This window comes from Marinobacter sp. AN1, assembly GCF_026013985.1.
Taxonomy (GTDB): domain Bacteria; phylum Pseudomonadota; class Gammaproteobacteria; order Pseudomonadales; family Oleiphilaceae; genus Marinobacter; species Marinobacter segnicrescens.
Genome location: NZ_CP110342.1, coordinates 1549154 through 1606051, shown reverse-complemented (window position 1 = coordinate 1606051; position 56898 = coordinate 1549154). Strand labels below are relative to the sequence as shown.

Annotated in this window: 53 protein-coding genes (2 of these 53 only partly in view); 13 read left to right on the top strand and 40 right to left on the bottom strand. The window is 60.1% G+C overall.

All coding sequences use genetic code 11. The features are described 5' to 3' along the window. A protein-coding gene (locus LJ360_RS07375; protein WP_264995730.1) for an efflux RND transporter periplasmic adaptor subunit crosses the window boundary here: on the bottom strand, nt 1–34 show its 5' portion. The gene continues 1046 nt to the left of window position 1, outside the view; 34 of the gene's 1080 nt are visible here — the first part of the coding sequence; it begins with the start codon at nt 32–34; its stop codon lies off the left edge, out of view. Nucleotides 35–227: 193 nt separating this feature from the next. Here LJ360_RS07375 and LJ360_RS07370 point away from each other — a divergent pair, with 193 nt between their 5' ends. Further along, nucleotides 228–1526 carry a nitrate- and nitrite sensing domain-containing protein gene (locus LJ360_RS07370; RefSeq protein WP_264995729.1) on the top strand — a complete coding sequence of 433 codons (1299 nt, stop codon included), beginning with the start codon at nt 228–230 and terminating at the stop codon, nt 1524–1526. A gap of 24 nt (nt 1527–1550) precedes the next feature. Here LJ360_RS07370 and LJ360_RS07365 read toward each other — a convergent pair whose 3' ends face one another. The 3 genes from LJ360_RS07365 to LJ360_RS07355 all read right to left on the bottom strand — a co-directional run bounded on the left by LJ360_RS07365 (nt 1551) and on the right by LJ360_RS07355 (nt 4905). Continuing rightward, nucleotides 1551–2621, bottom strand: a complete 1071-nt coding sequence (locus LJ360_RS07365) for a proline racemase family protein (RefSeq protein WP_264995728.1) — start codon at nt 2619–2621, stop codon at nt 1551–1553. Continuing rightward, nucleotides 2608–3720: an alcohol dehydrogenase family protein gene (locus LJ360_RS07360; RefSeq protein WP_264995727.1), complete on the bottom strand. Its 1113-nt coding sequence runs from the start codon at nt 3718–3720 to the stop codon at nt 2608–2610. Before LJ360_RS07360 ends, LJ360_RS07365 begins: the two co-directional genes overlap by 14 nt. 66 nt (nt 3721–3786) lie before the next feature. Next, entirely contained in the window at nt 3787–4905 is a 1119-nt protein-coding gene (locus LJ360_RS07355; RefSeq protein ID WP_264995726.1) for an AI-2E family transporter, read from the bottom strand. Between the two features lie 99 nt (nt 4906–5004). On the opposite strand from LJ360_RS07355, the gene LJ360_RS07350 reads away from it, so the two are divergent. From LJ360_RS07350 to LJ360_RS07340, 3 genes are all read left to right on the top strand, one after another. Beyond that, on the top strand, nt 5005–5448 hold the full coding sequence (locus tag LJ360_RS07350; protein WP_264995725.1) for an SRPBCC family protein: 444 nt from the start codon (nt 5005–5007) through the stop codon (nt 5446–5448). Nucleotides 5449–5544: 96 nt separating this feature from the next. Further along, nucleotides 5545–6345: an MBL fold metallo-hydrolase gene (locus LJ360_RS07345; protein WP_264995724.1), complete on the top strand. Its 801-nt coding sequence runs from the start codon at nt 5545–5547 to the stop codon at nt 6343–6345. A 101-nt stretch (nt 6346–6446) separates the two neighbouring features. Then, complete coding sequence (locus tag LJ360_RS07340) at nt 6447–7163, top strand: YebC/PmpR family DNA-binding transcriptional regulator (RefSeq protein WP_264995723.1); 717 nt, start codon at nt 6447–6449, stop codon at nt 7161–7163. A 190-nt stretch (nt 7164–7353) separates the two neighbouring features. Here the strand turns inward: LJ360_RS07340 and LJ360_RS07335 are convergent, their stop codons facing one another. Continuing rightward, entirely contained in the window at nt 7354–8379 is a 1026-nt protein-coding gene (locus LJ360_RS07335) for an NADP-dependent oxidoreductase (protein ID WP_264995722.1), read from the bottom strand. 302 nt (nt 8380–8681) lie between these two features. Here LJ360_RS07335 and LJ360_RS07330 point away from each other — a divergent pair, with 302 nt between their 5' ends. Continuing rightward, nucleotides 8682–9572, top strand: a complete 891-nt coding sequence (locus tag LJ360_RS07330; RefSeq protein ID WP_264995721.1) for a VOC family protein — start codon at nt 8682–8684, stop codon at nt 9570–9572. Here the strand turns inward: LJ360_RS07330 and LJ360_RS07325 are convergent. After that, complete coding sequence (locus tag LJ360_RS07325; RefSeq protein WP_091849007.1) at nt 9569–9934, bottom strand: YidH family protein; 366 nt, start codon at nt 9932–9934, stop codon at nt 9569–9571. The genes LJ360_RS07330 and LJ360_RS07325 overlap by 4 nt on opposite strands. A gap of 18 nt (nt 9935–9952) precedes the next feature. Then, nucleotides 9953–10324 carry a VOC family protein gene (locus tag LJ360_RS07320; RefSeq protein WP_264995720.1) on the bottom strand — a complete coding sequence of 124 codons (372 nt, stop codon included), beginning with the start codon at nt 10322–10324 and terminating at the stop codon, nt 9953–9955. 70 nt (nt 10325–10394) lie between these two features. Here LJ360_RS07320 and LJ360_RS07315 point away from each other — a divergent pair, with 70 nt between their 5' ends. Beyond that, nucleotides 10395–11834, top strand: a complete 1440-nt coding sequence (locus LJ360_RS07315; protein ID WP_264995719.1) for a phospholipase D-like domain-containing protein — start codon at nt 10395–10397, stop codon at nt 11832–11834. Nucleotides 11835–11855: 21 nt separating this feature from the next. Here LJ360_RS07315 and LJ360_RS07310 read toward each other — a convergent pair whose 3' ends face one another. The 3 genes from LJ360_RS07310 to LJ360_RS07300 all read right to left on the bottom strand — a co-directional run bounded on the left by LJ360_RS07310 (nt 11856) and on the right by LJ360_RS07300 (nt 14672). Continuing rightward, nucleotides 11856–12995 (bottom strand): patatin-like phospholipase family protein, encoded by a 1140-nt coding sequence (locus LJ360_RS07310; RefSeq protein WP_264995718.1) that lies wholly within the window; start codon nt 12993–12995, stop codon nt 11856–11858. Nucleotides 12996–13015: 20 nt separating this feature from the next. Next, a complete protein-coding gene (locus LJ360_RS07305) occupies nt 13016–13699 on the bottom strand; it encodes an SDR family oxidoreductase (RefSeq protein WP_264995717.1) in 684 nt (227 codons plus the stop codon). Nucleotides 13700–13934: 235 nt separating this feature from the next. After that, complete coding sequence (locus LJ360_RS07300; protein WP_264995716.1) at nt 13935–14672, bottom strand: murein L,D-transpeptidase catalytic domain family protein; 738 nt, start codon at nt 14670–14672, stop codon at nt 13935–13937. Between the two features lie 273 nt (nt 14673–14945). Here LJ360_RS07300 and LJ360_RS07295 point away from each other — a divergent pair, with 273 nt between their 5' ends. Then, nucleotides 14946–16505 (top strand): L,D-transpeptidase family protein, encoded by a 1560-nt coding sequence (locus LJ360_RS07295; RefSeq protein ID WP_264995715.1) that lies wholly within the window; start codon nt 14946–14948, stop codon nt 16503–16505. A 19-nt stretch (nt 16506–16524) separates the two neighbouring features. Here LJ360_RS07295 and mdoH read toward each other — a convergent pair whose 3' ends face one another. The 12 genes from mdoH to LJ360_RS07235 form a co-directional block, all read right to left on the bottom strand. Then, on the bottom strand, nt 16525–18651 hold the full coding sequence (gene mdoH / locus LJ360_RS07290) for a glucans biosynthesis glucosyltransferase MdoH (protein ID WP_264995714.1): 2127 nt from the start codon (nt 18649–18651) through the stop codon (nt 16525–16527). Continuing rightward, on the bottom strand, nt 18635–18943 hold the full coding sequence (locus LJ360_RS07285) for a hypothetical protein (RefSeq protein WP_264995713.1): 309 nt from the start codon (nt 18941–18943) through the stop codon (nt 18635–18637). Before LJ360_RS07285 ends, mdoH begins: the two co-directional genes overlap by 17 nt. 33 nt (nt 18944–18976) lie before the next feature. Further along, on the bottom strand, nt 18977–20518 hold the full coding sequence (locus tag LJ360_RS07280) for a glucan biosynthesis protein G (RefSeq protein WP_264995712.1): 1542 nt from the start codon (nt 20516–20518) through the stop codon (nt 18977–18979). A 140-nt stretch (nt 20519–20658) separates the two neighbouring features. Further along, nucleotides 20659–21975 carry a ShlB/FhaC/HecB family hemolysin secretion/activation protein gene (locus LJ360_RS07275; RefSeq protein WP_264995711.1) on the bottom strand — a complete coding sequence of 439 codons (1317 nt, stop codon included), beginning with the start codon at nt 21973–21975 and terminating at the stop codon, nt 20659–20661. Between the two features lie 209 nt (nt 21976–22184). Continuing rightward, nucleotides 22185–22847 (bottom strand): class I SAM-dependent methyltransferase, encoded by a 663-nt coding sequence (locus LJ360_RS07270; protein WP_413774402.1) that lies wholly within the window; start codon nt 22845–22847, stop codon nt 22185–22187. A 73-nt stretch (nt 22848–22920) separates the two neighbouring features. Beyond that, nucleotides 22921–23313: a nuclear transport factor 2 family protein gene (locus LJ360_RS07265; protein WP_264995710.1), complete on the bottom strand. Its 393-nt coding sequence runs from the start codon at nt 23311–23313 to the stop codon at nt 22921–22923. Nucleotides 23314–23319: 6 nt separating this feature from the next. Next, nucleotides 23320–24531 carry a cation:proton antiporter gene (locus LJ360_RS07260; protein ID WP_264995709.1) on the bottom strand — a complete coding sequence of 404 codons (1212 nt, stop codon included), beginning with the start codon at nt 24529–24531 and terminating at the stop codon, nt 23320–23322. Between the two features lie 8 nt (nt 24532–24539). Then, nucleotides 24540–26387 (bottom strand): cation:proton antiporter, encoded by a 1848-nt coding sequence (locus LJ360_RS07255; protein ID WP_264995708.1) that lies wholly within the window; start codon nt 26385–26387, stop codon nt 24540–24542. A 173-nt stretch (nt 26388–26560) separates the two neighbouring features. Further along, on the bottom strand, nt 26561–27109 hold the full coding sequence (locus LJ360_RS07250; protein WP_264995707.1) for a hypothetical protein: 549 nt from the start codon (nt 27107–27109) through the stop codon (nt 26561–26563). A gap of 41 nt (nt 27110–27150) precedes the next feature. Continuing rightward, nucleotides 27151–28548 carry a PhoX family protein gene (locus tag LJ360_RS07245; protein WP_264995706.1) on the bottom strand — a complete coding sequence of 466 codons (1398 nt, stop codon included), beginning with the start codon at nt 28546–28548 and terminating at the stop codon, nt 27151–27153. Nucleotides 28549–28792: 244 nt separating this feature from the next. After that, entirely contained in the window at nt 28793–28963 is a 171-nt protein-coding gene (locus LJ360_RS07240) for a DUF1328 domain-containing protein (protein ID WP_091849020.1), read from the bottom strand. Nucleotides 28964–29159: 196 nt separating this feature from the next. Beyond that, nucleotides 29160–29627 carry an Lrp/AsnC family transcriptional regulator gene (locus LJ360_RS07235; protein ID WP_091849021.1) on the bottom strand — a complete coding sequence of 156 codons (468 nt, stop codon included), beginning with the start codon at nt 29625–29627 and terminating at the stop codon, nt 29160–29162. A gap of 156 nt (nt 29628–29783) precedes the next feature. Here LJ360_RS07235 and LJ360_RS07230 point away from each other — a divergent pair, with 156 nt between their 5' ends. The 3 genes from LJ360_RS07230 to LJ360_RS07220 all read left to right on the top strand — a co-directional run bounded on the left by LJ360_RS07230 (nt 29784) and on the right by LJ360_RS07220 (nt 36116). Then, nucleotides 29784–33320 carry an indolepyruvate ferredoxin oxidoreductase family protein gene (locus LJ360_RS07230; protein ID WP_091849022.1) on the top strand — a complete coding sequence of 1179 codons (3537 nt, stop codon included), beginning with the start codon at nt 29784–29786 and terminating at the stop codon, nt 33318–33320. Continuing rightward, a complete protein-coding gene (locus LJ360_RS07225; protein WP_264995705.1) occupies nt 33313–34494 on the top strand; it encodes an aromatic amino acid transaminase in 1182 nt (393 codons plus the stop codon). The genes LJ360_RS07230 and LJ360_RS07225 overlap by 8 nt, the downstream gene beginning before the upstream one ends. Nucleotides 34495–34733: 239 nt before the next feature. Further along, nucleotides 34734–36116 carry a sodium-dependent transporter gene (locus tag LJ360_RS07220; protein WP_264995704.1) on the top strand — a complete coding sequence of 461 codons (1383 nt, stop codon included), beginning with the start codon at nt 34734–34736 and terminating at the stop codon, nt 36114–36116. Nucleotides 36117–36272: 156 nt separating this feature from the next. Here the strand turns inward: LJ360_RS07220 and LJ360_RS07215 are convergent, their stop codons facing one another. Beyond that, nucleotides 36273–37349 carry an acyltransferase family protein gene (locus LJ360_RS07215; RefSeq protein ID WP_264995703.1) on the bottom strand — a complete coding sequence of 359 codons (1077 nt, stop codon included), beginning with the start codon at nt 37347–37349 and terminating at the stop codon, nt 36273–36275. Between the two features lie 557 nt (nt 37350–37906). On the opposite strand from LJ360_RS07215, the gene LJ360_RS07210 reads away from it, so the two are divergent. Next, nucleotides 37907–39361, top strand: a complete 1455-nt coding sequence (locus tag LJ360_RS07210; RefSeq protein WP_264995702.1) for an undecaprenyl-phosphate glucose phosphotransferase — start codon at nt 37907–37909, stop codon at nt 39359–39361. 133 nt (nt 39362–39494) lie between these two features. Here the strand turns inward: LJ360_RS07210 and LJ360_RS07205 are convergent, their stop codons facing one another. The 3 genes from LJ360_RS07205 to LJ360_RS07195 form a co-directional block, all read right to left on the bottom strand. After that, nucleotides 39495–40487: a glycosyltransferase gene (locus tag LJ360_RS07205; protein ID WP_091849027.1), complete on the bottom strand. Its 993-nt coding sequence runs from the start codon at nt 40485–40487 to the stop codon at nt 39495–39497. Nucleotides 40488–40497: 10 nt separating this feature from the next. Continuing rightward, entirely contained in the window at nt 40498–41556 is a 1059-nt protein-coding gene (gene murB / locus LJ360_RS07200) for a UDP-N-acetylmuramate dehydrogenase (RefSeq protein WP_091849331.1), read from the bottom strand. A gap of 424 nt (nt 41557–41980) precedes the next feature. After that, nucleotides 41981–42268, bottom strand: a complete 288-nt coding sequence (locus LJ360_RS07195) for a hypothetical protein (RefSeq protein ID WP_264995701.1) — start codon at nt 42266–42268, stop codon at nt 41981–41983. 131 nt (nt 42269–42399) lie between these two features. Here LJ360_RS07195 and LJ360_RS07190 point away from each other — a divergent pair, with 131 nt between their 5' ends. Continuing rightward, nucleotides 42400–43170, top strand: coding sequence for a hypothetical protein (locus LJ360_RS07190; protein ID WP_264995700.1), 771 nt, complete (start codon nt 42400–42402; stop codon nt 43168–43170). 84 nt (nt 43171–43254) lie between these two features. On the opposite strand, the gene LJ360_RS07185 is transcribed toward LJ360_RS07190, so the two are convergent. The 10 genes from LJ360_RS07185 to LJ360_RS07140 form a co-directional block, all read right to left on the bottom strand. Beyond that, nucleotides 43255–44019 (bottom strand): WecB/TagA/CpsF family glycosyltransferase, encoded by a 765-nt coding sequence (locus tag LJ360_RS07185; RefSeq protein WP_264995699.1) that lies wholly within the window; start codon nt 44017–44019, stop codon nt 43255–43257. Nucleotides 44020–44036: 17 nt separating this feature from the next. After that, nucleotides 44037–45251 carry a glycosyltransferase gene (locus LJ360_RS07180; protein ID WP_264995698.1) on the bottom strand — a complete coding sequence of 405 codons (1215 nt, stop codon included), beginning with the start codon at nt 45249–45251 and terminating at the stop codon, nt 44037–44039. A 17-nt stretch (nt 45252–45268) separates the two neighbouring features. After that, nucleotides 45269–46393 (bottom strand): glycoside hydrolase family 5 protein, encoded by a 1125-nt coding sequence (locus tag LJ360_RS07175; protein WP_264995697.1) that lies wholly within the window; start codon nt 46391–46393, stop codon nt 45269–45271. Then, complete coding sequence (locus tag LJ360_RS07170; RefSeq protein ID WP_264995696.1) at nt 46390–47520, bottom strand: glycosyltransferase family 4 protein; 1131 nt, start codon at nt 47518–47520, stop codon at nt 46390–46392. Before LJ360_RS07170 ends, LJ360_RS07175 begins: the two co-directional genes overlap by 4 nt. Then, nucleotides 47517–48794 (bottom strand): polysaccharide biosynthesis protein GumE, encoded by a 1278-nt coding sequence (locus tag LJ360_RS07165; protein WP_264995695.1) that lies wholly within the window; start codon nt 48792–48794, stop codon nt 47517–47519. Before LJ360_RS07165 ends, LJ360_RS07170 begins: the two co-directional genes overlap by 4 nt. A gap of 77 nt (nt 48795–48871) precedes the next feature. Continuing rightward, entirely contained in the window at nt 48872–49753 is an 882-nt protein-coding gene (locus LJ360_RS07160) for a CpsD/CapB family tyrosine-protein kinase (RefSeq protein ID WP_264995694.1), read from the bottom strand. Then, nucleotides 49750–51117: a GNVR domain-containing protein gene (locus LJ360_RS07155; RefSeq protein ID WP_264995693.1), complete on the bottom strand. Its 1368-nt coding sequence runs from the start codon at nt 51115–51117 to the stop codon at nt 49750–49752. The genes LJ360_RS07160 and LJ360_RS07155 overlap by 4 nt, the downstream gene beginning before the upstream one ends. A 22-nt stretch (nt 51118–51139) precedes the next feature. Then, on the bottom strand, nt 51140–51949 hold the full coding sequence (locus tag LJ360_RS07150; RefSeq protein WP_091849034.1) for an SLBB domain-containing protein: 810 nt from the start codon (nt 51947–51949) through the stop codon (nt 51140–51142). A 500-nt stretch (nt 51950–52449) separates the two neighbouring features. Next, nucleotides 52450–52950: a copper chaperone PCu(A)C gene (locus LJ360_RS07145; protein ID WP_245742470.1), complete on the bottom strand. Its 501-nt coding sequence runs from the start codon at nt 52948–52950 to the stop codon at nt 52450–52452. Between the two features lie 142 nt (nt 52951–53092). Continuing rightward, on the bottom strand, nt 53093–53857 hold the full coding sequence (locus tag LJ360_RS07140; protein WP_264995692.1) for a DUF1206 domain-containing protein: 765 nt from the start codon (nt 53855–53857) through the stop codon (nt 53093–53095). A gap of 236 nt (nt 53858–54093) precedes the next feature. Between LJ360_RS07140 and LJ360_RS07135 the strand changes: the two genes are divergently transcribed. Further along, on the top strand, nt 54094–55233 hold the full coding sequence (locus tag LJ360_RS07135) for an aminotransferase class V-fold PLP-dependent enzyme (RefSeq protein ID WP_264995691.1): 1140 nt from the start codon (nt 54094–54096) through the stop codon (nt 55231–55233). 31 nt (nt 55234–55264) lie between these two features. Here the strand turns inward: LJ360_RS07135 and LJ360_RS07130 are convergent, their stop codons facing one another. The 4 genes in view from LJ360_RS07130 to LJ360_RS07115 are tightly spaced (at most 34 nt apart) and all read right to left on the bottom strand, a layout consistent with a single transcriptional unit that may run on beyond the window. Further along, nucleotides 55265–55645, bottom strand: coding sequence for a thiol-disulfide oxidoreductase DCC family protein (locus tag LJ360_RS07130; RefSeq protein WP_091849038.1), 381 nt, complete (start codon nt 55643–55645; stop codon nt 55265–55267). Nucleotides 55646–55661: 16 nt separating this feature from the next. Further along, nucleotides 55662–56237, bottom strand: coding sequence for an RNA 2',3'-cyclic phosphodiesterase (gene thpR / locus LJ360_RS07125; protein WP_091849039.1), 576 nt, complete (start codon nt 56235–56237; stop codon nt 55662–55664). Between the two features lie 34 nt (nt 56238–56271). Then, nucleotides 56272–56664 (bottom strand): DUF2784 domain-containing protein, encoded by a 393-nt coding sequence (locus LJ360_RS07120; RefSeq protein WP_091849040.1) that lies wholly within the window; start codon nt 56662–56664, stop codon nt 56272–56274. Beyond that, nucleotides 56661–56898: the end of a threonine/serine dehydratase gene (locus tag LJ360_RS07115; RefSeq protein WP_264995690.1), read on the bottom strand. Its footprint extends 737 nt past the window's final position; the window shows 238 of its 975 coding nt (coding positions 738–975); its start codon lies beyond the right edge, outside the window; it ends in the stop codon at nt 56661–56663. The genes LJ360_RS07120 and LJ360_RS07115 overlap by 4 nt, the downstream gene beginning before the upstream one ends.

The following is a 56898-nucleotide window of genomic DNA, read 5'->3' as shown; positions in this document are numbered from 1 at the left end:
ACAGTCCGGCAGAGCTCCATCTGAACTTCGACATACCTGCACTCACTCCCTGATATGGAAAATCGCTGCGCTGACTTTTCGCTGAAAATTCAGGCATTTTTACAGAAAGCAGGACCCGGTTCAAACGATCGTTTGCCTGGTTACCGGATAACCACTTACCACACTGGCCCGCAACTTGCTGTCCTCTCATTACGATGACAGGCCAATTTCCAGGGAGGCACAACACCATGGCCAGCGCTTCGCTGAATACCAAGCCTCACCGACGCCCCCGTGCGTCAGACTACTTGATTGCATCAAAGCGGTGTGAACTGGGAAACCTAGAGCGCTTTTTGCAGATGGGCAAGTTGATACTTAGCGCCGGCAACCTGATTCACAGGCTCCAGCGCGAACGGGGCGCCAGCAATGTTTTCCTTGGCTCTGGTGGGACCCGGTTTTCAGGCGAACTGGAAGCGATGATCCGCGACAGTGACCAGCAGCAGGCAGCGTTCGAGCGGGAACTGATGGAAATCCAGGGCGAACTCACCCTTCACCCCACCAGCACCAGCTTGCTCAATTCCATTGCCGCGGCGCTTCACGGGCTCGAATCCATGCCCGATCTGCGCCATGGGATTCGCCGCCTTGAGATCTCCGCTGAAACTGCCATACACGCCTACATCGAGCGGATCCGGCACTTGCTAACTGTCGTCTTTGATGCGGCAGAGACCGTGGTAGACTCTGCCATAGCCGGTATGCTCGTGGCCCTGGTCAACCTGATGCAGGGCAAGGAGCTGGCCGGGCAGGAGCGGGCCTGGGGAGCGCTGGGGTTCTCCCGCGGCAGGTTCGACCCTGCCCTCTCCCGGCGCATCACGCACCTTATCGATGCACAGGAGCAGTCATTCGTTGTATTCGGACAGTTTGCAGTCCCGGATCTGCTGGCGCTCTGGAAGGGGCACCACCTTGAGCCCTACTGGCAGGAGCTACAACCCCTGCGAGGGCTGGCCTGCTCGGCGGGGCGCTACCGGCCGCTGGATGCGAAGCTGGCTGAACAGTGGTTCGCACTGATGACCCGTCGTATTGACCAGCTCAAGGACCTGGAAGACCGGATGGAAGATCACTTCCATCGGCGGTGCATTGAACGGTATACCGAAGCCCGGAATGCACTTGCCCATGAGGAGAAACTCACGGAGAGCCTGGATGAATCTGGCTACGCACCACAGCCTGTCCTGGTGATCTGCGGCACCAGCCACCCAGACAGCGCCGACAACTTTCCCCACTCTGAGGCCGGTCGCATACTGGGCCGCTCGATCATGGACCTTGTCCGGCAACAGGCCCGGAGACTGGACCAGGTCAACCAGGAGCTCAACCGGTCGCGGGAAGCCCTGGAGGATCGCCGGGCCATTGGCAAAGCTGCGGAGCTGCTGATGCAGCACCAGCAGGTGGGCGAAGACGAAGCCCACAAACAGCTGCGCAAGCTGGCAATGGACCAGGGTCGCAAATTGCCCGAGGTAGCGCGCTCGGTAATCTCCATGTCCGGGCTACTGCGCTGACCACTCCGCACCGAACCCGGGGCATCAGGCCGCCGGTCCGGAATCGAGTACGCCCTCCAGGTCGGACACATCTACCAGCGGGTCATCCAGGTCCAGCAACACTTCTGAACGGGCCAGGGTCCAGGCACGGCCGGTAATATCCGTATTCACAGCGCGGTAGTGGCTGACCGCTGCCTCACCCAGCAAACGGCCCAGGAATGCGCTACCCTTCGGGGAAACCGTCTCCAGGGTCTCCCCCTTGCGCAGCTGGCCATTTTCATACATCAATGCCATTCTCGCGGATGTTCCGGTCCCGGTGGGACTGCGGCAGATTACACCGGGATGCACATAGGTGGCAGAACGTGAACGGAAACCGCCCTCTACCGGTTCCAGGGGGCCCATAAAGTGGGCGAAGGGCAAGGGACCAACGCCTCCCAGTTCCGGGTGCTGGTCGGTCACTAACGGCCTGGCGGCCTCTACCAGGGCAAGTCCAAACTCAGCCATACGGCCTGTTTCTCCGGGCATCAGCGCAAAGCCAAGGGACGCCGCGTCCACCAGGGCAAAGTAGGCGCCACTCCAGACAAGGTCAAAACGAACCCCTCCCCAGCCGGGAACGTCCACTTTCATGTTCTGTTCGCAGACAAAGGCCGGTTCACTGCGGGTAGTCACCGACTGCACCCGACCGTCCCGGTTATGGGCGGTCACCCAGGCGAGCCCTGCCGGGGATTCCAGCACCAGGGTCTGATCTCCCTCTTCCAGCGGCACCACACCGTTCTCAAGGATCGCCGCCGCGGTACAGATGGTGTTGGAACCTGAATAAAGCGGGTAGCCCATGGCTTCCATGATGATATAGCCGGCCTGGGCCTGTGGATGATCGGGTGGCACGATCAGGTCCACTGACATGTACGGGTCACCGTAGGGCTCGTTAAGCAACCAGCGGCGGAAGCCATCGCCGTGCTGCTGCAAATAACGCATCTGCTCGAGCACCGAACCGCCAGGCAAGTGGCCAACGCCACGGGTAACGATCCGTGACACGTCCCCACCCGACTGCATGTCCACCAGCTCAATCGACCGGGTCCGGTGATTCGGGTGCCTGCGGAACTCAGTCACCGGCATAGGCGGCTCCTTTTTCCTCCCAGAGGCTGTCAGGTATTACCACCAGCTTGCCGATGTATTGCTTGGCCATGAACTCGGTCTGGGCCCGGTGGAAGTCGGAAAGCCGGAAGGTCCGGTCCAGCAGGGGCCGGATCCTGTTCTGTTCAATGTAGCCCAGCAGACGCTGAAAATCCTTACGGGTCCCCTGGGATGACCCGTTCAGCTGTTGCTGCTTGAGGTACATGGTACGGAGATCCAGTTGCACCACCGGGCCACCGATAGCCCCGGCCGTCGTGTAACGCCCCTCCATTTTGAGAATACGCAGCAGGTCATTGAACATGGGACCTGCCACCAGGTCGGCGACCACATCAACGGGCTCGCCACCAACCATTCTTTCAGCCGACTCAACAAGGTCACCCTCGCCACGGAAGATGACACCCTCGGCGCCGATATCTTTCAGTGCCTGCGCCTTTTCCGGCGTGGTGACTGCGTAGGGAATGGCGCCCCTCGCGCGAGCCAGCTGGATAATCGCGGAGCCAACCCCTCCGGAAGCCCCGGTCACCAGCACCCGCTCTCCGGCTTTCAGCGCTGCCCGCTCCAGCATGTGCTCACCAGTCAGGTAGGCACAGCAGAAGGTCGCCAACTCGGCATCACTGAGATCAGTGTCGATAGTATGGGCGTTGTCTGAGGGAACCGCGGTGTACTCGGCGTAGCCGCCGTCACGGCCATGGCCGATATAGTCAATATCGGCGAGGCTGTCGTCGCCCGGGGGACGGTTGTAGATGGAAAAGTCGACGATCACCCGCTGGCCGATTCGTTCATCCGGCACGCCAGAACCGACCGCGACAATCTGGCCCACGGTATCTGTGCCCTGAATGCGTGGAAAGGTCAGGGTTGAACGCCCACGGCGCCACGTGGAGACAGACGCCGGATCGGTATCGGAACCATAGGCGCCCTCACGCACCCAGACATCCGTGTTGTTCATGCCACAGGCGCTTACCCGGATCAGTACCTCCCCCGCTGCCGGCTGTGGTACGGGGACGTCTTCCCGGTATACCAGCTTGTCCAGGCCACCGTGTCCGGTGAGCTGAACCGCTTTCATGGTGTCTGGAATAGTCATCCGTTCCTCCTCGTCATTCAATGATCGACCCAGGAATCAGGATAGTCCGCCAGATCGTGGCTGAAATTACCGGGCGATTACCCGGTATACGGGACGAAGCCGGGGAATCTGCTTCAGTACCACCTGGATGACAGTCATCAGCGGAACCGCCAGCAGCACACCCACAGGCCCCCATAACCAGCCCCAGAAGAAAATGGCTACGAAAATGATAACGGGGTTGATCGCCATTCGAAAACCATGAATCCACGGTTCAATGAAGAACCCGACCAGCGAAGTGAGTACGAGATAACCGAGGGGGGCAAGTGCCATCAACCAGACCTCTTCGAGACTGGTGGCAGAAACCACAGCCAGCAAGGTGATCGTAAGGATCACACCAAGATAGGGAACAAACCGGGCAAGCCCGGCCACCAGGCCCCATACTGCTGGATCCGGCAGGCCAATGGCCCAGCACATCAGGCCGGTGGTGATGCCAATCACCAGGTTACTGATTCCGATGACACCGAGGTACTGCGCGATCTGGCTCTGTGAGTCCCTGACAATGACCAGCGCCCGACGGCGCTGACTTACGGGCAGCTGGCGGATAAAATTGTGGATCAGGCGGTCGCCGCTGACCAGCAGGAAATAGGTCAGGGCCAGCGCCAGCGCCAGGCCGACTACCCCTTTGCGGGCCTTGGTCATCAGCTGACTGCGCCAGGAGTCAGTCTGCAACACGACCGTGGTCGGCTGCTCCCGAGCCTCATTCTCGGCCAGATCCTCCACTGACTCTTCCACCTTTCGCGCCGACTCGGATACCTTCTCCAGCTGCGTTCGGAAAGTACTTTGCCCTACCAGCAGCCGGGAAATGCCCTCTGGCGCCTCCTCTGCCCATTCAAGGGCCGGGGTAACCACCGCCCAGCCAAGCCCGAGAATGCCTGCCAGCAGGGCCAGCACCAGTATCAGCGAACTGACGAACCGGGGCACACCCAGCCGCAGGGCCCGGCTCACCATGGGCGCCAGTAACAGACTGGCCAGTATGGCCAGGATAATGGGCAATACAATCTCGTGTGCAATATAGAGCGTGTACAAAACCCCCAGGGCGAACAGGCCGTACAGCGGTGTAGAGAGGTCCCCCAACGCCTTCCAGCGGGACTCTGCAGGTTGTTTGTCATCACCCGGTTGGGGAAATGCGGGCTCGTCCTTGTTCATGGGCTCATCCTGGATATGGGTGTGAAAGCGCGACTTTTTCTGCGCTGACTAACGGAGTAGTCTAAACGTTTAAACAATAACAATGACAGACCATTGCCTATGACCAGGTTCCGCGCCGAACTCACAGAGCAACTGCCTTTCCCGCGGGAGCAGGTTTTCCGTTTGCTCTCAGACCACAACCGCCTTGGGGAATTGATCGGCCTGCCGGTCAGGCGCATACGTGACAGTGACCAGGCGGACCCCAACGGAACCGGATCGGTTCGCTGGATTGGCATTGGCCCGGTGGGCATTGAAGAAACCATCATTACCTTCGAACCCGATCACCTGATCGAATATACCGTGACCAGTTTCAGCGCCTTCCGTAATCACCTGGGGCGTATTCGCCTGTCAGAAACACCCGACATGTCCACGTACCTGCATTACACCGTCGATTTCGATGAGGTGATCCCCTATTCCGGCCCGACCCTGCAGGCTGCCATGCAGCGAGTGCTCAATCGGGGAGCAAGACGACTGATCGAGCGGCTACCGCAGACCGGATCTTGATCAATGTCAGCTGGTTTGACCTGACGCAATACTTCCAGGGCTCCATCTCCGTATCCTGCCCGGCATTCGTTTCCGGGTTTTTTCGAGGAGTGAGAGATGGCAGCCGAGCCCATCGTCCTGTTTGATAATGGTCACCACAAATGCCTGATGTTCGACTCGCTGGTCACTGGTGAGGGAGTTCAGTCCAATCAGTTCCTTATTGTGGACGGCGACCACGAGGCCCTGATCGACCCGGGTGGAGACCTCACCTACACGCCGCTGTCGGTGGCGGCGTCACGGTACATGAATATCCGTGAGATGGACTATGTCTTCGCGTCCCACCAGGACCCGGATATTATCGGCGCCATTGACCGCTGGATCGTCCACACCCGCGCCCAGATCGTTACCTCGAAGTTGTGGGCGCGGTTCCTGCCTCACCTGGCATCCGGTTACGTGACCAATCAGCTGGGCAGCAATGTGTTTGACCGGATCATTCCGATACCGGACCTGGGAGCCAGGGTGAAGTTCGGCGAAAGTCATATCGAGTGCCTGCCCGCCCACTTCATGCACTCGGTGGGTAACCTGCAGTTCTATGATCCCGTATCAAAAATCCTCTTCTCGGGAGACCTGGGGGCGTCGATGGGCGCAACGGAAGACCACAAACCGGTGGCGGACTTCGATGCCCATATTCCGTTCATGAAGGGTTTCCATCGGCGCTACATCGGTTCCCGCAAGGTGTGTGAACTGTGGGCCAACATGGTTCGGGGCATGGATGTCGCCATGATCGTGCCCCAGCATGGCAAACGCTTCGAAGGCCCGGAGATGGTTAGCCGTTTCCTGGACTGGGTATCCTCGGTGAATTGCGGTATCGACCTGATGACCCAGGAGCACTACCGACCACCGAAAGAATTCATCTGATCTAGTGTCCCGACATGAACCGCCCCGTGGCGCAGGTCAGTGGTCCGGCGGCGGTAGTGCGTGTAATATTCGCCTTTTCGACGACCACAGGATTCCAAACCATGGGCAGAGCCTACCAGAACCGAAAAGACTCCATGGCCAAGACGGCCGCTGCGAAGACCCGTGTCTACAGCAAGTATGGCCGTGAAATCTATGTCACCGCCAAGTCCGGCGGTACTGACCCGGACGCAAACCTGGCATTGCGGGGCCTGATTGACCGTGCCAAGAAGGACCAGGTACCCACCCATGTCATTGAAAAGGCTCTGGACAAGGCCCGTGGTGGCGCCGGCGAGGATTTCTCGGCCGCCCGCTACGAAGGTTTCGGCCCCGGCAACTGCATGGTCATTGTGGATTGTCTGACGGACAACCCCAACCGCACGTTCGGCGATGTCCGGGTCTGCTTCACCAAGACCAAGTCCAAGATCGGCACCCCTGGAAGCGTCAGCCATATGTTTGATCACTGCGCCATCCTTGCCTTCAAGGGCGATGATGAAGACGCAGTGCTGGAAGCATTGATGGAAGCGGATGTGGACGTCACCGACATCGAGCAGGAAGACGGCCTGATTACAGTCTTCGCCCCCAACACCGAATACGCCAAGGCCAAGCAGGCGCTGACCGGTGCTTTCGAGGGACTGGAGTTCGAGGTAGACGACATCCAGTTTCTGCCCCAGACAACGACGCCGGTTCAGGGCGAGGATGTGGAGATGTTCGAGAAATTCCTCGACATGCTCAACGACCTGGATGACGTTCAGAACGTTTACCACAACGCTGAGCTCTGATTACTGCGGTTTTCACAGGTAAGCGTTTGCAGGGTTCACAACAGGCAGTCGGGGATTGGTTTCCGGGACTGTCGAACGCCAGGGATGGCGTTCGTCCAGCCTACAAGGGCGTACTTGCGGACGTGTCCCGCAAAGCGATACCCCACTGACTCCACCCGCCCAGGTGCCCAGGCGGTGACGTCAGGTCACGTCAGTCAGCAATATGAACCAGTTGCTTACCAAAGTTCTTGCCTTTCAGCATTCCCTTGAACGCCTCAACCGCATTATCCAGGCCTTCCGCAACCGTCTCGCGGTACTTCATCTCACCTGAAGCAACCCGGTCCGCCAGGATGCCGGTGATCTCCTGGTGCTGGTCCTGCCATTCGGTGACCAGGAAGAAACGGTGTTCCGGCACCGGATCCAGGGCCTTGAGAACGTGGAACGGGGTTTCCACCTTGGTGGGATCTTCGGCATTGTAGGCAGAAACGTAGCCGCAAATCGGTACTCGGGCACCTTCATTCAGCAGCGGCGCCACCGCACGGGTCACCGCACCACCAACGTTTTCGAAATAGATATCGATACCATCAGGACATGCGGCCTTCAGGTCTTCCTCCAGGTTGCCGGCCTTGTAGTCCACGCACGCATCAAAGCCGAGCTCTTCAACCACATAGCGGCATTTTTCGGGACCGCCGGCAACACCAACGGCGCGGCAGCCTTCCTTCTTCGCGGTCTGGCCGACCACCGTACCCACCGGGCCGGACGCCGCGGAAACCACCACCGTCTCACCGGCTTTCGGCTTGCCCACATACATCAGTCCGCAGTAACCGGTGCGGCCTGGCATGCCGGCAACACCCAGATAGGCCTGCAGGGGCACACCCGGCTTCTCCTGGATCTTGTAGACCATGTCTGCGGTATCAGGGAAAACGGAGTACTCCTGCCAGCCGGCGTAACAGGTCACCAGGTCGCCCTCTTGGTACTTGTCAGACCGGGACTCGACGATGCGGGCCACGACCTCGCCCACAATGACCTCACCGATGCCAATAGGGTCCATGTAACCCTTGGAGTCATTCATGCGCGGGCGCATGTATGGGTCCAGGGACAGCCAGAGGGTCTTGGCCAGCACCTCGCCGTCTTTCAGTTCACGGACCGGCTTTTCGATAAGCTTCAGGTCTCCGTCCTGGATTTCCCCCTGGGGACGCTGGTTCAGCACAATGGCACGATTGGTGTAATCACTCACTGTTGTGTTCTCCCATTTTCGGTTGCGTTATGAAACCGGATCAGGATGCAGTCAAAAACACTTCCGGTCAAATATCATGGTTTTTGATCGATGAAGAGGATGATAATCTCATCCTCTCGACAGGTGCGTTCCGGTTTTTCCTGGATGTACCCTGCGCTGTAACCAGCGACGCAAAGCCGGGCAGGCATAAATGACCACCCGACCCATCGCTGGACCGCCAAAACCATTCCCCGGGAGCCATAGACCGGGGAGGCAAGTCCCGAGGATGCCGTCCGGGAGCCATGCAGACAAAGGATGTTGTCATGAAAAACCGGACATTACGTTTCCCATCCTGGTTCCAGCGACGGTGGCCGCTACCGGCTGCCCTGCTATTTGCGGTGTTACTGGCCGGTTGTGACTGGTCCGTTGTGTTCGGCAATGACCCAGAGGATGAAGACGATGATGAGAACCTGACTGCGGTAGCCAGCCAGGTAACGGGGTTCGAACTGGGTGTCAGTGACCTGGACATGTCACTGCCGGTGTACAGGGATGGGTTGGGCATGGAAGTGGTGGATGAGGCAGAGACTGACTTCAGCGTCAGGGTGACCCTCGCATCACCGGTAAGTCCCTTTGAAGCCACCCTGACCCTGATCCAGTTTACCGATGGCCTGGGACGAAACCTGCAGGATAATCCGGGCAAGATCGTGTTCTTCACTGCCGATGCTGACGCGCTGGCAAACCGCTTTGCCAATGCCGGAGGCGTAGTCACCGTGCCCCCCTCCAGCCAGGAGGATTTCGGAGTGGTGGGTTTCGGGCGGGACCCCGACAAGAACCTGATCGAAATTGCCGAAACATCACCGACCGGCGCCACCTACCTGGCTGCGATCGGCATTGGTGCCAGCGACCTTGAGCAGGCCAGGGATTTCTATGCGGAACGGGTCGGACTGACGGAACGGCAGTTCCTGGGCACGGACCGGTACGACGAGTACATCATGGGCACGCCGGAAGACATCCCTTCCCTGTCATTGGTGCTTATGCACTGGACGGACGGTTCTGATCCACGATATCGCTATAACGAAACCCGTGTGCGGTTGATCTCGGAAAATCCAGAAGAAGTCGTTGAGCGCACCTGGTCAGAAGACGATGGTCGCACCCAGGACCTGGATGGTAACCGGCTGATTATCACCGACGAACCGGCTGAACCGGGAAGCTAGGAAACGGCCAGCGCCACCGCCAGCACCAGGCCCAGCAGCGCGATCACCAGGTTGACCATCAGTCCCCAGGTAACCCGGTAGCCAGAAGGGAACTCAGCCGCAGAGAGCGTGCGGAGTACCGCCAGGTACTGACGGGACGAATAGGCCGCGCAGAACGCGCCCAATACAATAAACGCGATGCCCAGCCAGAAAGTCACCGACTCCCGGAAGGGGTCTGACTGCTCCGGGGCCAGTACCTGCAACAGTATGTGCGCCCTCTCGACCATAAAACCGAAGGCAATCAGCACCAGGCTGGTCCGGTTCCAGGCCAGCATGGTGCGCTCTGCAGCAAACAGTACCCGGGGGTCTTTCAGGTCAGACATCGCGTTGGTTCCGCTAAATCAGCCGAAGTGGAAGAAGGCAACCTTGTTGCCGTCCGGGTCACGGATGTAAGCGCCGTAGAAACGATCCGGGATCCGTTGCCCGGGCTCACCGTCACAAGTCGCCCCCAACTCGATCGCCTTGTGATACAGCTTGTCGACCATCTCCTTGGAACCGGGGTTGATCGCAACCATGTTGCCGTTACCCGGGTGGTTGGGCTGCTGATCATAGGGCGTACACACCGCCAGCATGGGCGCTCCCATGCTCTTGCCGATGAACGCAATGCGCTCCATATCCATCAGGACCTTCGCGCCCAGGTCAGCCAGCAGGTCCGCGTAGAACTGCTTGGCGCGACCCATGTCACTGACACCAATTGTTACGTAACCTATCATATAGATCTGCCTTCTTAGTTTGTCTGTTTATAATGAGAGCATCTATAACAATTACGGAGCCCATGCAGGGATGCACATGATCTCGTTCCGACTACTTGTCGCCATCGTTATCCTGGTACTGCTGGCAACAGGTCTTTATAACACGTTAAAACCACTTCCGGCAGGACTGTCAAAATCCGCACCGGCAAGAGCACTTTACGATGCCCGGCTGATCGCGGATGTCACCTGGCGCAACGCCAGCGGCGAACGCAGGCAAAGTCACGGTATTTTTGACGAGGTGTTCCGGCTGATCGGCCAGGCCCGCAAACTGATCGTCGTGGATATGTTCCTGTTCAACGACAGTGCCCAGGACGCCAGCTTCGAACCACTGGCGGAAAAACTGACCACGGCACTGATCCGGCGCAAGCAGAAGCTTCCCGACCTTATGGTGGTGGTCATCACAGATCCGCTGAATACGGTCTATGGTGGCCTGGAGCAAACGCACTTCAAACGTCTGCGCGATGCAGGGATCACCCTGGTGGAAACCGACCTGCGACCGTTGCGGGACCCCAATCCGGCCTGGTCCGCAATCTGGCGTTGGTGCTGCCAGTGGTTCGGTAATAATCCGGGCGGTGGGTGGCTGCCCAATGCGTTCGGCGAGGGCAAGGTTACCCTGCGCAGCTACCTGGCCCTGCCGAACTTCAAGGCCAACCACCGCAAGACCCTGGTGGTGGACGAGGGCGACCGGCTACGGGGCCTGATTACCTCCGCCAACCCCCACGCCGGCAGCAGCCGGCACTGGAATACTGCCATTACCTTTACCGGCCCTGCAGCTCACGACCTGCTATCCACTGAAGAGGCCGTCATGACGCTGTCCGGGGTGCCGGTTCCTGACTGGCCGGTACCGGAGGCCACCGTCACGGGTAACCAAGGCGGCGAGCTTCAGGGCCAGGTGCTGACCGAATCTGCCATTCGCGAAGCCGCCCTGGACCTTGTCCGCCTTGCCGGCCAGGACGACCACATCGATATGGCCATGTTCTATCTCTCCCACCGGGCGACAGTGAAGGCTCTCAAGGAAGCCCACCGGCGCGGCGCGCGACTGCGAATCCTGCTCGACCAGAACCAGGACGCCTTCGGCCACGCCAAGAACGGCATACCCAATCGTCAGGTCGCGTTTGAGCTGAAACAGGCCGGCATTGATGTGCGCTGGTGCAATACCGCCGGCGAACAGTGTCACAACAAGCTCCTGTTGTTGCGCCCTGTCAGGGGCGACAGCCGGCTGCTGGTGGGCTCGGCGAACCTGACCCGCCGCAACATCGACGACTACAACCTGGAAACCTCGATGCTGGTGACTGGCGCCGGTACAACCCCGGTCATGGCGTCAGCGACTCAACTTTTCGACCGCCTGTGGCAAAGCGGTCCGGGGTCAACCCCGGTGTTCAGCCTGCCCTATGAGGAAAACGCCGACGAATCCCGGCTGCAATACTGGCGTTACCGGTTTATGGAAGCTACCGGCCTGTCCACCTTCTGAAAGCCGGGTGTCTGGACCGACTCAGTCCGTTGCCGCTGGTTGCTCGTGAAAGAAACGTTCGATCTGGCGGGCATGGGCCTGGGCATCCTCATACCCCAGTCGTATTAACTCCTGGCAAAATCGAGGGTCAAACAGCAGGTAACTGGCCAGGCTGGCCGCTGTGCCATGGTGGCGATCCGTGGCGCCCACGAGGTTTCTCAGCACGAGGGGCATGCCATCCATATACTTTGCGGCTATGTCGTTGATCTGATGACTGGGGGAAATTTCCAGCAGGTTGACCGGGCGCAGATCGAGGCCGGCCTGCGCCTGCTTTTCGGCTGGTATCAGTTCCAGTAACTGGTTAATCAGGCGCAGACGATCGATATCGTAGTCCAGGGTATCCAGGAATATGCCGTTAAAAACCTGGGCAATGACCTGGGCAAACGTGGGACTGCCCGGCTGGCCGGGGCGCTCGGTGGGGCACATGCTGTTGGCGCTGACGCCGATCACCAGCACTCTTTCCGCCCCCAACCTGAGCGCGGGGCTGATGTGGGCCATCTGCCGAGTGACACCGTCGCCGAAGTACTCGCGGTTAATCAGAACCGGCGGAAAGACCGTGGGAATAGCCGCAGAGGCAAGAATATGCGCCAGTTCGAGTCGGGTTCTCGTCCCGGCCCGCTGCCCCATCGTCCAGCTTTGCAGGTCCTCATGGCCCTGGAAGAAGCACAGGTTCTGCCCGGTGGAGTAGCCGCAGGCATTCACACCAACGGCCAGTAACCGTTCTTCCTCGATGGCCCTGGCAATGGCGTCGAAGTCCACCTCCTTTTCCAGCATCCGGCGCAGTGGACTGTTGTTGAGCAGGGCAACCGGCGCCCCCTCGCCCTGACCGGCAAACAGCCTGCGGGCCACGCCGGTCATATTGCGGACGATATCCAGGGTCTGGCTTTTGTAGATTCGATCGACGGTAATTTCTGACCAGAGTCCCTCCAGGTGACTTACATTGTGCCGAAAGATGGGAGCACCACTGGCCAGGCCCACTGCATTGATGGCGCCGGCTGAGGTGCCCACGATCACCCGGAAGGGGGTTTCCCAGTCGGGGTACATGTCGGAGATGGCCCGGAGCACCCCCACCTGGTAGGCGGCACGGGCGCCACCCCCGGTCAGTACAATTCCCGTTTCCATGTCGCCTCCCTGTCCGGTTCCTAGCGGTTAACCCAACCGCCACAGACCGGAAAAACCTGCCCCACAAAACAGCTGGCAGCGTCACTGCACAGGTATGCAGCAAACTGGGCGTCCTCACGGGCACCGACCAGGCGACCCAGCGGGACCTCCCGCTTCAGACGCTCCTGGAAGCGGGGGTTGGCCTGGATATCTTCTGGAAAATAGGTGGGATTATCCACGAAGTTCTGGGCAATCAGGTTGACCTGAATGTTTTCCGGAGCCAGTTCCACTCCCACCGCCTGGACCCAGGACAACTGTGCGCCCCGGGCGGCACTGTAGGTGGACGCCCGTTTCATGCCCCGAAGTGCGGATGCACTGCCCATTACCAGGACCCGGCCATGCCCTTGTTCACGCATACCAGGCAGCACAGCCTGCAGAAGGCGCGGCAAGGGGTCCACCATGGCGGCAAAGGTGTCCCGCCATTCGCCCGCAGACACCTCGCCAACCCGGCTGGATGGCGCTGGCACGGCAAGGTTGGCCAGCAGTACATCGATACCCCCTGCCTCTGCCACAATACGAGCTGGTGTCTCCGGATCACTGATGTCGTCGTAATTGGGGATGACCGTGGCGCCCTGCTCTGCGAGTACCTCGCAGAGTACCGGCCCCATAAAATCTCCGGCCTGGGTGACCAGAATCCGCTTGCTCTTCAAGCTCGTTTCAGACATGGACTGTGCTCTCCTGACGTGTTGAAAAACGGAATCTCCTTACAGGAAGTCCCGTTATCGATTGCCGTCAGAATAGCCGAGAACCGGCCAGGGCGTAAAAGCCCCGGGCCGGAGGTCACAAGGAAAGGCGAAAAAAGAAGGAATAATAATTTCCCGTCTGGCTAACCCCTGAATCTACTATTTGCCTCTCGGGACGCGCAGTAGGTTAAGGAATTAGCCAGACAGGACACCAGCCTCAGGAACCGCTACCCTGGACATTACCTTGACCGGGGCCGCCAGCCACGGTCCGGCTACCGCAGTTAAGCAGTCCTGAACGGGCCAGCCACTCCTTGTCCGGATAATACTTGAACACCAGCTGGCCACCCTTGAGGTTGTCCACGACCTGGTCGCTGATTTCCTGGCGAACGGCCGGGCAGCCCAGGCTGCGGCCGATACGTCCGTAAGCGTCCACCCAGGAAGGGTCCACATAGTCAGCGCCATGAATCACGATGGCCCGCTGTCGGGCCAGGTCGTTAAACCCCGGCTCGAGCCCGTCGAGCCGCAGGGAGTAGCCATGCTTGCCCTGATAGCTCTCCGCCGCGCGAAACAGGCCGATACTGGACTGATGGCTGCCTTCCACATTGGAGAACTGCGTGGATTCCAGGTCTCCGGAGTTACGACCATGGGCCACCAGGTCCCGCAGCAGCAGGGCTTTTTCCTCCAGGTCGAATATCCACAACCTCTGTTCACTGGAAGGCAGTGAAAAGTCGATGACCGCGAGGCGAGACGGCGTGCTTACACCATTATGGATCGCACACTCGGTGGCATCGAGGGCATAACGCAAGACCTGGGGATCGAGATTGGGAGCGGAGCGGGACAGGCCGGCAAACAGGCTTTCCCCCTGAGCCGCTGCTACACTGCTTAGCGGGGACAAAATAAATGTGGCAACACAAGCTGACATGAACAGAGCGCGTTTCAGGCCTCTGACTACCATTGACTATTCCTCGTAAATACATTGGTTCGCGGGAACCCACTTACACGGCGATACCGGATAGCCGTGCTATCCGACCTGCCTCGCCTGGCATTGTGCGACAAAAATCCCGCAAAAGATGGGAAGCGAGTCGAATTGTACAGATTTCACACAAACAGCAACACCGTTTACGATTTGCAATGGAGCCGTGCCCTTTATTCCGGGGCACGACTCTGGCCCGGCAGACCGTCATATCGGCGATGGCGCAATGCCCGGGCAATGATCCAGGCAACGATATTGCTGCTCACAGCCCTGGCCGTCGAGGCAAGCGCCCGCAACATGGATGGCCCCTGCATGGACGGGTCCCGGCCTCCGGAATTTGTGAGCCAGCTGGTGGCGGAGCTTGATCGCCTCGAACCCCATACAGAGCGGTGGCTTGACCCGGTTCACTGGCAGCGGCTGGTCAGGGAAATTGGCCAGCTACGCACAGATGGCCTTAACCCCGGCTACTACCAGCTACCTGAAATCGCCCTGATCAGCAGCCGACAGTCAGATGGTGCCTATCCGGGCCATTGCCATGCCGAACTTGCTACGTTGATGCTGGCATGGTCGGTCAAGGACCTGGCCCGGGGCCGCCTCGATCCCGAAGAGCTGGGCCTGGTCTGGCACCAGAACCCACAGCGTCCGGACCCAGCCGACTTTGCGCAGAAAGTTCACCAGGCCTTCCATTCTTCACGGGGACTCAGCCTGGCCTACGACAACGCTCGTCCCTCGCTGGCGGCTTACCAGAACCTCCGCAATGCCTATTCCGGACGACTCGACACCCTGGCCATGCAGGGACCCACGATACCAGCGGGTCCCACCCTCAGGTCCGGAGACCGCAACGAGCAGGTGGCGCAACTGGCCCAGCGGCTCATCGCCCAGGGCTATCTGCCCGGCGGAACTCCCTGGCCGGGCGGGCCGGAGGCGGACACCGACAGCCCCAGGCTTTTCGATGACGCCATGGCGGATGCGGTCGCTGACTTTCAGCGGGATCACGGGCTGGTCGCAGACGGGCTGGTTGGCAAGGACACCCGGGCTGCCCTGAATACCCCACCCGCAGCCTGGACGGCACGGGTCCGTGCAAACCTGGAACGCATTCGCTGGTTTGCTCCCTACCTGAAGCCTGACCGGTTGTTGGTGGACATTGCCGGAGCCCGGGTGCGCCTGTTCCGCGACAACGAGGAGGTATGGCAAAGCCGGTCACAGGTAGGTCGGGCAGAGCGCAAAACCCCCGCATTGACGTCCGTAATCAGCCACGTCACGGTCAACCCTACCTGGACCATTCCACCCACCATTTTTTACGAAGACACCTTGCCTGCAATCCAGGCAGACCCGGACTATCTCTACCGAAACCGGCTGACGGTTCTGGACCGGACCGGTACACCACTGGATCCGGACCAGGTGGACTGGAGCCGACCGGGCAACCTGCTGCTACGACAGAACGCTGGACCTGGTAACGCCCTGGGGGAGGTCGCAATCCGGTTTCCGAATCCGTTCTCCGTATACCTGCATGACACGCCCTCGCAACGGCTGTTTGGCACACCTGAACGTTTTTACAGCTCCGGATGTGTCCGTGTTGAAAATGCCATCGACCTGACTGATCAGTTATTCCGAGGTGCCTCGGGGACGGTACCCAGGCAGCTGACAGAGGCGCGGCGGTCGGGCGAAACCCGCAACATTTCACTGCCTGAGGGGGTGCCACTGGTCATGGCTTACTGGACAGCAGAGGCCGACGACGCCGGTCGTATCCGGTTCCGCAGGGACACCTACGAGGAAGACGGGCTGGTCATTGACCTGTTGGACCGAGAGCAGTAAATCGCCAGCGGTTCTCGCGTCAGCCGGTTACCGCTGCGGCCAGTTTCCGCCCCCACCAGGTATCCGGGTCTGAACGCCAGGCGGCGTGGTGAAGCCAGGCCAGGGTGTCGCTGTCACGACACAGGTGGCTCAGCTCGGAGCGGCTGAGGGCATCCGGCCCCTCAGCAAGGCAGCGCCTGGCGAGCCCCTGCAGGGTTTCCTGCCGTAGCCTCCCCGGGTGACTGCGGGCGAAGCTACAGTGCATGGCGTTGACCTCGGGTAACAGGACCGCTTCCTCGAAACGGGAGAGCTGGCCCAGCCGCGGCAATAACGATTGCTCATCGGCAGTATCAAGGAGGAGTTGCGGAGGGTGGGTTTCCTCCGGAGTGCGCAATAAACCGGCCCGGTGCAGCCACTGTCCGGCCCACGCCCTGCTCAGGCCGACGGCGGTGGGCGCCGCCAGTATCAACGGCACCGCTACCGGCAGCGACCAGAGAAAGAATAGCGGGTCCAGGTACCAGGCGAATGCGGACCAGGCCAGGCCCACCAACATTCCCGGGGCCTGGGTCACCAGCGCTTCACGCCAGCCCGTTTCCTCGGTCCGGTTCTGACCCGCCCAGCTGAGGGACAGGTTCAGCAACGCCCCCAGCACATAGCCAGAGTGGGCCAGCATCTTGATGGGGGCCAGCATGACTGACACCAGGGTTTCCAGAATCACGCTCAGCAGGCTGCGACCAACACCACCGAACCGCCGCGCCCTGCGATGTATCAGTGCATCCAGCCAGGCCAGTACCTTGGGCGCAAACAGCATGGTCAGGGTGGTGAGCGCCAGGGTGATCGCCAGTCCCGGGCGCCATTCTGGCCACAGGGGGTAGAGACCGGGTTGGTCCCCCGGGAAATAATCTATCGGCATCAACGCCAACTGGGCCGCCTCCACCGTAGTGAATACCAGAAACAGCAACCAGAGGGGTGAGGCCAAGTAGCCCATGATGCCATTGAAAAATGCCATGCGGTGCGCAAACCGAAGCCCAGGCGTGGTCAGCATGACCCAAAGGTGCTGCAGGTTACCCTTGGCCCAGCGCCGGTCCCGGGATAGCTCATCGCCCAGACTGGGGGGAGATTCCTCGAAGCTGGCGCTCAGGGACGGTTCCAGCCAGACCTCATACCCGGCGCGTCCCATCCAGGCAGCTTCCACGAAGTCATGGCTGAGGATCGGCCCACGGAACAGCCCTACCCCGGGAAGCTTGCGAAGTCCGCAGTAGTCCATGAACGCGCTGGTTCGCAATATGGCATTGTGGCCCCAGAACGCGGCATCGCCCATCTGCACGGCTGCCAGTCCGGCAGAAAACAGGGGCGAATACATCCGGTTGGCGAATTGCTGGACTCGGGCAAACAACGAAGAGCCCCGGACGACCCCGGGGTTGGTCTGCAGGATACCAACCCGTGGTTCCAGCTCCATCAGCCGGACCATGCGCACTAGGGTATCTCCCCCCATCAGGCTGTCGGCATCCAGCACCACGGTGTAACGACAACGGCGGCCCCAGCGCCGAAGGAAGTCGGCCACGTTACCGCTTTTGTAGTTGAGGTTCACCGTGCGGCGCCGGTAGAACAGCCGGCCATCGGCATTCAGTTCCTCACACAGACTTTGCCAGGCCGCCTGCTCTTCAAGCCAGACTTCCGGGTCACGGCTGTCGGACAGGATATAAAACTCAAAATGCTGCAGGTGCCCGGTACGTTCGAGATCCCGGTAAATCGCGCGTAGCCCCCTTAACGTGCGCTGAACCGGTTCATGGTAAATCGGCATAACCACCGCAGTGGACGCAAGTGGCGTAGCGACCAGCTCCGCCTCCGGGTGACGGCGGGCCAGGGACCACCGGTCACCGCCGATCAACCTGATTGCGAACCCAAATACCGCCGTCCAGAATCCGACAGCCACCCAGGCATAGAGCACGGCGAACAGCGTGGTAAGTCCGGCCTCTACCCAGGTGCCTCCGTGGTAAGGCAGTACCCTGAGCATCAAAGCCGTGGCCAGAAACGTCTGCCCCAGTACAAACAGGGCCAGCACCAGGCGCCGAACGTTCGCCACCCACCGCCAGCGAACATCCGCCCTTCCCCTTACCGGCATCCCTGGGGCCGGGCTTGCCACTGACTCACAGGGTTGGCCCATAACCGATACTCCCTCGCTGGATGGGCGGACGCTGCAGCGGGACGTACAGTTCCGGCAAGTCGAAGTACCCGGGGAGGCGGTCAAACACCAGCGCCAGCACCCCGCCCGGGAACGGTGTGTCTGACTGACAAGGGCGAGGCACAGAACCACCCTGCCCGGTCATCACCTCCGCCAGGCATTCATCGATCAGGGCCAGGGCGCGGCGGCAAACCTGCGGAGAGGGGGCTACACCGTAATTCCGGAGGTAGAGCATTACCCGGTCCAGCGCATATTGGCATATCGCCCTTTCCATCAAGCTTCTCCTGAATGCACGGGATCGTGTGCGCTAATTGCCCCGGATATCGATCCCCGGTGGCAACTCGTAGGTCCAGGTTTCAGTCAGCGGTTCGCCATCCTGCGACAGGAACGCCCGCAACGACATGGTCTGATCTCCGGAGGGCCGCACCAGCATGGAAAGACGCCACTGCCTGGCAGGTTCCGAGTACTCCACAAAGTGCTCCAGCACTTCTGTATGCTCATCGGCGCTGACCTGACTGACCACATCGGCCCCGGGGTCTGTTTGGTCCAGCGGGCCCCCTTCGAAATCCACCAGCACCCGATAGGCTCCCTCCTGGTCGCCACCACCGATACGGTTGCCGTCACCAATAAACGTATTGGCCGCATAGCCGGAAGGATGGCCGCTCAGGCTGGCCGGACCGAATCGTAGCCTGTAGTCCAGGTCAACCGAGGCGCCTTTTTGCGGTGACTCTTCCGGAGACCAGAACGCCACGATGTTGTCGTTGACCTCTGACCGGGTTGGTATTTCCACGAGCACAACACTACCCTTGCCCCAGTCGCCTTCGGGCTCGACCCAGGCGCTGGGGCGCAACTCATACCTGGCCTCCAGGTCCTGGAAGTCGCGGAAGTCACGATCCCGCTGAATCAGGCCGAAGCCCCGGGGATTGTTGGCCCTGAGGTAACTGATGCGCAGGGATTCCGGGTTGATCAGGGGCCGCCAGAGCCATTCTCCGCTGTCGCCGTCGGTTACCAGAAGCCCGTCTGAATCGTGGGTCTGCGGGCGCCATTCTCCCATCGGCCGGAGTGTGTTCTCGCCGTAATAGAACATGCTGGTCAACGGCGCGTAGCCGGGCAGTCCAACCTGTTCACGGAAAAACAGGCGTGCACGCACCTCTACGTCGAGAACATCACCGGGGTTGATGGTGAACTGGTAGGCACCGGCCAGGCTGGGGCCGTCGAGCAGGGCATAGACCACCACCTGCTCATCGCCGGCGTCGGGTTTTTCCAGCCAGAACTCGATAAACGACGGGAACTCCTCACCCCGGGGCTGGCCGGTATCAATCGCCACGCCTCTCGCCGAAAGGCCGAAACCATCGTTACGCCCCACACCACGGAAATAGCTGGCACCGGCAAACGCCAGGAACTGGTTGTTGATGTCCGGCCCACGCAGTGGATAGGTGAGTCGGAAACCGGCGAAGCCCAGATCCGCTGGAATGCGCTTGGCGAATTCCTCGCTCGGGTAGGTAAACAGGTCCCGGGCGAAGCGTATCGGTTCCACCTCGCCTTCGCGGATTTCGTTGAGCGCAACCGGATGGGTAAAGTATTTTCCGGCCGGTGTTAACATCACCTGGAACCGCGAATCCGAATCACGCCACAGGTTACGGTCATCCCGGAACCGGATCTCCTGGTAGCGCGAATAATCGATCTCTTTCAGAAAATCGGGAATCTCTGGCGGCGCCTGCCAGCTTTTACCGGCCAGCTGACGGGCCTTCTCAGCCACGTTATCGAAATCAAAACCACCAGGTTCAGAGGCAGTGGCAGCAAAGGCCGTCATGGAAGAGATAATGACACCAGCGAGGAGGCGCAACATAGAGAGGGGGTCCCTGTCAGAAAATCCTTTTAAAGGCCTGCAAGCCTACCCCCTTGATTTTTAGTCTCCACCGAACCCTGCGGCAAGTGACGACTTTGTAAGTCGGCGTCATGAACGGCTCCGGCCCAAGGCGTGCTGGCTCACAGCGTCCAGCTAATATCCAGGGACAGCTCAGGTACATTGGCGGAGACAAGGCCCGGACCTGATGCCTCCAAAAGCGTACCGGCCCTCAGCCCCCCGGTCATGTGATCACCGCTGACCTGCCAGAGCACCTCACCCGCCGTGGCCCGACTGGTGAGGCCCTGCCCCGGAGCTTCGGCCCAGCCACGCAGCAGTGAGAACCGCAGGCTTGTCCGGACACCGGATGGCAGCCAGAGGAGACGGTCGGGCGTGGCACTGTCCAGGCGCAGCCAGCCACCCCGGCGACCCCGCAGCACCTGGCCACCAAACCCGTGCATCATTCCCTGGCCAACCTCCAGGTAGCGCCAGCCCGGCAATTTATCCGGGGTGAACTGGTACTCCCCTTTCAGGTCCCAGTCCATCTTCAGCCAGTTTCGTTCCAGACTCGCTGCCAGGTTGTAGCGCTGGAAAGCGCCCAGTTTTTCGCCGCACGCCTCCTGCACTGCACCATCCAGCAGTGCCATACAGCCTTCGACAGAAAGACTGATCTCTGCATGGCTATCAATCCAGGGCAACTGCCCACCGAGGTACCCATCAAGCCGGACCAACGAATAACTGCGCCGGGCCTCTCCGGTCAGGTCACCATTTTCAAACCACTGGCTGCTGACGTCGGTGGTTATGACCCGTGCATCCAGACTCGCCGCCGGGCCCTGGTATAGGTTCCGGACCAGATCCATCTCCAGGGTCTGCCGGCTGCCACCAACCCGCCGGATAGCCTCACCTGACGCCACTTCATCGTGGTATTCATGATGACGACCACTGAATGAAAGCCGGTTGCCCCCCACCAGTGTTTGCCACGCCAGGCCTACATCCATGGTCGTATCGCCGGGCTGTTGGGACATGGACCAATTGCCATCGAGCCTCAGGTTGCCGCCCAGACCGGGCAACGGTGTCTCGTCAAAGCCGACGCGAACCCGGTCCCCCAGTTCTGCGTCGTGGTCCTCGCCCCTGAGATAGAATCGTTCCCCTGCCCAGGTCTCCCTCGCAGGTGCAGATGACAGGGGAATGGTATCTGCCGTCATATCCGCCAGGACCGGAACCCGTGCTGCCGGTGGCGCCGACGACCCGGTACCCCGCTCAACAGGCAAACTTCCATGATGGGAACGGATCCAGTACAAGCTTTGCTGAAGAAGCGTCAGGGTGCGACGATTCTGTTCGACACTGGCAGTTTCATCGCCCTGGTTTTCTGCAGCAAGGCCTGAAAGGGGAACCAGGATCACCAACATGGTGACAAACAGGCATAGCGACCGAAGGCTTGTATGATTGACGGATTCCATGGCACGACACAGGAAGACGGGCTGAAGTTCGGGGCCATGCTAACCTTCTGAGCAGTCGGGATTCCATGGTTTCAGTCACCATTTTTGCGTGGTTACAATTTTAATATTTCTTTTTTAACAAGAACTTCTGCAACCCTTTGAAACTTCAACATGAGGTTTGTTATCTGTCCTTATGATCGACAGACAGGAGTTACATTCATACACAGCAATCAGGCAGGTTTTTGCAGAAGCGCAACATCTTTTCGGGGAATGGTCAGGGTCCAGCCGAAATGGCTGGCAAGCCAGCGGAAGGTCTCCTCCCGGTAGAAAACAATGTGCGTTGGATCGCGGCGGTAATGCCAGTTGGCGAACCGACTGTCATCCGTCTGAAAACAGGTCATGACACCAAGCCATCCTCCGGGACGAAGCATTGCATCGAGTTGCCGGAATACCGCCAGCGGATGATGCAGGTGTTCCACCACTTCAGTGCAGGTGACGAAATCCCAGTTCCGGTTGAGTACCGTGACACCAGGGAAGAACGCCGGATCGTACAGAGTGACGGTATGACCCTGTTCCTCGATCATGGCGGCCAATGCCGGGCCAGGCCCACAGCCGAAATCCACACCTTGCGCGCCAGGTGGCAACCGCTCAAGCAGGGGAGCAGCCAGCTTTTCCAGGAAACGTCGGTAACGAGGGTCCCCCGGCTCATTCTCGTGCAGGGCGTAGACGGCCCGCTCCTCAGATTCCGTCAACCAGGCTGCCGGGTCCATCAGGGTAGCCTGGCAACATAGGCACCGGCGGTAAGTCCTGTGGCTGACCATGAGAAAATCCACCAACCCGTCATTCTCGCAGACGCTGCAGTGGGTTCGGGCGAGGGAATCGTAGCAATTCATAGGGGGCTCCGCATAGCCTCGGCCTCAGCAAGGGGGAGTCCGGCCCTGGCCATCAGTGCCCAGGGCGCAGTTTTCAGCGGCGCTGGTTGGCCTCCAGCATGGCGGCCATCATTTCGTGTACCTTGTTGATGGCCTTGAGTGGTCGCACCATCACCTTGAAGTCCCGAATACGACCGGTCTCGTCCCATTCGATCATATCGACACCATTGATCATGATGCCATCCAGCTCGGTACGGAACTCCAGGACGGCTGTATTTCCATCGACAATCTCACGCAGATACTCGAAATGGTCATTGTTCAATACACCAAACGCAGCCGCCAGGTACGCCTTGGTAATGGCCTTGCCTTCCTGGGGTGTATGTACCACCGGCGAATGAAACACGGCGTTGTCCGCCAGCAGGTCATCCAGTCCGTCAGCGTTGCCACTGTGGGCGAGCTCATGCCAGGTCTTGAGGGTATCTATCATGGAAATCTACTCCTTGTTGTTGTCAGTCAGCGGATTATTGCGCAGAGTCCGTCGCACCAGCCAGGGTCCGATAGCCTCGAAGAATACCGTGGAGCCTACCACCACAGCCATTAACGTGGCACTGAACTCGGGAAAACGTTCGCCGGCAAGCAGGGCCATACCCATGGCCACACCGGCCTGGGGCGTTAACGCCATACCGATCCCGCAGGGGAGCGCACCCAGCCGGCCGGCAACCGCCCGGGCACCGACCAGGCCACCCAGGTAGCGGCCCAGCAAGCGAAGCACTATGTAGGCCCCGGTGACACCCAGGGCGCCACCGAGCATATTCAGGTCAAGGCTGGCCCCGGCCAGTACAAAGAAAAAGACCAGAAACGGCCATTTCAGATAATCGATTTCGTTGAAGGAGCGCGTATGGTGATAGGCGAGGTTCGCCACGATGGCACCTGCTATCATCGCTGCCAGCAACTCAGAAACATTTAACAGGGCGGCCCCACCGGCCAGTAACAGAATCAACGCCAACGCTTCCACCAGCGTCGGCTCACCAGCCTCCAGGCGCCCGGTTAACCAGGCCGCGGGTATTCCTACGATAACACCGAGGGCGACAGCGCCCCCGAGCTCCCAGAGCGCCTCCAGCATGGCGTGCAAACCATCACCGCTGGCGTGCCAGCCCAGGAACGCCATGGCCAGCCCGAACACGATAATACCCCAGCCATCATCCACGGCCACGGTACTGAGCAGCAGCCGGCCGGCACGGGTATTCCCGGCTCGGAGTTCGTGGATGGTTTCACTGACCGCCGCCGGGTCGGTGGCCACGGAAATGGCCGCCAGCGCCACCGCCAGGATGACGGGAAAGCCGAGCAGCCAAAGGCCCAGACCAACAGCGGTCCCGCTGGCCAGCACCACCGTCAGGGAGAAGATCCCTACCACCGGCCCAAGGGTGCGCAGTCGGTCCCAGGTGAACTCCCCTCCCAACAGAAACGCCACCATGACCAGGGCCAGCTGGATGAGCGGCTCTGCCAGGGTGGTCAATGGCCCGGCTGGCTCGCCAAGCCCCCATTGCTGGATAGCCGCCACGACAACGCCGACCAGCACCAGCAGGGATATCCGGGGCACAGCGGTTCTGGCCGCAATAACATCCGCCAGGATACTGATCGACAGCAGGCCACCCAGTATGACCAGTACCATTCCATATTGGGCGGGATCCAGCGCCAGTTCCATTCCGTACCTCAACCGTCCCGCGACGGGTCGCTGGTGACCTCACCTTCGCTCTTCCGGTCCCTCGCGGCCCGGGGCGGCACCAGGCTGATCAGCTGCCAGTCAGTGTCCGGCTCCAGCTCATCCCCCGCCATGACCGGGTGGATCCTGTCCTTGTCGTTGATCACGAACAATACCCTGGCCTCGCCGTCGTGCCTTGCGAGGAAGTCCTCATAGGTAAAGCTTTCACTCAGTTGAGTGGTCTTCACGGTATAGCCACGGCTGACCAGGCTGGCCAGCTTGGGGTAGGACAGGTCATCGAACAGGCCACGGGTCTGCTGGATTTTCTCTGCAGACTGGTGGCTGGCCTTCTGGTCCTGCTCACCTTCCGACAGGCTGTACACACTATTGGGGCCAAACCAGTCCAGGAAGTGGTAGGTGGCCAGGGAGTTCAGCTGCTTGTAAGGAGAAATCACCAGCAGCTTGCCTACTCCCGTCAGATCCAGGTGGGTAGAGGCATGCTCCGACGTAGGGTTGCCAAAATACACCTTGAGGCCATCCATCCGGGCCTGGCGTACGTTTTCCCAGTTGGTATCGGTGAGCGTGACCGGTATTTCATTCTTCTGCAGCGCCTGGGCAATGGCGCGGGCACCACTGTTGGCCCCCAGGATCAGGAAGCCAAAGGCTGCCGGCTCTGCCACACCCAGGGCCCGGGCAACAGGGCGGGCCGTCAGGCTCTGCAGGGTAACGGTGGCGATGATCAGCATGAACACCAGCGGTACCAGTGTACCCGCGTCCGCGTAACCCTGGTTTTCCAGCTGAAACGCAAACAGCGCGGACACCGCCGCTGCCACGATGCCACGGGGAGCTATCCAACTGAGAAACACCTTCTCGCGCCAGTTCAGCGAGGTACCGATGGCAGACAGCAGGATACTGACCGGGCGGGCCACCAGCATCAGGATAGCCAGAACCGCCACCAGGCCCCAGCCCAGTTCTGCGATGGCACCGAAGTCCACCCGTGCGGCCAGGATGATAAACAGGGCCGAGATCAGAAGAACACTGAGGGACTCCTTGAACTCCAGGATATCGTCAATGGGCACCATCTTCATGTTGGCCATCCAGATCCCCATGATGGTCACCGTCAGCAGACCTGATTCGTGGGCGATCTCGTTGGACAGGGCATAGACCCCCAGCATGAAGGTCAGGGTTCCGGCATTATGCAGATATTGGGGGAGCAAGTGCTTGCGCAGGGCCACGCCATTAATCCAGCCGGCAACGGCGCCGAACAACAGCCCGACGGCCACGGTCTTGCCGAAGATATACACCGAGTGCCAGAACACATTGCCCTGCCCCCAGGAAATGATCGCCTCAAAGACCAATACCGCCAGCAACGCACCGACGGGGTCAATAATAATGCCTTCCCAGCGCAGGATATTGGCGAGGTTCTGTTTCGGGCGCACTGACCGCAGCAGGGGCGCAATTACGGTCGGCCCGGTCACGATGGAAATGGCACCGAAGAGCAGAGCCACCTCCCAGGAAACATCCAGTATCCAGCGTGCCGCCAGGGTGCCGATCAGTGCTGTCACCACCGACCCTACCGGAATCAGGTTGCGGACCATCTTGCCGTGGCCCTTGATCTCCTCGTACTTGAGGGTAAGGCTGCCCTCGAACAGGATCACCGCCACCGCCAGCGAGATCATCGGGAACAGCAGGTCACCGAACAAAGGCTCCGGCTGTAGCCAGCCCAGCACCGGGCCGGCGGCAATGCCACCAGCCAGCAAAAACAGGATTGCCGGCATTCGTACCCGCCAGGCCAGCCACTGACAGAAAAGTGAGGCAACGCCGATACTGGCAAGAACGAGAACGATGCTTACGTTCATAGACACCCGGTTTCAATTCAGTCGAGGAAGAGCCGGATTATGGTCAATCCGCCCATGCCGACGGCAGCCGGCACGCACACAGGATACGTCAGAGGGGAAAAGCTGTACACGGCAAACCCGTGCACAGCCGAAGGGCAAAACCACTCACCCGTTGAGGATGAGTGGCGAAGGGCTCAGCGGTTGCGGGAGCGCATGGCACCAAGACCGGCCAGGCCCAGGGCGAGCAAGGCCAGCGAACCCGGCGCGGAGACATCCGCTACCCGGGTCAGTTCCAGGCTATAGGCCCAGGGTCCCTCACCGGAGGAAAGCATCGGCGCCACTTCGCCTCCCAGTGCCAGCGTGAAGATGCCGCTGTCAGGTAACACGAAGTTGCTCAACAGCTCGGCGCCCAACGTGGAGGACACAGTGACCAGCGAGAAGAGGTCCCAGTCACCCTGGTTATCGAACAAGAAAGGCTGGGTGAAGTCATCCGGTGTGCCCGTATACAGGGAGAAAGCCACATCGGTTACGTTGCTGGAAGCGTTCAGTGTGACCTGCTCTCCGGCGACGCCCTCGAACGACCAGAAATCGACCCAGCCACCGTAGGACTCGGACCAGCCGGACTCGGATTCCAGGGTGCCGGTCTGTACCACACCGCTTTCCAGGGTGCCTTCGTACAGGATGGCGGATGAGGCACTGAACGACGCCAATGCCAGGGTTGCTGCTGCGATCCATTGTTTCATAGCGTTGTTTCCTTTCCGTTGATTGATCTGAGACAGCATTATCAGAGAGCGCCGTTATCCCAGGGGCCGGTGATGGCGAAGGTAATACCCGGTGTCTGGATGTTCACGAACAGCCACTGGTTGTAGAAGGTGGCACCGCACCACTCCCGGCCGCTGAAATTGCCTGAGAAGCCGTTCCTCTCACCGGCAAGGATGACGTTGTTCTCGGCGAACGGGAAAATCTGGCCATCCCGGGTCAGACCATGGAGCATCTGCTTGGGGCGGCTGCCGTCCTCGCACAGGATGATGCCACCACGGGGGCTGACGGCAATGTTGTCCGGAGAATTGAGAATGTTGGCCGCCGGGCTCTCAAATACCAGTCGCAGGGATTCGCTGCGGGGATCGTATTCGAAGATCTGCCCCTGACCGGCATCGCCGCCGGAGGTAGACACGAAGTAGACGTAACCGCTGTCGAACCAGCAGCCTTCGCCACGCTCGAAGCGGGCGCCACCACGGGCACGACCCTGGCTGTAGACGCCCAGGCTGTTGGTAGTGCCGTCTTCGTGGGCCTTTTCCGGGTCATCGATGTCCACCCATTCCACCTGCCAGGTAGTGTCATTGGGGTAACCCCTGGAGAGGTCAGCCTGGTCCTCGCCGACTACCTTGAGCATCTGAAGCTTACCGCCGTCCTGCAGGCGACCGTGGGTATTCGGGATAAAGCGATAGAAGCCGGACGTGCCCCGGTCTTCGGTTTCATAGACGATGCTGGTCACCGGGTCTACGGCTACGGCTTCGTGCACAAAACGCCCGAGAGCCTTAAGAGGCTCGGCGGAGGGGCGGCCATAGGCCGGCACTTCGAACACCCAGCCGTGCGTTTTCACGCCCGCTGTCGTCTCGGGGCCCAGGGTCGTTTCTTCACAGGTCAGCCAGCTGCCCCACGGAGTTGGACCACCGGCACAGTTGGTTGAGGTTCCGGACAGGGCGGCGTAGCTATCCAGCCACTTGCCCTGGTAGGTATCAAAGGTCAGTGTCGTGTTACCGCCAGGGGTTCGGGGGTCGTAGGCCAGGCGGGTGAATGGCGTGCCAACACCACGAATCTCGTGGTTGCGGATCATGGTGATGGTGTTGCCCTTGGCGGCAACAACACCCATGCCATCGTGGGCATTGGGTGTAACAATGCCGTCAGACATGACATCGCCGGTCCAGCCAAAGCTCTGGTAACGGAAGCCTTCGGGGAGTGCCAGCAGGTAGAGACCCGTAGTTTCGTCCGCCTTGAGGGAAAGGGGGCCGTAATCAGGGCTGTAGGGCAAGCTTGCAGCCATGAGATCACGGCTGGCCAGCCCCCCAAAGGCCAGGCCAGCCGCGCCAAGAAGGCTCGATTTGAGCAGGGAACGTCGGTTCAGGGCGAGGCCCTGATCAACCACAGTGTCAGTCTTCGGTGCAGGATTCGTGCGTTTCATAGAACTCTCCCTTCTGGTTATTGCGCCCGGCGCCACTGCCGGGACACCTGTCACCATAGAGAGCAGGTCTTACCTTCCGGTGTCTGTTTCTTGATGGTTTGCTGACAAATTGACGAAATTCCCCGACAACCGCTACATAAAAGAATTTTCGTCAATCAATTGACGAACAAGGCCAGCAAAATGCCGGCCTTGTTCGTGATCCTTTCATCAGGGGTCTGCACGGTAAACCGTCGCGGACTGCCCGTCAGGGTTTGCGTCCTTTCATGGCGTTGGCGACCAGGGAGATCACCAGGAGAATCAGGAAAATAAAGAACAGGACCTTGGCAATGCCGGCAGCTGTGCCGGCAATTCCACCAAAACCCAGGACACCTGCGATGATGGCGATGATCAGACAAACGACAGCCCAATAAAGCATCGTTCCCTCCTTAGGGTCGGCCTCCTTTTCCAGGTGCCAACGCGATGTGAATTTGGATACTGCCCTTTCACCTTTGACCCAAAACCGAAAAACCTCAAGAAATCAGTTGCTTTCTGACCAACATTTAATACTTATCATTTCCCTTTTTACCAGCAGCCCTGCCCCGGATGCCGGGCATGGCCTAATCCAGTGAACGTCACACAGGCAACATCAGGGTATTCTTGATCTCCCGAAGGGCGAAGTTGGAATTCACCTGCGAAATCCCCTGAAGGGTAAAGATTTTTTCATTCAGGAACCGGTCATAACTGGCCATATCCGGCACCACCACCCGCAGTACAAAATCCGCGTTACCCGTGACGGCAAAGCACTGCAGCACCTCTGGATAGCTGCTGACCTCCCGCTCGATCTCCGCCGTGCTGTCGATGGTATGGCGCTGTAATGAAAGGTTCACCAGCACACACAGGCCCTGCCCCATGGCCTCCGGGTTCAGCCGGGCACTGTACCCAATGATGACGCCAGCCTCCTCCAGCGCGCGCACTCGTCGCCAGCATGCCGCCGGCGACAGGCCCACCTGTTCAGCCAGTTGCTGGTTGCTGATGCGCCCATCCTGTTGCAACGCATCCAGGATGCGACGATCCAGCTTATCCAGTTCCACCTGTTTCATTTGGTAACACCTGATTTTTATCAAAGGATCTTTCGCTTAATTGTCATTCATCAAAGACTGTTGCGCAAATGGCACTCCAGCCTGCTCAAAAAGCAAGCACATTCGGTGCCTTCCCCCCTAGAATTTTGTTCATAAAATCAACAAAGGGAGAGCACCATGTCCGCCGATACTTCCAAGCCGGATACCCCTCACTTAGACGACTACCAACTGGAAGACCGCTATCATCGGGAAGCCGGCCGTGTCTTTCTCACCGGCACACAGGCCCTGGTCCGTATCCCGTTGATGCAGGCAGCACTGGACCGCAAGCAAGGCCTGAATACTGCCGGTATGGTCAGTGGCTACCGGGGCTCCCCCCTGGGCGCCTATGACCAGGCCCTGTGGCAGGCAAAGGACCTGCTGGAACAGAACCGCATCGATTTCGTACCCGCCATCAACGAAGACCTGGCCGCCACCATCATGCTGGGCACCCAGCAAGTGGAAACCGACGATGACCGCCAGGTGGATGGCGTATTCGGCCTCTGGTACGGCAAGGGCCCGGGCGTTGACCGGGCCGGTGATGCCCTCAAGCACGGCACCACCTATGGCAGCTCACCCCATGGCGGCGTCCTGGTGGTGGCCGGCGATGACCATGGCTGTGTGTCGTCGTCCATGCCCCATCAGTCAGACGTGGCCTTCATGAGCTTCTTCATGCCCACCATCAACCCGGCCAACATTGCCGAGTACCTGGAGTTCGGCCTCTGGGGCTATGCCCTGTCCCGCTACAGCGGCTGCTGGGTGGGCTTCAAGGCTATCTCGGAAACCGTGGAAAGTGCCGCGTCGGTGGAACTGCCACCCATGCCCGATTTCGTCATGCCGGACGACTTCACACCACCGGCAGACGGCCTGCACTACCGGTGGCCAGACCTGCCCGGGCCGCAACTGGAAACCCGCATCGAGCACAAACTGGCCGCCGTTCAGGCCTTTGCCCGGGCCAACCCCATCGACCGTTGCCTCTATAACAACCGGGAAGCCCGCTTCGGCATTGTTACCACCGGCAAGGGCCACCTGGACCTGCTGGAAGCCCTCGACCTGCTTGGCATCGATGAAGACAAGGCCAGGGACATGGGCCTGGATATCTACAAGATCGGCATGGTCTGGCCCCTGGAGCGCAGGGGCGTACTGGAGTTTGTCCACGGCAAGCAGGAAGTGCTGGTCATCGAGGAAAAGCGCGGCATCATCGAAAGTCAGATCAAAGAGTATATGTCCGAGCCGGACCGCCCCGGCGAGGTGCTGATCACCGGCAAGCAGGACGAACTGGGCCGGCCCCTGATCCCTTACGTGGGGGAGCTGAGCCCGAAACTGGTGGCCGGCTTCCTCGCTGCCCGCCTGGGCCGGTTCTTTGGCGTCGACTTCAGCGAGCAACTGGCGCAGATCAACACCATGACCACCGCCCAGGACCCGGGCGGGGTCAAGCGACTGCCCTATTTCTGCTCCGGCTGCCCCCACAACACCTCGACCAAGGTACCGGAAGGCAGCAAGGCCCTGGCCGGTATCGGCTGCCACTTTATGGCGTCCTGGATGGGTCGCAACACCGAGTCCCTGATCCAGATGGGCGGCGAAGGCGTCAACTGGATCGGCAAGAGTCGTTACACCGGCAACCCCCATGTATTCCAGAACCTGGGGGAAGGCACCTACTTCCACTCCGGCTCGATGGCCATTCGCCAGGCGGTGGCCGCCGGCATTAACATTACCTACAAGATCCTGTTCAACGACGCCGTGGCCATGACCGGCGGCCAGCCGGTGGATGGCCAGATCACCGTCGATGCCATTGCCCAGCAGGTCACTGCAGAGGGCGCGAAACGCGTTGTTGTGCTCAGCGATGAGCCCGAAAAATACAACGACCACAAGGACCGTTTCCCGAAGGACGTCACCTTCCACGACCGTAGTGAACTGGACCAGGTACAACGGGAACTGCGGGAAATTCCCGGCTGTACCGTACTGATCTACGACCAGACCTGCGCCGCCGAGAAACGCCGTCGCCGCAAGCGCAAGCAGTTTCCGGACCCGGCAAAGCGGGCGTTCATCAACCACCACGTGTGTGAAGGCTGCGGTGACTGTTCCGTGCAGTCCAATTGCCTGTCCGTGGTACCCCGACAGACCGAGCTGGGTCGCAAGCGCAAGATCGACCAGTCCTCCTGCAACAAGGACTACTCCTGCGTGAACGGCTTCTGCCCCAGCTTTGTCACCATCGAAGGTGGCCAGCTGCGCAAGAGTCGCGGTATGGACACCGGCTCGGTGCTGAACCGCAAGCTCGCTGATATCCCCGCCCCTGTGTTGCCCGCCATGAATGGCTCCTACGACCTGCTGGTGGGCGGCGTTGGCGGCACCGGCGTGGTCACCGTGGGTCAGCTGATCACCATGGCGGCCCACCTGGAGTCAAAGGGCGCCTCGGTGCTGGACTTTATGGGCTTCGCCCAGAAAGGCGGCACGGTGCTCAGCTACGTACGCATGGCGCCGTCCCCGGACCGGCTGCACCAGGTGCGCATCAGCAACGGCCAGGCCGATGCCGTCATCGCCTGCGACCTGGTTGTGGCCAGCTCCCAGAAGGCACTGACGGTGCTGCGACCTAATCACACACGAATCGTCGCCAACGAGGCGGAACTGCCCACTGCGGATTACGTGCTCTACCGGGACGCGGATATGAAGGCGGACAAACGCCTGGAAATCCTGCGCAACGCGGTAGGCGACGATCACTTTGCCCGCCTGGATGCCAACGGCATTGCTGACAAACTGATGGGCGACACCGTCTTTTCCAACGTCATGATGCTGGGCTTTGCCTGGCAGAAAGGACTACTGCCCCTGTCCGAAGCGGCCCTGATGAAGGCCATCGAACTCAACGGCGTGGCCATTGACCGCAACAAGGAAGCCTTTGGATGGGGTCGCCTGGCAGCAGTCAACCCTCGGGCGATCACCGACCTGCTGACGGACAACCAGCCGCAAGCGGTGGAAGTGAAAGCGGAACCCACCCTGGAACAGCTGATTGACACCCGCTACAACCACCTGGTGGCCTACCAGAACCGTCGCTGGGCAGACCGGTACCGGATTGTTATCGAAGGCGTCCGCAAGGCAGAACAGAATCTGGGACACACCAACGGCCTGCTCACCCGGGCGGTGGCCCAGCAGCTCTATCGTTTCATGGCCTACAAGGACGAATATGAAGTGGCCCGGCTGTTTGCCGAAACCGATTTCATGAAAGAAGTGAATGACACCTTCGAAGGCGACTTCCAGGTCCATTTCCACCTGGCGCCGCCCCTCATGAACCGGGGCACCGACGCCCAGGGCCGCCCGAAGAAACGGAAGTTCGGCCCCTGGATATTCCGTGCCTTTAAAGTACTGGCCAGACTTCGCAGCCTGCGTGGCACCCCCATCGACCCGTTCCGCTACTCGGCGGATCGCAAGCTGGACCGCGCCATGCTCAAGGACTACCAGGCGCTCGTTAACCGCATCCAGAAAGAGCTGAACGCGAACAACTACGACACCTTTTTACAACTGGCGGAGCTGCCCGCCGACGTGCGTGGCTACGGCCCGGTGCGGGAACAGGCCGCCAAGGCGATCCGGGACAAACAGCAACAGCTCTACAAGGCTCTCGATACTGGCCGCCCCACCCTGATCCGCACCCAGCAGGCCGATGAGAAGGAGGCAGACCATGTTTGAGACCCTCAAGCCCCTGCCCCAGGACCCGATACTGCAACTGATGCAAACTTTCCGGGACGACCCGCGCCCGGACAAGGTGGACCTGGGCATCGGCGTCTACAAAGACGACGCCGGTAACACCCCCATCATGGCCGCGGTCCACGAAGCCGAACGACGACTGCTGGCAGGCGAGACCACCAAGGGCTACGTCGGGCCAGCTGGCTCCGCCGGCTACAACGACGCCATGGCCAGCCTCATCCTGGGGACAGATAACGCCCTGATCCGGGATGGCCGCACGGCAGTGGTCCAGACCCCGGGCGGCTGCGGTGCCCTGCGCATGGCGGCGGAATTCCTGCGCCTGTGCAACCCGGCGACTACCGTCTGGGTCAGCACCCCCACCTGGGCCAATCACCTGCCGCTGCTGGGTGGCGCCGGCCTGACCATCCGCGAATATCCATACCTGAATCGGGACACGTTGCAGGTAGACTTCGCCGCCATGCTGGAAAGCCTGGAAGGCGCAAAGCCCGGAGACGTGGTACTGCTCCACGGCTGTTGCCACAACCCCTCCGGCGCCGACCTGGACCTGGAGCAGTGGCAGGACGTCACCGCCCTGATCCAGCGCAAGGGCCTGCTGCCCTTCGTCGACATGGCCTACCAGGGTCTGGGCGATGGCCTGGAAAAAGATGCAGCTGGCCTCCGCCACCTGGCCAGCCAGGTACCGGAAATGCTGGCAGCGGCCTCCTGCTCCAAGAACTTCGGCCTTTACCGGGAGCGCACCGGCGCCCTGGTGCTGATCTCCGAAACCGCAAGCATCAACCAGGCAGCCACCAGCCAGCTGCTGAGTGTCATCCGCTCCCACTACTCCATGCCCCCGGCCCACGGCGCCGCGATCGTGGAAACCATACTGGGAGACAGCGACCTCACCCAGCAATGGCAGAGCGAACTGGGCGGCATGTGCGAGCGCATCCTCCACCTGCGCCAGGCCTTCGCCGAAGCCCTGGCCCCGGCGGGTGACTTCAGCTTCATCGCCCGGCAGCGCGGCATGTTTTCGTTCCTCGGGATAACCCCCGAACAGGTACGGGCACTCCGGGAAGACCACGGCATCTACATGCTGGACTCCAGCCGGGTGAACGTGGCGGGGCTGAATGACAAGGTGCTGCCGCAAGTGGCGGATGCGATCAGGAGTGTTCTTTAAAAGCGGGACACCAAACTCGAAAAAATAGTAGCGGCCAGCACAGGGTTCGAGGCAGTGGGGCCGGGGTGATTTTCCGGGACCCTCAAAAAGAGGGACCTTTTTGAGGAGCCTACACGGACGTATTCACGGCGTGTCCCGGAAAATCACCCCGGCCCTGCTGCCAGCACGGACCCAAAGGCGTGGTCTTAAAAAGCTACCGGCAAAAAACTTCCGACAAAAACAAGTAAGCGGAGAACCCAATGACCCAAACCACCCAACCACACCAGCAGGCCAACAACCTCTGGTCCTCCCGAATGGCCTTCATCCTCGCCGCGGCAGGCTCCGCCGTCGGCCTGGGTAACATCTGGAAGTTTCCCTACATTACCGGCGAAAACGGCGGCGGCGCCTTCGTACTCATCTACCTGGCGTGCATCTTCCTCATCGGCGTACCCGTCCTGATCGCCGAAACCATGATCGGCCGCCGCGGCGGCCAGAGCCCCGTGGCCACCATGCGAACCCTCACCCAGACAGAAGGCACCGCCAGGGGCTGGCGGGCCATCGGCTGGAACGGCGTCATCGCCTCCTTCCTGGTGCTCTCCTTCTACGCCGTCATCGGCGGCTGGGCCCTGGTCTATATCGGCAAGGCCGCTGCCGGCCTGTTCACTGGCGCTGACGCCGAAGCTATCGGCGGCCAGTTCGGCACCCTGCTCTCCAACCCCTGGGAGCTCCTGCTGTGGCACTCCCTGTTCATGGCCATCGTGATCTTCATCGTCGGGCGCGGCATCCGCTCCGGCCTGGAAAAAGCGGTCAACATGCTCATGCCGCTGCTGTTTGTACTACTGATCGTGATGGTCATCTACGCCATGAACAGCGGCAGCTTCGGCCAGGCCGTCAGCTTCATGTTCTCACCGGACTTCAGCAAGCTCACCACCGCCGGCGTACTGACTGCCCTGGGCCACGCAGCCTTCACCCTCAGTATCGGCATCGGCGTGCTGATGGCCTATGGTTCCTACCTGCCAAAGGACATCAACATCACCCGTACTGCCATCACCATCGGCGTACTGGACACCAGCGTTGCCCTGCTCGCCGGCCTGGCCATCTTCCCGCTGGTGTTCGCCAACGGCCTCGAGCCCGGCGCAGGTCCCGGTCTCATCTTCGTCACCTTGCCGCTGGCCTTCGGTCAGATGAGCGGCGGCGCCATCTTCGGCACCATATTCTTCGCCCTGCTGCTGGTGGCCGCCATTACCTCCGCCATTTCCATGCTGGAGCCGGTGGTGGAGTGGCTGGAAGAACACAAGGGCATCAGCCGCACCAAAAGCGCTCTTGGCGGGGGCCTGGCGATCTGGTTTATCGGAATCGGCACTGTGCTGTCGTTCAACGTCTGGGAAGGCGTCCACCCACTGGGCTTTATCCCGTTCTTTGAAGGCAAGACTGTCTTTGACCTGCTGGACTTCCTGGTATCGAACCTGATGATGCCCCTGGGCGGGCTTGCCATTGCCCTGTTCGCAGGCTGGGCCATGAAGCGGGAAGGACTGGCAGAGGATATCGGCCTGCAGGGAGCAAGCTACAACGCCTTTATGCTCGTACTGCGTTATCTGACCCCGGCCGGCATTGCTGTCGTATTCCTGTACAACCTCATCTGACCCGCAGGATGAGTGACGCTTGAGGCTGCTCCCGGTGGCCTTTTGCCGGCCCCGCCGATTCCAGGTTTGCGGCGGGGCCGGCCTTTTACCTGCCCAGACCCAGATAGTCGCAACTTAAGACAGTTACGGACGTTGTCGGTTTGCCCACAAACCGCGTCACCGGGTTACCGCGCTGGCAGACCGGCGGGACTGCAGGGTTTTGACCCAGGGCACTTCAAACAACGGACTGAACAGGGGCTGTCGTGCCAGCGCCCATCCTACCAGTACGCTCAGAGCCACCACGACACCGCCCGACACCAGATAGAATCCGGTGTACCAGAGACCGGCTTCCGCTGAGGGCTGCAATCCCAGACGCGCAAGAACCGCCAGCAGGTAAAACTGGACGATGCGGTGCAGAACGTAGACCTGGAGGGAGTGCCGGCCAACAAAGGCCCAGCCACGCCCCCCGATACGCTGCCTGTGTGCCAGCCAGCCGGCCAGCATGGTTACCGAGGTTATCCCCCATACACTGAGCAGAAAGGTAACTGGACCGACTGCCGCCAGGGGCGAGTCGTAAACGCTCCAGCTAGCCAGCAGAAAACCGGCCAGCATGGGCGGCCAGAGACCCACCCTGCGCATCAGTGTGCCTTCAATAAACTCCAGGGCGAACACCCCCATCACAATAAACGGAAACAGCAACATGACCCGCTCAGGAAACGGTAGGCTCCGCCAGTTTCCATCGGCTGACAACAGCGCGTAGATCACCACGCTGAAGGCCAGTATCACCCCAAGCGGCACCCTCCGGAGGACCATTAACAAGGTGACGGCAATCAATAGCGCATAGATAAACCAGAGGGTTTGTGGCGGCTCGATGAAGATCCGCAGCAACGGGGCGAGACTGACGGTTTCTCCATTAATCAGTGCCTGCGGAACCGTCGTGGAGAAAAACACCAGTGCAGACCAGAGCACGAACAGGTAGACAAAATTCACGAACTTGAAGACAAATTTGTCACCTGATGGCTGGAGGAAGACGCCTCGGAGAAAAAGCCCTGCGAGGAAGAAGAACAGTGGCATCCGCAGAAAGATCAACGCCTCGTTGAAGGGCACCAACGGACCTGCCACATGCCAGAACACGACCAGGGTGATACTCACCCCCTTGGCGATATCGATCCAGTCAGCACGTTGGTGTCTGCGCGGCAACGCCGGCAACTCCGCTGGTGAATGCCGACACTGGTCGACAGGACTTCCCTCCATTGCCTTTTCCTCCTTTCCGCCGGTCGTTTCAGTGCATGCTCATCCTGAAGACATGCACCTCGAAGAAAACGGGGGCTTTGTATATATAAACTACATATCAAATAAAAACCCAGTACTCGATTCCACAAACCCCTGAACCTGGAATCATCACGCCCGTTATGAATAATTATGCAATTTAACCCGCCCATAAAACCACTACATTAAAATACCATGAAATTTTTCTTTCCTGTTTATTTATGTTTCCTGACTTTTTCATTAAAAACAGTTTGTTAAATAAACTTAATTGCACCTTTATCGCAGCGATAGCCGACGCCAGAACACCGCGCAACGTTGAAATACATGCGTAATTCCAGCGCACCACATCTAATAGAACATATTTATACCTACATCATATACATGTCTTTTCTTCGATAAAGTCTTTTAGAATCCGCGGACCAAACCCGATCAGATTCCGGGGTGTCCCTATGGCGTGTTTAATATTCGTAGTTCACTGCCACGCCTGCGATGTGCACCACCCGGTCCTGACCGGTCACTCAGGGAATTTCACGGAGGGATTTATGGGAAGTCATCAGAAGGAGCAAAAGGCTGCGGTACTGCCTCCTGCGTCCGGAACCACTGCCTCGATACGCCTGCATCGCTCCAACATTCTCGCCTTCTTTCGTGCTTTCGACAGCCTGCTGGTGATCTGCGTGCTGTGGGGCACACTGCAACCATGGGACACCCCCTGGAGCCATACCTACACCTGGCTGGGGGTACTTGCCATCATTGCCTTCGTGTTCTTCGCGGAGAGCAACGAGGTCTACCATCTCTGGCAGGGCTTTTCGACACCTGCCCTGGCACACCGGTTGACAATGGCCTGGGCCGGCACCGCGCTGGTACTCGGTGCGTTCGCTGTCGCCATGGAATTGCTCGCAAGCATCAATATCAGGGCGGTAGCGCTCTGGCTTACCCTGACCCCCATCACCATTATTTCCTGTCATTGGCTGCGCCGGTTCGTGCTGGCCCGATTCCGGCAGCAGTCGTCGCAGCGACGCATCGGGATCGTCGGGGCGACCTCACTCAGCCAGAGACTCACCGCAGCCATCGGGAACCTGCCCTGGATGGGCTATCAGATCGCCGGCTACTACGATGACCGTGGAGTCACGGACGACGGGAGCCGCCGACTGGGCGATGACCAGGTCCGGGTTGAGGGCAACCTGGAACAACTCAAGCAGGCAGCCCGCAACGGCGAGATCGATATGGTGTTCATCACCCTGCCCATGGCGGCCGAACGCCGGGTCCGGGAACTGGTACAGGACCTTGCCGATACCACGGTCTCTGCCTATCTGATTCCCGACGTATTCAGCTTTGACCTCCTCCACTCCCGGCTCACCGGAATTCAGGGTATTCCGGCGGTGAGCATCTATGATTCGCCCCTGGCGGACCAGGCATGGACCAAGCGGGCTTTCGACCTGGCAGCCAGTCTGGCAATACTTGCTATCGTGGCAATCCCCATGATTGCCATCGCTATCGGTGTCAGAATGGATTCAAAGGGCCCGGTCTTCTTCAAGCAGTCCCGTTACGGAGTCCGCGGTGAAAAGATCAGGGTCTGGAAATTCCGATCGATGAAAGTCTGCGAAGATGGTGAGAACGTCCCCCAGGCCACCCGGGATGATCCACGGATCACGCCGTTCGGCGCCATGCTACGCCGCACATCCCTGGATGAATTGCCGCAACTATTCAACGTACTTGGTGGCAGCATGTCACTCATCGGCCCAAGACCCCACGCCGTTGCCCACAACGAGTTCTACCGCAACCATATCCAGGGCTATATGTTGCGCCACAAGGTAAAGCCCGGTATCACGGGGCTGGCGCAGGTAAACGGTTTCCGGGGCGAAACGGAAACCATGGACAAGATGGTGGGGCGGATTGCCTACGACCTGGAATACATCCGTAACTGGTCCCTGTGGCTGGATATCAAGATTCTCTGGTGGACCGCTTTCCGAGGATTTGTCGGACAGCAGGCCTACTGATCTTTCGATCCTCGCACCTGGCCCCGGTAGCGCTATGCAGCACCCTCTGCACAGCACTGTCGGGCTTTTGCAGAAACCGGAGTTTCAAGCGTCAATCCGTACCACCCAATTGATTGACCGGGTCACCCGAAACTTACCTTCGGGCTTCGGACCACCTGGCTTTTTGAACCAGCCTCAGCAGTCTTCGCCAGACTTCTCCCGCCCCCAGAAGGATACCGGGCGTCAGTGTGGCTGCAGCAAGCAGCAGCCGCGCCGGCAGGTAACCACTCTCATCCCTGGCTCGCCTGAAGCAAGTCCGGGCGGCCTCGAGGTTACCGTCCGCCGCGTAGCGACTGCCAATAATGCACATATCCTTCGCCAACTCTCGGCTGGGGGGACGGAACAATGCTCCCTGCTCGCCGAATTGTTCCAGTGGATCTGGCCGTCCTGCCAGCCGTTCACGGTGGCAATACAACGCAAAGTCAGACAGGTGGCGCTGAAGCATTAGCCGTGCCGGATCAGCCGCCACCGACCCGGGCACCTTGGCGTACTTCCGGTAAAGCACATCTTCAAGTACCAGGAAGCGGCAGTGGTGACTCATTCGGCACCACAGATCCCGGTCCTGGGCGCAGACAAAGAAGGGACGGTAGCCTCCGACTTCCTCGAATAAAGCCTTTCGGAACATGACTTCTCCGTGATGGAACGGGTTCCAGTCCAGGATGACCTCCCGGGCATCGCCATCAAAAGGCTGCTTTACAAGGTGCGGAGGACGCGTGCTCTGCAGGGTCACCACCTCTGACCGGCACCCAACCACGCCCACATCCGGACGCTGATCCAGAATCTCGGCCTGTCGCTCCAGACGCTCCGGAAGCGACAGGTCTCCACTGCCATGAATGGCGATATAGCTACCCCGGGCCTGGGCGATGGCGTTATTCAGCGCCCCGACAAGGCCACGGTTGGTGCCGGATATAACCCTTGTCTTCTCATTCTCATGGGTACGCAGGCGCTCCAGGGTATTATCGGTGGAGCCGTCATCCACCAGCAGAATTTCACAGTCTCCCAGAGACTGTTGTTTAAGGCTGGCAACCGACTCATCTACCAGACCCGCCCGATTGTAGAATACCGATACCACTGACACCCTGGTCATTACTGCCTCCTTACTGATTCAATCCGGGCACCGGTTTCGGGTCTGCCCCGTTAACTTCAGAAACACTTTCCGGTACGCAGAGCGCCTCGGCCTTGAGGTGTGCCGGGGTAATTTCGCCGATAGGTGACACGTAGCACACCTCAGCCGCCATATCGTAGCCGGTCCTTTCCCGCACGGTTCGCCGGGCCACGCCAATCAGCGTAAGGATGTCAGCCGCCCTTGCCTGGTCCTGGTTAACAATAAAATTAGCATGCAAAGGAGATATCATGGCGCCCCCCAGTCGCATACCCTTGAGACCACAACGCTCGATCACAGCACCGGGTGGGCCATATTGAGCATACATCGCCGGGTTACTGACGAATACCGAACCGCAATTCGGAACCTTGCGAGGAAACTTTCGTCGGCGCTCACCAAGGATGGTCAGCATTTCCTTTCGGACCGATGAGGGTGACGGTCCGGCCACAAACCGGAAACGGGCCCCGACGATGATTTCCCCCAGTCCCTGGAAGATCGACCGTCGGTATTGAAAGCCACACTCTTCGCGGGTACGAACCCGCTTCTCACCAGTTTTCGTGACGGAGGTGACGTCGATCACCCGGTCACCAATGCCCTTGCGCTGACTTCCACCGTTCATGCAGATCAGCCCCCCCAGGGTACCGGGGATACCACAGGTATGCTCAGCTCCCGACAGCCCGGCCCGGGCGAGCTGTCGCGCAAAGGCAGGCACCCAGATGCCCGCTTCGCTCCAGACCCGCGCACCCTCCACCCGGAACCCACCAAGCCTGGCACCGATATGTATGGCAAGCACCTCCAGCCCTTCATCGGCAAACAGGAGGTTGGTGGAAGACCCCAGCACGACATACGGCAGCCCTCGACTGGAGACATAGGCCATCACTCGCTGCACCTGGGAGATAGTGCCCGGAGCGACGACCAGCCTGGCCGGTCCACCTACCCGCCACCGGCTCACCCGGGAAAGCGGAACGTCGCGATAGACGCCTCCGGGGACAAGCGCTTCGAGATCACGCTGCAGCTCGCCACTGCCTTCCCCTGCGACCGGTTCCGGTTTCATGATTCCTTCCATCTGTGGATACACCTCCAGCTGTGCGTGTATTCAGCGGGCAGCGCAACTTATGGATTCAGAGACAGCGCAGCCCCCTCCGGTTTCAACTGAGACTAACTATACCTGCACTGCCCGTTGCATTCGGGCTCCTCGGCATGACGATTAATTAACCGATACGGCACCAAACGGTAACTCTCAAGCGGCGGCAACGCCTTTCAATAGCCGCCCTGTTCCGGTACCGTTTTGTAGCAGTGAAATCAACATCCTGGCGATCCGGGCAGGTACGGCGCCGAAGCTCCCAGCCGTCGGCCCGGCGGCGGAAATCGTGCAAGCCTGCAGGGCAGGCAAGGTTCTTCACCTCGCCAGAACGTCAGCTATACAAAGGACTCTCACAAAGGGCACACGGATGCATTATTCATTCCCCTTTTACGATCTACCCTGGCGTGCCAACGGCGCCTGCTTGCGGCCAGTCCCCCTGACGCTTGCCATAAGCCTTCTGGGCATGTCCGCTGCTGCCATGGCACAGGAAGTCGAGCAGCCAGACCGGTTCAGGTTTAATGCCGGCATCGGGCACACCTGGGACAGCAATTACGATCGGGTGCCCGATGACGACCCTGAACAGATCAGCACAGCGAACGCTGGAGTCCGTATCAACCAGGAACTCAGCCGCCAGCGCTTTACGCTCAGCGCCGGTGCCACCCGTTACGAACACGACGAGCACGATAACTTTGATACCACCACCTGGGGTGGCGGCGCGCCTGGAAGGGGACCATTGGTAACGCGTTCAAGCCACACCTGTCATGGAGCCGCCGCGAACGCCTGGTTGACCGGGCCGAATTCGAGGACAAGGACGTGGTCACCGAGGAAGAAACCACTGGCGGTCTTGTCATCACACCAGGCAACAACTGGTCGTTTCCGCTGACTCTGCGCCGCCTTGACCAGGCGCATTCCAACGACAGCCAGGAAGCACTGGACTACACTGACGAGGAAGCGTCGGTAGGCACCCGCTACACCAGCGCCCGGGGCTCGACCATTGGCCTGAAGGTTATCAACGGCCAAAGGGAATATCCTCACCAGGACCGGGTCCGCCCTGAAGATATTCCGGAGAGTGGTGACCTGGATTTCGACTACACCACCGTCGAATTCGAAACCAACTGGGTCGTCAGTCCCAAAACCCAACTGGAGTCCCGCCTGGGTATGTTCGACCGGGACGGCGAAGCCAACGACGGTACGGGTGGCTACGCCCTGCTCGAGGGCCGTTGGGCCGCGACCTACAAGACCCATGTAACCACCGGCTTCGAGTACACTGAGCCAGCCATCGGCGAAACCTCGGACAGCGCCTCCGAGATCCAGCGGTTCTACCTGGACCTGGAATGGCAGGCAACGCCGAAGATTCTCCTGGGTACTGGTTATGCGTGGCTGCACTATGAGTTCGATGCCAACCCCCAGCGGGACGCACGCAGTGAGCGAATCCACAAGTTCACCCCTTTGACCGCCCGCTACCAGGCCACCGACACACTGGAGCTCAACCTCCGCACGGTCTGGCTGGATCGCAGCTCCCCCCTTGACGAACGGGAGTTTGACGCCAGCATCGTTTCCCTCGGCCTGGACCTGACACTCTGATCAATACCCACGGAACCACAACCCCCAGGGTGGCACTATCCTGGCCACCCTGACTTCACAGTGCCCAATGGTCTCGTGGCCAGCCTATACGCTGGCGGCAGATCGCTCACGCACACAACGAACGAGGAAACGGCCGATATCAACGGTGTACCGTCGTACCAACCGCCTTGGCTCCAGACTTAACCGGTAAAGCCATTCCATTCTCAGGGTGCGAACCATCTCCGGCGCCCGGGGTTTTTCCCCCGCAAGAAAGTCCAGCAGCGCTCCGACGCCGATAAAAAGCCGGGCCCCAAGATCAGGCGCGTTTTCGAGAATCCACGTTTCCTGGCGCGGATTGCCGGTGGCAACCAGCACGATGTCCGCACCGCTGGCATTGATGGAGTCCACAACCCGACGGTTATCAGCGGAGTCACCGTAACCATCAAGCACCCCAACCACCGGGACACCTCGCTGAGCCAATACCCGCCCTGCCCGCTCGGCGACACCTGGTCCTGCCCCCAACAGAAAGACGGCCGGCACCTCTCCTTCACGGCCGGATTGCTGGTGGTGCTCGACGATGGCATCAAGCAGTGCTGGCACAAAGTCTGTGCCATTGAGGTTGTCCGGATAGCGGCGTCGGTGGATGAGATAGCTGGCAATGTCCATCCCCACGCCATCGTTGACGAGTATGACCTCAGGCTCCAGAAGCTGGGCACGAAGATGGTCGCACTGATTGACAAAGTTGGTGTTTACAAAGAACAGCATACGCCGCTGACCCGATTCCAGGTCGCGGATAAGCGTAGCCTTTAACTGCTCCGTTCTCAGCGCGGCCACGGGGTAACCCGCCAGTGGCAAGGTGGGACCGCGCATGGGCGTTTCACAACCCGTCATTTGAAAACCTCGGTGTCCGGGAAAGCTGATGGTTCAAGAATACGGTCCGTAACCTCCGACCAGCTGAGGTGGCGCCGGGAGGCTTCCCGGGGGGCATTCAGCGCCCGGGTTATGGCCTGTTCAACAGACACGCCATCTCCAGGGGTATACCCGAAGCGACTGGCATAATCGCCTGTTACCGAATGTGGGCACACAGCTGGCACTGCAAGGAAGTCATACTGGATCAACTTCATGGAGGTATCAGCCAGGTACCCAGGTACGGACTCTGAGCGGTAGGGTGCTATGCCGATGTCCGCATGGCGAATGTAACGGACGGTTTCCTCATGGGGCATTTCATCGTACACGGTGACATTAGAGCCGTAGGACGGGTGATGGGGCTGCCCACATCCGATGATATGAAAATGCACGTTCGGAAAGCGGTGCGAAGCTTCGGCAAAGAAACCGGGATCAAACAGCATGGAACCCACCGATACCGCATTCAGGGCGTCCCGGTAGGGGGAAGCGGCGGACGTTTCTGCCAGTTTGTGGTCGATACCATGGGGTACCAGCACCACGTTGTCCCGCGATGGTATCCCCGGCAGCAAGGCCCGGGATGGAATGCGGATCGTCGTCATGTCAGGCGCTGCACGATTGAAAGCCGCCTTGACGTATTCCGCCACGTTAATCGTATCGAGATCGTCAGAGGCTATGTAGATAGTCTGCACCCGGGGATTGATCTGCCGCGCAAGGTCAAAGAAGACCGGTGCGACACCGCTTTCGAACACCACCACGTCTGCCTCCGCCAGCCAGGTTCTCAACACCCGGCTCGCCAGGGCGACGTAGCCCCGATACATGAGATCTTCCAGGGCACGCAGGGCGGGCCTGCGGGTGTTGAAAGGATGTATCGGGGTTTTCCAGAGATAGCATTCCACACCATCCCGCGTTTCGATGCGGTTGGCCTGGCGATCCAGGGACAGCCTTGGGTCACCGGTCCGACGTGAAAGCAGGCTGTAACGAAGTGAAAAGAACCGGGTCGGCCCCCGTTTTGACAGCTCCCTGGCGATAAAGTGGATGTTGGCCTTGCGCGGAGAACGGTAATCGTGAGCTGAAAGCAACAGGTACCGCAGGCCCGCTCCGATCCTGCTATCACCTGTTGTCCGGGTGCCTGCCGTACGATCTGATGGAGACTCACTGTCGCCTTGCCGCAAAACCTGTCTGATTGCTGGTTCCATTGCGTTCCATTCCTTCCTTAGTCCACCGCCAGGTCTTCCGGAGGCTCCGGGCACTGACCGTTCTTCACGTCGGCGCATGACCAGTCTCTGAAGAACACTTCCAACACCGACATCTGTGGACGGTCCTGGCCATCGTCCGGGTGAACGGTAAGAAAATAATCGCCCCACCAGGCCCCGGCGGCCCAGTACGCCCAACCCCGCCAGGTCGAGGGATCATTGCTGAGGTGCAGGATCCGCTCCAGGGACGCCAGGCACTCCTCCCGAGGGGGCGAGCCGAATTCGCCCAGCAATAACTGTTGATCGTTTTCATCCGCCCAGCGGGATAGTTTTTCGAACATGCCGTCGAAATGTTCTGGCGGCAGGCAGTCCTGACGGGTGCCGGAGTAGCCTTCGTTCAGGTACTGGTGAACCTCCAGTACGGTTCGGTCGAGCGGATCCTCCAGCCCGGCAAAGGCATCGGCATTGGTCGTCCCCGTGCGCACCTTGAACCATTCATGGACACCGCTCCAACGCCCTCCGGATACCACGACCAGGTGTTCGGAGCCATGCTCCCGCAGTGCATACAGCGTGTCCTGTGCCGTTTTCGCCCAGTCAGCAATGTCCATACGGAAGGGCTCGTTCATCAGTCCCAGGGCCACATGGTCCGGATCGTCCAGCGCCCGTGCCAGACGCTGCCAGACATCGATGAGGTCCCCCGTGGTGACGCGCCCCTCGCCCAGAACATTGCCGTGCCATGCCGCGTAGTTGTGCAGGTCAAGGAGCAGGCACTGGCCGTTATTGCGGGCGCGACTGACCGCCTTGCGAATCTGGGCCAGTTCCCCGCCATCCAGCTCACTCCGGAGCTCGCGCTGAACCCGCTCCCAGCGGATCGGCAAACGAACCAGGTTCGCCCCTTTCTCTGCGAAGTACTGGAAGTCTCCGGCTGACGGATAGGTGTAATGGCGGAACATTTCGCCGGGCAACTGTTTGCTGTTGAACTCCGCGCCGGACAGGTTCACGCCTCGCAGGGGCGCTTCACCCAGGCACACGGCGGAGGCACCGGTTGCCATGACCAGGCCGGCAATGCCAGCCATCACAGCTCGCCATGACGTTCGTCCGTAGCGGCCCCTGCGGACAGGGACCGTAGTACCGGGTTGAGTCATGAAGATCCTCCCAGGGACTCGTAGAGTTGAATGTACCGATCGGCAATCTGTGGCCAGCTGTACCCGCGGGCAAAGGTTATGGCCCGTGACCGCCTGTTCTGATAGGCCTCCGGACCCTCGTCATGTAATCGCCGTAAGCGGTCCGCTAGCGCCCGTGGATCGCCTGCCTCGCCTGATAACCCCACTTCAGAGGCATCGGTTAACTTACGGAATGGTGGAATATCGGAGAGAACCGGAGTCAGCCCCGCACTCATGGCTTCGATTGCCGCAAGCCCGAACCCCTCATGACGTGACAGGCAGAGGAACCAGGCCGCCTGCCCCATCAGTTCCCCCAGCCTTTCGTCGGAGGGGCTCGCTTCCAGCGTAACGGCACCCTCTATCAGCTGGCGCCGACGGATTTCCTGGTTCAGTGTTTCGATACTGAAATCGTACTCGCGTCCGGCAACAATAAGTCGCCACCGCGAATCCCTCTCTCTCAGAACCTGGAGCAGGTCGAGCGCTTCCAGCAGTCCCTTGTTGGAGGACCAGCGCCCGAAATAAATCAGGGTACGGTTCGGCTCCTGACTTGCCTGGTCAGCATACTTTTCCGTATTCACACCGTTTTCGATCACCTCCAGACGACTGTCCGGGATGATCTCGCGGAACCGGCGACCATCGTTCTCGCTGGTAGCGACCACCTTGTCATAGGCCCGCGACGACATCCGGGTAATGGTGTTAAACCAGATATCCTTGAGCCGGCTGGCGAACTCGGTATGGAAAAAGCCACCGTGGGTCGAGACCACCAGGGGGCGTCGATGGGCCAGCCTGGTCAGCGCCAGGTAATCGAAGAAAAAATCCACACCGTGAACGTGTACCACGTCCGCCTCGCGCACCGCCTGCAAGACAGATGGACACAGAGGGTAGCGACTGGAACCCCGGTAAGGCAGGCGAGTAACCGGCACATCGGCCACCACATCCTGCCGTTCCAGTCGCTGATCCGAGTTTCGAAACAGCCGGTCCAGGGTGACAATCGAAGCGGTCTGCCCACCCGTAGAGAGCTGGCACGCAGCGATGTTCCTGACTACATCTTCCATGCCACCAACCGATGGGTAGTACTGCCGGATGACGTGAACAACGTTGACGCTCATGCGTCGGCCTCCCTGCGATGAATGCCCAGGCGTCCGCCCCAGCCGGACCAGTCCGCCCTCAGATGCCTTGGAACCGGTAACCGCGCCGGATCAGCCAGTACCACGCCGAACAGGAACCAGAGCAGCGCGGACGTTTTCATGGCGAACAGTGATGTTCCGCTAACCGTGAGGATCAGTGATATATAGACCGATGCAAAACAGCGGAACCTCGCTGCCCGTTCGTCAGGCACACGCATCAGCCAGATCACCAGCCAGAAGCCCAGAGCAAGCACAACCCCAAACGTCGAGAGCACGTAGGCATAACCCTGATCCGGGAACCAGGCGCCGCTGTCCGCGCCCAGCAACATTCGGGTATCAAAGCTCAGCAGCCCCCAGGCACTGCTGACCAGGCGGCCAACGAAGGTGTCACTGTAAGCAACAGAGCCAAACAGCCCGAGCGCCACCAGCCCGGCCATGATGCAGAACGGCATAATGGCCGGCAGGTAAAGCATCCAGCCCCTGAACAGCAGGCGGACAACCACCAGAAGTGCGACTGACAGCAACGCAAACCGGGAGTCCGCCAGGACCATCATCACCACGCCGGCCGCGCAGAACTGCCACATCAGGAATTTCTCGGAGGCGTCCTTGCTTAGCCCCCAGGCCACCACCAGGGTCGCAAAGTTACCCAGCGACACCGGTTCCAGGAAAACCGAGGACACCCGGTGATTATCCAGCAGCCAGGGTAACAGCGTGCGCCCCATGTCTTCCGGCCGGATGCCGTTCATTTGCAGCCGGCTTTCACGCTCATACTCGGTGATAGGCTCCAGACTCCCGATATTTACGTAGTAGCCGAAAATGTCCAGCATGCTGGTGAAGCTGTCGAGGGCGAACAACTCGTAGAAACCCACCACTACAACCACAGCAATGGCGATTTTCAGGGTACGGTCCGCCAGGCGGATGTCACCGACATTACGACCCAGCCAGAAGAACCACATGGGGATCAGCACATCCCGGAAGCCCTTCATGTCCAAACCGCCCTTGAACAGGGCCAGCAGGCACAACGTGGCACCGGTCAACGCGACCAGGATCACCACACCGGGCAGCAACCTGGGCAGCAGCAGCGGCAGACAGGCCAGCATCAACATCGCCTCAGCCAGCCCGACCAAGGCGCGGGAAGCCGGAAAAAGATGGGTATTGATAAGGCAAAGCACCACCTGGTAAATCACGGCTCCCACCACAATCGCGATGGTCAGGGGCCTCAGAGCCAGGTGCTGGGCCGGGGTTTCTGCTGGCATGGTCCTTCCCGCCTTCGGCACCGGACAGGCGCCACATAAACCACCCCGGTACCTTCCAGGATACCGGGCCGGACGTGTCAGTGAGAGAGCGCCACTCCAGTGACTGCAACTCCCAGGTCTCTCAAGCGATGGCTGGCCTTATCGAGGCTTCGCAGGGAAGTATGGTTCTCCCTGGCCACCATCAGCGCTGCGCCGGAACGGGCAGCCACCAGTTGGGCGTCAAGGTTGGCACCCAGAACCGGGGTATTGATGATCACAGCATCAAACTTGGCCACGAGCTGGGTAATCAGGTTCTGGTAGCGCTTGTGGGCCAGCAATTCCTGGGGATTGGGTGCCACAGTGCCGCCATTAAGCAACCAAAGGGTATCCAGAGGAGGACAGTGCCTGGGAATCGCGGAGGAGCGGCCTGCAAGCGCATCAGACAACCCCCTCAGGTTGGGCAGCCCGAACCATTCATGGAGACAGGGGTCCCGCAGGTTGCCGTCAATAAGCAGGGTGCGTGCACCTGTCTGGGCAATCACTACAGCCAGGTTGGTAGCCAGGTCCCGGATCCCGGCCTCGCTATCGACTCCGACAATAGCCAGAACCTTGTTGTCCGGCTGGTTGAAGTACCGGAGCATAAGCTCACTGCGCAAGCTCCTCAGCGCCTCCACACGGGGGTGTGCTGGCTGGTAGGCGGCGATCAGCCTGGGGTGCAGGCTGACCTCGCTCGCAGGCCTGGCCACCACCGGGTAGGCGAACTGTTCCGCAAGAACCGCCTTTACATCTTCTGCAGTAACCAGTCCCAGCGATTGCGCCGCTTCCCCGAAACGGATACCTCTCTGCTTCTGCAGGATCAGGATCCGGTCCAGGTCATCGCTGTGAATCAGCCCCTTCTGAACCATCAGACGGCCCATCAGGTCGGTCTGGTCCGGAATGTGAGAGTTATCCCTGAACAGGGGAAGCGCTACTTCACTCATATTGTCTGTGCCTCACGTTGCCGCCAGCTGCCAGGCGTATCCGGCAAATAGGCGAGTACCGGCAGGCCAAGGGTTTCTTCGATATCCGACCGGCTTCTGACTCGTCGATTGGTCAATTCAAGGATCAGTGACAGTGCCACACCGAGCAACAACCCCAGAGCAGTTGCAATCACCAGGTTGAGTTTGACGTTGGGCGACGTCGGCATGCTTGGCGGCACGGCTTCGTTGAGCACGGTGACATTGGTTTCAGCCAGCCGGCTTTCCAGGGTGTTGGCCTGGGCCCGGCCAGAAGCGGCGTTATAGGCTTCCTGGGCCATCTGCACTTCCTGCTGAAGCAGGTCCAGCTCATCGCGCTGTTCCTTCAGGGCCAGCACCCGCTGTTTCTGGTCGTCGAAAGCCTGCTGCAACTCTTCCAGGCGACTCTGGGAGACGTTGGCCGTGGATTCGAGGCTATTGGCAGCAATACTGCGTTCCCTGGCCAGGCTTTCGCGCAGGGACTGGACCCTGGCGGCCTGGCGCCGGTACTCAGGATGTCGCTCCCCGTAACGGTTTGACATGTCGTTCAACTCAGCCTCGGCTTCCGCAAGCTGAGCCCTGAGGTTCTGAATCGCTGCGTTGTCCGGAACGCTGACCGCCCGGTCTCCGTTACCCTGGCGAAGCTGGTCCTGGGTGCTCTGATCCTGGGCATCCACCAGCCGGGAGGAAAGCTCCGCAAGGCGGGCATTCTCCAGGTCCAGCTGTTCATTCAGGCCAACGATGCCGTGCTTTTGCTGAAAGTCCGATAGCTTCCCCCGGGCTTCCCGGAGGTTTCCCCGCAGCAGTTTCAACTGTTCCTGGTACCAGGTGGAAAAGCGTCGGGCGGGATCTGTACGCAGCTCGATGCTGGTATCGATATAGGCGATCGCGACGCTGTTTACCACGCCGGCAGCCAGTTCGGGCTCCTCTCCACTCAGGGAGATGGTCATGACGTTATTGCCCTTCTCGGTGCCGACGCTGAGATTACGGCGAACATACCCGGCCAGCCATGCCGCAGGCCTCGCCTCGCCATCACCGTCGTGGGCCTCCTTTGCCCGGGCATCGACCATCGCCCGGATGTCGTCCGGCAGATAGTCATACACTCGCCCGGCGACCTTGCGGCTGCGCACGATTTCTGCCTGGGTAGCAATATACCCTGAGCGGGCGGGCGCCAGCTCACCGGTCATCCGGTCCTGCACCTGGCCTTCCATAATCAGCTCGGTGGAGGCAACGTAGGTGCGGGGCAAAAGCAAGGACACCACCGCCATGACGCCAACGCATACCACCAATAGCGCTGCGGTGATCCACCATCGGGCCAACAGTATTCTCAACAGACTGCTCAGGCTCATGCCTTTCTCCCTGAAAGCGGAATCAGAACAGGCTTTCCTTGACGAACAGCACGTCACCGTCCCGAATCGGATCAGACATATCCACCTTCAGAGTTTTGACGGTGCCATCCGGCTGCTTGCGGTACAGCACCACCCCCCTGGTGCTGGCACGGGGATTAAAGCCGCCGCTGACAGAGAGGGCCTGCATCACGTTCAGGGACCGGTCGAGGGTGTAGGTACCTGGCTTCTGGACCTGGCCGTGAACGTAGAACTGCTCGGCTTTGGGAACAAACAGGGTATCGCCATTGCGCACCCTCACTGCTGGCTGATCAGCAGCCTTCTGGTCAAGCAGTTCGGAGAGGTAGAACTGGTGGCGCTCCTGCTGCCCGCCTTCACTATCTCGAATCAGCACAAGGCGCTCGCCACCTCCGGAGTTGATACCCCCGGCCAGCGCCAGCACCTCGGTCAGGGTGGTAGGACCCTCCAGCGCGATCTTTCCGGGCTGGTTAACGTGGCCGAGAACCGAAACGGTATTGCTCCGGTACTCCTCCACCACCACATTGACATTGGCATTTCGGAGATAGCCTTCGTTCTCAAGGCGGGATTCCAGCAATCGACTGACTTCCGGAGGCGTCATACCCTCGACATCGACGCGGCCGATCAGCGCCATGGTGATGGTGCCATCCGCAGCAACCTCGGTGTCTGTGTCCATGTCCTCCTGACCGTAGACGGAAACGCTGACCCGGTCGCCGACACCAATCTGGTAAGCCTCCTGGGCGGAGACGGTGCCGGCGGAAAGCAGGCATATGACCAGCAAAATGACTGTATTACGGAAACTATTGCTCTGTATCATCCCAATCCATCCCTTGTTGGAGCGTCAGCATGTCAGGCAAACCCGCAGGCGCTGCCTGAACTGTCCATGCCATTGCTGGGCCTGTGGGAACAGCGCCCGGGCGAGATTTGACGGTTTGTGTACCCGGCGCCCGGAATGCCATGTCCTGCAAGGCTCCCGGGCCACCGTTTCGATGCGTATTATGCGCACCTCTTCACAGCAGCATCAACGTGTCGTCATGAGTGATACATAGCAACAAATGACCCGTAACCCACTGGATTATCGACATTTTCAAGACTACAAAAAGAACATGACAGTGAGGTTATGAGATCGTCATCACAGGCGCGGGAAAGTCGTGATACCACACCCGCAAAAAGGTGCCGTTCAGTGCAGGCAGGATCTGTCGAAAGACGGGAAGCGCTGGCTGGAAAACGGGATAGCCAGGAATGGCGTCAGGCAAGTGAGGCCTCAGGCCGGGACAACGACCTTGCCCGACCTGTGCGAATGGGAAGAACCGTGGATCAGTGGTCAGAATGGTCCATTTTCGATGGCATGGCATCCATCTGCTGAACCTGCAGGATGATCTCCATAGGCTCCATACCTTCGAACTGCAGTGTCAGCGGCACTTCCTCGCCCTCGGCCAGGGGACGCTTCAGCTGTTCCAGCATCAGGTGAAAGCTATGGGGCTTGAGTACCACGGTTTCTCCGGCAGAAACGGTGAGCCCGTCCGGCAGGGGCTGCATCTTCATCAGGCCATCGTGCATGACCGTTTCGTGGATTGAGACCTGGCCTGCCACAGGCGTCTCACCGGCCACCAGGGTAACGGATTGGTCACCATGGTTATGGATGGTCATATAGCCTACACCCACTGGCGTACCGGGTGGCGTTGGACGGGACCAGGGATGTTCAATAGCGACATCGCCCTGCTGATATTCCGCGGCCAGCACTGGCAGGGAGTGAGCCGCCAGCATGGAGAAAGCCGTGAGGCCGGATGCAAGGAGTGAGACTTTTCTATGGGTCATGGGTATCCAATTCCGGTGGTTGAAAAGGGGTACAGTGTCGACAGTCTTTCCGTAACCACCACCAAATACAACCCCGATCCCTGCGGTATATTGCCGCGCCCCGATTCGGGCCACCTACGCCAGGGCCAGCCTCTACCCTTACTCAGGAACGGATATGCCGATACCTGGCTTCCAGGCAGCTGTATACCCCAAAGGCCACAAGGCCAGCCGCAACAATACCGAGTAACCACTGCCCGTAGGGCGACCCCGCCAGCCAGTCCAGTGCTTCCCCGGTGCCCTGGATTTCCCTGGAATTTAGCCGTACCGCGGAATGGATAAGCATACCCGCCACAATGCACCAGACCACCCCCCGTGCCACCAGGCCGAAACGACACAGGTGCCGCGCCCAGGGTTCATGGCTGGAGGGGAAGGTCATGTAACGCTCGAACCGTGCGGTCCAGCCCTTGAATATGTGAGCCACGCCAATGCCTGACAATAATACACCCGCCGCGGCAATCACCAGCGTGGCGGTGCCCTCGCCAAGAGCCGATAAAGGTCCTCCCTTGCTACCCTCTCGCGAGGCCAGCATCAGCCGGATCGCCCAGTATGCGAGGAAGCCATGTGTCACAGCGCTGAGCAGGTGACCGGCACGGATGACCAGCGCCTTTGGATCCCTGCCATGGTGGTCGGCATCAGTAAGGCTCTGGATCGCGCGCCAGAGGGCGAAGCCGACAAGGCCTGCTATCATCAGCAATAACAGAATCCGCCCGAAGGGTTGCTCCAGGATTTCCACCAGGGCGCCTCGCGCACTGGTTGTCTGCCCGCCCATACCGACAGCGGACGTCAGTGCCAGCAGGCCAACAACCAGGTAGAGAACTCCACGGGATGCATAGCCCGCACGGGCAAGAATCTGGATGGTATGTTCCATGGTGCCCCGGCTTCCCTGTAGCGACTCTTTCAATCCAGGCAAGGGAAACGCCACTTGCCTGCCCTCCCCGTACTGTAGCGGCTTAAAGGTTCCACACCCCAGCCCAATAGATGAAATTCCTGTTATGCCGGCGGATTTGCGGAACCGGGCGTGACAGGCGAAAATACCTTCCTCGTTATTATTAGCAGCCAAACAACGCCAGGCAGCCGATGGCTGCCCAAAACAGGATTTGCAACATGTCCAGACAGGTTCCCCAGGTAGACCCGGAAGGGCTGCTGGAATACTCCGTCGTGTTCAATGACCGCTCCCTCAACCACATGTCTGCGGTGTTCCAGCAAGTGATGCGGGATATCTCGGGCACACTCAAACGGGCCTATAACGCGGAGGGTGCGGTCGTTGTGCCCGGCGGGGGCAGTTTTGGCATGGAGGCCGTGGCCCGTCAGTTCGCCCATGACCGCAGATGCCTGGTCCTCCGTAATGGCTGGTTCAGCTATCGCTGGTCCCAGATTTTCGACATGGGACGAATCCCGTCATCCGCATCGGTGCTCAAAGCCAGCCCCGTAACCCCGGGCCACCAGCCGGCCTGGGCTCCCGCCCCTGTCGACGAGGTCGTTCGCCAGATTCAGCAAGAAAAGCCTGAGGTGGTCTTTGCACCCCACGTGGAAACCGCATCCGGGATGGTTTTGCCGGACGATTACCTGAAGGCAGTGGGCGAGGCGGTATCCAGTGTGGGAGGGCTGTTTGTGCTGGACTGCGTGGCTTCCGGCGCGCTCTGGGTCGACATGAAGGCCTGTGGCGTTGATGTGCTGATTACTGCGCCCCAGAAAGGCTGGAGTGCCTCCCCCTGCGCGGCCCTGATCGCTCTCAGCGGTCGGGCACTCGAGAAGCTGGAAGCGACCACCAGCAGCAGCTTTGCCGCTGACCTCAAGAAATGGCGCAATATCATGCAGGCCTACGAGGACGGTGGCCACGCTTACCACGCCACCATGCCCACGGACACCCTGGCCATCCTGCGGGACGCCATGGCCGAAACAGAGAATACCGGCTTTGATGTGTTGAAAGACCGGCAATGGCAGCTTGGCCAACAGGTGCGGGCAGTCTTTGCCGACGCCGGGTTCCGCAGTGTTGCGGCGGAGGGGTTCGAAGCACCGGGAGTGGTGGTGTTGCACACCGAAAATACGGACATCCACAACACCCGCCTGTTCCGGGAGCAGGGTCTGCAAACGGCTGCCGGTGTGCCCCTGATGTGCGACGAACCGGAAAACTTCCTGAGCTTCCGGGTCGGCCTGTTTGGCCTGGAAAAGCTCAATAATATCGATCGAACGGTGGACAACCTGCGCCAGGCCCTCGCTGCCATAGGAAAAGATGCCTTCTGAACTCCGCCCACTACAAGCGGCGCCTGGGTTACTATTTACCGGGCATGCGCCCGGTTCGCTCCAGGCGCCGGGTGACCATGGCGTGGTACGCCCTGGCCAGTACTGGGCGGATCAGGGGCAACCCGATCAGCCACGCCAGGGGTTTGAGCACCGGTGCCCGGGACATCAGCAGAATGTAGGCGTCCAGCTCCCGATGAATGTGCCCTTTGCTGTCCTGGACATGCAATTCCTGCAGCGCGTCATCCGGGTGAATACCCAGGGATTGCAGCTCCTCATCCCGGCCAGTGATATCTACCCACTCCACGTTCCCGGCAGCTCGCCCTGCCAGCTTTTCGTATTGCCGGCGATCACGGATACAGCTTGGGCATGAGCCGTCGTAGAAGACCCGGAGTGTTTCTGCTGTAGGGGCCATAAAACACCTCCTCCGGCTATTGGGGACCTGTCAGAGCATGTGGGGCGTCGAGGCCCTCTTTCAATGGGAATCTCGCCAACACCTGGTAGCGGGAGCCTTCCGGGCCGGTGTTACTCAGGAACAGGCTGACATGTCGCACCATCACCTCCGGGGCGGAACTGCATCTGTGCTGTGCCAGGAAATCCCGGGCAGACCCGGCCTGATGACGACCAAACCTGGCCAGCGTGATATGGGGCCGGAATTTGCCAGACCCCACACCAAAACCCTGCTCGACCAGGCGACGGGATACCCATTGGTGCAACCCGATAACCGGCGCTTCCGGCAACACGCCCGCCCACAGGCTCCGCGGCTGGTCCGGATCGCCGAAACAGCCCACACTGGTCGGTGTAATACAGAAATCATCTGTTTCAGGGCTCTCCATCGCCCGGAACAGCGCCGGAACCTGTTCGGGCTGAACCTGCCCCAGAAAGCACAGGGTCAGGTGCAACTGATCCTGCCGTTGCCAGCGCGCACCCTCGATATCCTCGCGCCAGCCCAGTAAGACTTCGCCCGTTGTATTCGGTAACTCGAGCCCGACGAAGAGTCGTGGCATGTTTCGCTCCTGTTCGGAGGTTGGCTCGCCGGTATCAGCGGGGCCGGCGCCGGGGTGGAAAACACCACCAACTGACAACGACCAACAAGCCAAACCCGGTGTATAACGCTATAAAGACCCAGGCGGGTGCATCGTAATAGAGCACCTGCTGCAGCCAGTACTCTATAAAACTGCCTTCATAGCCCGACTGTCCGGCCTGGCGGCGTAACCAGGCCTCAAGGGTGGTGAGCGGGCAGATGACGCCCAGCCAAGCCTGGGCAACCACCACGGCAATCGCTGCAAGGTGCGCGACCCGGAACCAGAGGACATTCACCCAGGGCCAGCCAAGGCGATTACCGACAAGTACCAGGACCAGGCCCAGCACAACAAACAACACTATACCCACATGAACCGTCAGAACGGCATCCGCCAGCCACTGCCAAATCATGCGATGGCCTCGCACTGGCTGACCTGGTCGAGGTCAAGGTTGCCTCCGGTAATGACCAGAATGTCGCCGCCCTGGGGTGCCGGTTCAACGGCACGCTCCAACAGCGCGGCGAGCCCGACTGCGGCGCCGGGTTCCACAAAGAGCCGGGCCTCGGTCAGCAACAGCCGGGTGGCTTCCCGAATGGCGGCTTCGCTGACGGTGACCATCCGGTCTACCACCTGCCGGGATGCCTGC

What these genes read in the sequence shown, in the direction of transcription:
- LJ360_RS07310 (WP_264995718.1), bottom strand. Translation starts at nt 12,995, where the DNA reads ATGGAAACGGGAATTGTACTGACCGGGGGTGGCGCCCGTGCCGCCTAC.
- LJ360_RS07260 (WP_264995709.1), bottom strand. Translation starts at nt 24,531, where the DNA reads ATGGAACTGGCGCTGGATCCCGCCCAATATGGAATGGTACTGGTCATA.
- LJ360_RS07135 (WP_264995691.1), top strand. Translation starts at nt 54,094, where the DNA reads ATGTCCAGACAGGTTCCCCAGGTAGACCCGGAAGGGCTGCTGGAATAC.
- LJ360_RS07280 (WP_264995712.1), bottom strand. Translation starts at nt 20,518, where the DNA reads ATGTTGCGCCTCCTCGCTGGTGTCATTATCTCTTCCATGACGGCCTTT.
- LJ360_RS07215 (WP_264995703.1), bottom strand. Translation starts at nt 37,349, where the DNA reads ATGGAGGGAAGTCCTGTCGACCAGTGTCGGCATTCACCAGCGGAGTTG.
- LJ360_RS07270 (WP_413774402.1), bottom strand. Translation starts at nt 22,847, where the DNA reads ATGAATTGCTACGATTCCCTCGCCCGAACCCACTGCAGCGTCTGCGAG.
- LJ360_RS07340 (WP_264995723.1), top strand. Translation starts at nt 6,447, where the DNA reads ATGGGCAGAGCCTACCAGAACCGAAAAGACTCCATGGCCAAGACGGCC.
- LJ360_RS07345 (WP_264995724.1), top strand. Translation starts at nt 5,545, where the DNA reads ATGGCAGCCGAGCCCATCGTCCTGTTTGATAATGGTCACCACAAATGC.
- LJ360_RS07170 (WP_264995696.1), bottom strand. Translation starts at nt 47,520, where the DNA reads ATGAGCGTCAACGTTGTTCACGTCATCCGGCAGTACTACCCATCGGTT.
- LJ360_RS07370 (WP_264995729.1), top strand. Translation starts at nt 228, where the DNA reads ATGGCCAGCGCTTCGCTGAATACCAAGCCTCACCGACGCCCCCGTGCG.
- thpR (WP_091849039.1), bottom strand. Translation starts at nt 56,237, where the DNA reads ATGCCACGACTCTTCGTCGGGCTCGAGTTACCGAATACAACGGGCGAA.
- LJ360_RS07140 (WP_264995692.1), bottom strand. Translation starts at nt 53,857, where the DNA reads ATGGAACATACCATCCAGATTCTTGCCCGTGCGGGCTATGCATCCCGT.
- LJ360_RS07330 (WP_264995721.1), top strand. Translation starts at nt 8,682, where the DNA reads ATGAAAAACCGGACATTACGTTTCCCATCCTGGTTCCAGCGACGGTGG.
- LJ360_RS07185 (WP_264995699.1), bottom strand. Translation starts at nt 44,019, where the DNA reads ATGCGCGGTCCCACCTTGCCACTGGCGGGTTACCCCGTGGCCGCGCTG.
- LJ360_RS07210 (WP_264995702.1), top strand. Translation starts at nt 37,907, where the DNA reads ATGGGAAGTCATCAGAAGGAGCAAAAGGCTGCGGTACTGCCTCCTGCG.
- LJ360_RS07175 (WP_264995697.1), bottom strand. Translation starts at nt 46,393, where the DNA reads ATGACTCAACCCGGTACTACGGTCCCTGTCCGCAGGGGCCGCTACGGA.
- LJ360_RS07355 (WP_264995726.1), bottom strand. Translation starts at nt 4,905, where the DNA reads ATGAACAAGGACGAGCCCGCATTTCCCCAACCGGGTGATGACAAACAA.
- LJ360_RS07180 (WP_264995698.1), bottom strand. Translation starts at nt 45,251, where the DNA reads ATGGAACCAGCAATCAGACAGGTTTTGCGGCAAGGCGACAGTGAGTCT.
- LJ360_RS07160 (WP_264995694.1), bottom strand. Translation starts at nt 49,753, where the DNA reads ATGAGTGAAGTAGCGCTTCCCCTGTTCAGGGATAACTCTCACATTCCG.
- LJ360_RS07325 (WP_091849007.1), bottom strand. Translation starts at nt 9,934, where the DNA reads ATGTCTGACCTGAAAGACCCCCGGGTACTGTTTGCTGCAGAGCGCACC.
- LJ360_RS07155 (WP_264995693.1), bottom strand. Translation starts at nt 51,117, where the DNA reads ATGAGCCTGAGCAGTCTGTTGAGAATACTGTTGGCCCGATGGTGGATC.
- LJ360_RS07150 (WP_091849034.1), bottom strand. Translation starts at nt 51,949, where the DNA reads ATGATACAGAGCAATAGTTTCCGTAATACAGTCATTTTGCTGGTCATA.
- LJ360_RS07250 (WP_264995707.1), bottom strand. Translation starts at nt 27,109, where the DNA reads ATGAAACAATGGATCGCAGCAGCAACCCTGGCATTGGCGTCGTTCAGT.
- LJ360_RS07365 (WP_264995728.1), bottom strand. Translation starts at nt 2,621, where the DNA reads ATGCCGGTGACTGAGTTCCGCAGGCACCCGAATCACCGGACCCGGTCG.
- LJ360_RS07240 (WP_091849020.1), bottom strand. Translation starts at nt 28,963, where the DNA reads ATGCTTTATTGGGCTGTCGTTTGTCTGATCATCGCCATCATCGCAGGT.
- LJ360_RS07275 (WP_264995711.1), bottom strand. Translation starts at nt 21,975, where the DNA reads ATGGAATCCGTCAATCATACAAGCCTTCGGTCGCTATGCCTGTTTGTC.
- LJ360_RS07165 (WP_264995695.1), bottom strand. Translation starts at nt 48,794, where the DNA reads ATGCCAGCAGAAACCCCGGCCCAGCACCTGGCTCTGAGGCCCCTGACC.
- LJ360_RS07300 (WP_264995716.1), bottom strand. Translation starts at nt 14,672, where the DNA reads ATGGTAGTCAGAGGCCTGAAACGCGCTCTGTTCATGTCAGCTTGTGTT.
- LJ360_RS07220 (WP_264995704.1), top strand. Translation starts at nt 34,734, where the DNA reads ATGACCCAAACCACCCAACCACACCAGCAGGCCAACAACCTCTGGTCC.
- murB (WP_091849331.1), bottom strand. Translation starts at nt 41,556, where the DNA reads ATGAAACCGGAACCGGTCGCAGGGGAAGGCAGTGGCGAGCTGCAGCGT.
- LJ360_RS07285 (WP_264995713.1), bottom strand. Translation starts at nt 18,943, where the DNA reads ATGGAAAGGGCGATATGCCAATATGCGCTGGACCGGGTAATGCTCTAC.
- LJ360_RS07320 (WP_264995720.1), bottom strand. Translation starts at nt 10,324, where the DNA reads ATGATAGGTTACGTAACAATTGGTGTCAGTGACATGGGTCGCGCCAAG.
- mdoH (WP_264995714.1), bottom strand. Translation starts at nt 18,651, where the DNA reads ATGGGCCAACCCTGTGAGTCAGTGGCAAGCCCGGCCCCAGGGATGCCG.
- LJ360_RS07360 (WP_264995727.1), bottom strand. Translation starts at nt 3,720, where the DNA reads ATGACTATTCCAGACACCATGAAAGCGGTTCAGCTCACCGGACACGGT.
- LJ360_RS07235 (WP_091849021.1), bottom strand. Translation starts at nt 29,627, where the DNA reads ATGAAACAGGTGGAACTGGATAAGCTGGATCGTCGCATCCTGGATGCG.
- LJ360_RS07265 (WP_264995710.1), bottom strand. Translation starts at nt 23,313, where the DNA reads ATGATAGATACCCTCAAGACCTGGCATGAGCTCGCCCACAGTGGCAAC.
- LJ360_RS07145 (WP_245742470.1), bottom strand. Translation starts at nt 52,950, where the DNA reads ATGACCCATAGAAAAGTCTCACTCCTTGCATCCGGCCTCACGGCTTTC.
- LJ360_RS07225 (WP_264995705.1), top strand. Translation starts at nt 33,313, where the DNA reads ATGTTTGAGACCCTCAAGCCCCTGCCCCAGGACCCGATACTGCAACTG.
- LJ360_RS07350 (WP_264995725.1), top strand. Translation starts at nt 5,005, where the DNA reads ATGACCAGGTTCCGCGCCGAACTCACAGAGCAACTGCCTTTCCCGCGG.
- LJ360_RS07255 (WP_264995708.1), bottom strand. Translation starts at nt 26,387, where the DNA reads ATGAACGTAAGCATCGTTCTCGTTCTTGCCAGTATCGGCGTTGCCTCA.
- LJ360_RS07120 (WP_091849040.1), bottom strand. Translation starts at nt 56,664, where the DNA reads ATGATTTGGCAGTGGCTGGCGGATGCCGTTCTGACGGTTCATGTGGGT.
- LJ360_RS07315 (WP_264995719.1), top strand. Translation starts at nt 10,395, where the DNA reads ATGCACATGATCTCGTTCCGACTACTTGTCGCCATCGTTATCCTGGTA.
- LJ360_RS07130 (WP_091849038.1), bottom strand. Translation starts at nt 55,645, where the DNA reads ATGGCCCCTACAGCAGAAACACTCCGGGTCTTCTACGACGGCTCATGC.
- LJ360_RS07305 (WP_264995717.1), bottom strand. Translation starts at nt 13,699, where the DNA reads ATGTCTGAAACGAGCTTGAAGAGCAAGCGGATTCTGGTCACCCAGGCC.
- LJ360_RS07245 (WP_264995706.1), bottom strand. Translation starts at nt 28,548, where the DNA reads ATGAAACGCACGAATCCTGCACCGAAGACTGACACTGTGGTTGATCAG.
- LJ360_RS07205 (WP_091849027.1), bottom strand. Translation starts at nt 40,487, where the DNA reads ATGACCAGGGTGTCAGTGGTATCGGTATTCTACAATCGGGCGGGTCTG.
- LJ360_RS07230 (WP_091849022.1), top strand. Translation starts at nt 29,784, where the DNA reads ATGTCCGCCGATACTTCCAAGCCGGATACCCCTCACTTAGACGACTAC.